This window comes from Massilia sp. S19_KUP03_FR1, assembly GCF_036688685.1.
GTDB lineage: Bacteria > Pseudomonadota > Gammaproteobacteria > Burkholderiales > Burkholderiaceae_D > JALYUM01.
In genome coordinates, this window is the sequence record NZ_JAQQPS010000003.1 from 284,014 (window position 1) to 340,310 (window position 56,297).

The window sequence follows — 56,297 nt, forward strand, 5'->3', positions numbered from 1 at the left end:
ATGGAAAACATCGACGCCGAAGACGACGACAGCGGCGCCGGATGCTCTTCGGCGGGCGCGGCCATGATCGGGCGCGGCGCCATGACCGGCGCGCGTACCACTTCCTGGCCCCGCGCCAGACCTTGCTGCACCGCTTTGAGCAGCTTTTGCAGGGCAATCGGCTTTTCGAGGAAATTCAGGGCGCCGATGCGGGTCGCTTCCACCGCGGTGTCGATCGTCGCGTGGCCCGACATCATGATGACCGGCATGGTCAGTAAACCATCGCGTTGCCATTCCTTGAGCAGGGTAACGCCGTCGGTATCCGGCATCCAGATATCGAGCAGCACCAGATCGGGTGCCCCGGCCGCGCGTGCTTCCCTGGCCTGTTGCGCATTTTCGGCAAGCTGGATCGCGTGACCTTCATCGCCCAGAATTTCCGAGAGGAGCTCGCGGATGCCCATTTCATCATCAACTACGAGTATGTTCGCCATCTAGTGTGCCTTTTACAATTCCGACCGGAGAAACAGCCTCATTCTATGCGTGAATACGCTTTAGGCCAAGTTCGCCTCATGTGATAACTTTAACAGCAAAATCGATACTGATGCGCCACGTCCGTCGGCGCGGTTGTGCAGCTCGATCCGGCCACCGTGTTCGTCGATGATTTTCTTCACCATCGGCAGGCCCAGGCCGGTGCCACGCACCTTCGAGGTGACGTAGGGCTCGAACGCACGGGACAGGATTTTGGGCGCGAAACCCGGGCCATTGTCGACAATTGCCAGACGAACCGCAGTACCGGCCACGCCCCCCGTACCCTCATAATGAATCGCTTCGGTGCTGACATCGATACGTGGCATGACGCCACCGGCACCATGCTCGGCCAGGGCATCCTGTGCATTCTGTAACAGGTTGTGAATGACCTGGCGTAACTGCGTGGCGTCGCCGAGGATGGTCGGCAGATCGGGGGCCAGATGCAGGTGGATGATGTCGGTGTCGTCCTCGGCCAGATACAGGTGCAGGATCTCGCCGATCAGTGCGTTCAGGTCGAGTTTTTCCAGCACCGCCGGCGGCGCCTTTGCGTAATCGCGGAAATCGTCGACCATGCGTTTCATCGCGTCGACCTGGTTGACGATGGTGTCGGTACCCTTCTTCAGCAGCGCCGCGTCCACCGCGTTCAGGCTGCCCGCCAGCTTCATCTGCATGCGCTCGGCCGACAGTTGAATTGGTGTCAGCGGGTTCTTGATTTCGTGGGCCAGGCGGCGCGCGACCTCACCCCAGGCCACTGAACGCTGCGCCGAAATCACATCGGAAATATCGTCAAACACGACGATGAAACCGCTGCCAGCGCCCACCGGCAGGCGTGAACCGCGCGCCAGCAAGGTGATGGCGTGGTCGTCGGCGTTATCCGAGCGGCGCGGGATGGCAATCTCCTGCTGCCAGTGCGAACGCTGGCGCGCGCTGCCGGCCGCCGTCTGCGCGCTCTGCGTCGAAAACGCCCGCGCCACCGCGCCGGCGAAGCTTTCCAGCCCTTCGATGACGGACAAGGGCCGGCCAGCCAGGTTGCCCACTTCGATCAGCAAAATCCGGTGCGCGGCATCGTTCGAGTTGACCACGATGCCTTCCGAGTCGAGCACGATCACGCCGGCCGACATATTCGCCAGCACCGACTCCAGGTGGGCCTTGGCGCTTTGCAGTGCCGAGCGGTTGCGCTCGACGGCGGTGCGCGCTTCGAACAGCTGGCCGGTCATGGCATTGAACGACTGCGTCAGCGTGCCCAGTTCGTCGTTGGAGGCCACGATCGGGCGCGGCGACAGGTCGCCCTCGGCGACGGCGCGCGTGCCTTCGGCCAGCACCAGCAAGGGTTCGGCCAGCTTGCCGGCGATCAGGAAGGCCGAGCCGATGGCGCCAAAGATGGCCAGCAGCAGCGTCAGGACCAGCGTTTCGATGTACATCTTGCGCAGGCCGACGCGCGAGTCGAGCCGCAAATGGTATTCGCTGTAGGCCGTACGCAGCACTTCGGCGTTCGACGCCAGGTTCACGGGGACGGCCTGCAGCACTTGCAGGAAGCGCGGCTGGGCGCCCGGCTGCTCGGGCACGGCCAGCACCACGCGCAGGCGCAGGCCGGTGGCGGCGTCGAGCGCATTCGCCGGCGCCGGCTCGCGGAAGTCGCGCTCGATGCCGCCTTCCGGGCGCGCATAACCGCCCGGCATGGCCGCTTGCAGCAGCATTTGCGGGGTCGGCATGTCCGGCGTCAGGTTGGCGCGGCGGTCTTCTGACGCCCACGCCAGCAATTTGCCGTCGGCGCCCACCAGCAGCGCATTCTCGATGCCGCTCTGATCGGCCAGGATGCGGGCCAGGATGGTCTGCACGCCCTTCTCGTCCTGGCCGGCCAGCGTGGCCGCAGCCGTGGTGGTGCTGGTGCCCAGCTGGACCAGCGCTTCATCGAGCGCGGCATGGCCCAGGTTCAGCCCCGATTCGAGCGCCGATTCGATCTTCACGTCGAACCAGGAATCGATCGAGTGCGACACGAACAGCACCGAGACAAAGAAAATCACCACGCCCGGCAAGATGCCGATGCCGGCAAACAGGAACACCAGGCGCGCCATCAGGCGCGAACCGAACTTGCCGCTCTTGTAGCGCGAATACAGGCGCGCCAGCGCGACGATCACCAGCAGCATCAGCGCTGCCGCGACACCCGCGTTCACGCCCAGCAGCCAGGAATAATGTTTGTCGAAAAAGCCGGAGTTGCCCGACGCCGCCGCCAACAGAAACAGCAGGATGGAAGTGACCGCGCCGCCAATAACCAGCGCATAACGCAAAATCTGGGTCAAGTGTCAGTCCGCCCGGTAAGTAAAAGATTTCTTGTTTGACGACAGGCGCCAGTCCGAGTCGTTGAACGCATTGACCTGGAGCGGCTTTTGCAGCAGCTCGCGGTCCATGTACATGCGCAACGAGACGGTATAGATTTCGCCACGCTTGAGGGCGCCGCGCGGCGCGATGACCCAGCGGCTGGGCCGGCGGATCTGGAACATCGCCTCCTCGAGCGTGCCGAAACTTTGCTGCACGCTGCCGGTGACGTAGATGGTGTACTGGCGCGTCAGCACATCGTACTTGATGCGCGTGGTCTGGCGCGTCGAGACGGCCTTGTCGTCGGTCCAGTACCAGCGCGGCCGGGTCAGTTCGATTTCGGTGGTAAACGAGAGCGGCGTGCCATGCTGGATGGCTTCTTCCATGCCCCGGGACAGATCGAACGAAAAGGCGACGGCCAGCTTGTAGCCTTCGTCGCTCGCCTCGATGTTGGCGCGCGTGACCTCGACGCCATCGGCCGCCTGCGCCTGGGTACAGGCAAGGACGAGCAGCAGCTGGCAGACGAAGAGGCGGATGAATCGTGTCACAGGGGGCCCGGGCCTAGGATGAGAAAAAGCGGAAGGTTGTGGTCGGACCGTTACGCCGCGTTCTTCTGGAACAGGGCGTAAAACAAACCGTCATGATCCTGCCCGGCCTCGCTCACGGGGAGAAGCTGGCCCGGCGCGTCGAGACGCGTGGCGCCGTTGCGCACTGCAAACGCGGCCGCCTGCGCCTCCGATTCCTGGGGCCACAGCGAACATGTCACGAACAGCAATTTACCATTGGGGCCAAGCATCTGCCAAAGGTTGTCGAGTATTTTGCTTGAAAGTGTTGCAAGTTGGAGCGCGTCGCCACGGCGGCGCAACCAGCGGATATCCGGGTGGCGCCGCACGATGCCGGACGCCGTGCACGGCACGTCGGCCAGGATGCGGTCGAACGGCACGCCGTCCCACCAGCCGGCCTGTTCAGCATCCGCGGTCAGCACGGTCGCTTTCAAGCCCAACCTTGCCAGATTGTCGGCCACGCGCGTGAGGCGCTTGGTATCCGAGTCGATCGCGGTCAGGTGAATGTTCGCCAACTCCAGCAGGTGGCCGCTCTTGCCGCCCGGAGCGGCGCAGGCGTCCAGCACCCGCATGCCATTTTTGACGTCGAGCAGCGGCGCGGCCAGCTGGGCGCCGGCGTCCTGCACCGACGACAGCCCTTCTTCGAAGCCGGGGATCATGGCCACGTTCACCGCCTGCGCAAGGCGCAACGCGCTCGGGCCGACCTGGGTGGTGGCAATGCCGGCGTCGGCCAGCTGGCGCGCGTAGGCTTCCATGCTGGTTTTGCGCAGGTTCACGCGCAGCGTCAGCGGCGGCGGCTGGTTGCCGGCCGTAAGGATGGTTTCCCAGTTCTTCGGATAGGCGGCGCGGGTGGCGTCGATCCACCACTGAGGATAATTCCACTGCGCCAGCGGCTGCTTCATGGCTTGCTCGAGCAGGGCGTCCTGTTCGCGCAGGTAGCGCCGCAGCACGGCATTCACCATCGATTTGGCATGGGCCAGGTCGGGGTGCGACGAAGCGGCCGTGACGGCCTGGTCGACGACGGTGAACGGTTCGTACGGGGCGTCGGTGCCCGGCGGCGGGTCCAGCAGCGCCAGCGCGCAAATGAGCAGGCAGGCCAGCATGGCCGGCTCGGGCGCCTTGGTCGTCATCAAGGCCAGCAGCACTTCGCTGCGCCCGGCCTGGCGCATGGCGCGGTAGGCGATGTCCTGGATCGCGCCCCGGGTTTGCGGGGTCGGACCGGCCACGCCAAAGGCCATCGACAGGGCGCTTGGTAACGCGGTGCCGCCACGCACCTGGGCCACGGCGTTGGCTGCGCCCAGCAGGGCCAGCGCCAGCGAATCGCTCTTCAGGTCAGGCTTGTAGCCGGGCTGCAGGACGGCCTTATTGGTTTGCTGGACCTCCGGCGCGCGTGGCGCAGGCGCGCGGGTGGGAGCAGGCACGGGTGCGGGCGCGGGCGAATACGCATGGGCCGGCACGGCGGCCTTGGCCGGTGCTGGCTTGGCGTGACCAGGCTTGGCATACGGTTTTTTGGACGGGCCCACCTTGGCGGCTTTGGGTTTGATACTGAGCGTCGGGCGCTTGTCGGTCATGGCGGGGGTCCAGGCATGGGATGCAGAAAAGGCGCCCATTGTACCGGCATGTTCTTCAGCCAAGCTTAAAAACGCTTGAAGCGGTGGACCGGGCGGGCGGCCGGGGGCGCTCCGAACCAGTATAATGGTCAACGTTTGCCCGTGGCGCTGCCACCGCTTTTTATGCATTTTTCTTATAGTTGACACCCTGCTCATGCTCGCCCAACAAAAACAAAAGATCGTCGCCCTGTTCCAGTCCGCTTTGACGCCGATCCTCGCCGAATCAGGCTCAGTTGCCAACATCGCACCCAACGTGACCCTGGAGCGCCCGCGCGACCCGGCCCACGGCGACGTCGCCTGCAATATCGCCATGCAGCTGGCCAAACAGCTCAAAGCCAACCCGCGCGAACTGGCCACGCGCCTGGTCGCCGCAGTGCTGGCCGATCCGGCCGCCCAAGGCCTGGTCGACAGCGCAGACGTTGCCGGTCCCGGCTTCATCAACCTGCGCGTGGCGCCGGCCCTGAAGCAATCGGTGGTGCATACCATTCTGGCGGAAGGTGCGCGGTACGGCCGCGGCGACAGCGGCGCCGGCAAGCAGGTCATCATCGAATTCGTGTCGGCCAACCCGACCGGCCCGCTGCACGTCGGCCACGGCCGCCAGGCTGCGCTGGGCGACGCCATGGCTGCGCTGTTCGACGCCCAGGGATACGCTGTCACCCGCGAGTTTTACTATAACGACGCCGGCGTGCAGATCGCCACACTGGCCAATTCGGTGCAGGCGCGCGCACGCGGCATCAAGCCGGGCGACGCCGCCTGGCCGGAGTCGGCCTACAACGGCGACTACATCCAGGATATCGCCAACGATTACCTGGCCGGTAGAACGGTCTCGGCCAGCGATGGCCAGCCCGCCACCGCCAGCGGCAAGGTCGACGACCTCGATTCGATCCGCCCGTTTGCAGTGACGTATTTGCGCAACGAGCAGGACATCGACCTGCAGGCGTTCGGCGTCAAGTTCGACAATTACTACCTCGAGTCGTCGCTGTACGCGGACGGCAAGGTCGATGCCGCCGTCGCGGGCCTGATTGCAGCCGGCCACACCTACGAGCAGGATGGCGCGCTGTGGCTGCGCACCACCGACTACGGCGACGACAAGGACCGGGTCATGAAAAAGACCGACGGCACCTTCACTTATTTCGTGCCGGACGTGGCCTACCATATCGTCAAATGGCAACGCGGCTTTACCCAGGCCATCAATATCCAGGGCAGCGACCACCACGGCACCATCGCGCGCGTGCGCGCCGGCCTGCAGGCAGTCGACCTGGGCATCCCGAAGGGTTACCCCGACTACGTGCTGCACAAAATGGTCACCGTCATGAAGGACGGCGAGGAAGTCAAAATTTCCAAGCGCGCCGGCTCCTACGTCACCGTGCGCGACCTGATCGAATGGTCGGGCGGCGGCGACATCACCAAGGGCCGCGATGCGGTGCGCTTCTTCCTCATCTCGCGCAAGGCCGATACCGAATTCGTGTTCGACGTCGACGTCGCCTTGAAGAGCACCGACGAAAACCCGGTCCATTACGTTCAGTACGCGCATGCGCGCATCTGCCGCATGCTGTCGAACTGGGGCGGCGATCCTGCCACCGTGGCCGACGCCGATTTGTCGCCATTGACGGCGCCGAGCGAAATGACCTTGCTGGCCACGCTGGCCGAGTATCCCGACATGCTGGCGCGCGCCCAGGTCGAACTGTCGCCGCACCAGGTGGCGTTTTACCTGCGTGAACTGGCGGCAAACCTGCACAGTTTTTATTTCGCCGAAAAAGTGCTGGTTGAAGACCATGCTGTCATGCGCGCACGTCTCGCGCTGGTCCTGGCCACGCGCCAGGTGCTGCGCAACGGCCTCGGTTTGATCGGCGTGTCCGCACCCGATCAAATGTAATTGAAAGCGCCCATGACCATTCTTTCCCAGCGCCGCCAGCGTGGCAACACGCTGACCGGCTTCATCATCGGCCTGATCATCGGCCTGGGCATCGCGGTGGCCGTGGCGCTGACGATCACCAAGGGCGCCACCCCGTTCACCGACAAGTCGGGCAAGCTGGGACGCCCGGCCGATCCGGCGCCGTCCGATGCGGCCGACCCGAACAAGCCGCTGTACGGCAACCGCGAAGCGGCGCGCGCCGCCAATCGCGCCCTGATCGAGAAAGAAGACAAGGCCGACAAGACGGTCGCTGCCAAGCCGGCTGCTACTGCTGCGGCTCCTGCCGACGCCGACCCGCTCGGCAAAGTCATCGCCTCGCTGAAAGAGCCGGCCGACCGCCCTGCTCTGTCCACCACGCCGCCACCGGCAGTGCGTGAAGCCGCACCGGCTGCTGCCGGCGAAGACCGCGTCACCTACTACCTGCAAGCTGGCGCCTTCCGCGAAATGGCCGACGCCGAAAGCACGCGCGCCAAACTGGCGCTGCTCGGTTTCGAAGCGGCTATTTCGGACCGCAACAGCGACAGCGGCGTGCTGCACCGCGTGCGCGTGGGTCCATATGCGCAGGTCGAAGCGATGAACAAGGCGCGCGCCAAGCTGCTCGACAGCGGCGTCGACGTGGCCATCGTCCGCAACCAGAAATAACCCGACAACCAACCCACTGGAGTGAGCATGAATTTGATCCGCCGCCTGATCTGCACGACCGCCTTGCTTGGTTTCGCCGGCGCCAGCGCCTTTGCCGCGACGCCGATGAACGGCAACGAGTTCATGACGCTGCCTACCGCCCAGCCAACGGAATCGGGCAACAAGGTCGAAGTGACGGAGTTCTTCGCTTACTACTGCCCGCATTGCAATGTGTTCGAGCCACTGCTGTCGGCCTGGGTCAAAAAACAGGGCAACAACATCGTGTTCAAGCGCGTCCACGTGGCCAGCGACCCGCGCGTGGCGCCGCAGCAGCGCCTGTACTACACGCTGGAGGCCATGGGCCTGGCCGATCAGTACCACACCAGGGTGTTCGATGCGATCCACAAGGATCGCCTGAAACTGCAATCGGACGATGAAGTGTTCGAGTGGGCCGCCAAGGCCGGCATCGACCGCGCTGCGTTCACCGGCGCCTACCGCTCGTTCGGCATTCCATCGAAGCTGCGCCGTGCCGAAGGCATGATGGCGGCATATAAAATCGATCACTGGCCAATGATCGCCATCGACGGCAAGTACACCACCTCACCGTCGATGGCCAACAAGAACGCGCCACAGAACATCAGCGAAGCGCAGCAGCAGGAACACGCGCTGCAGGTCATGGACTTTTTGGTCGCCAAAGCCAAGGCCGAAAAGAAGTGAACGCCGAGCGCATCAGCGCGCTGAGCCGATCCGGCGTGGCGGTCGAAGTGGTGCAGGAAACCGGCTCGACCAATTCGGACTTGCTGGCCCGCGCCGCGACGCTGGCTGCACCGGTGCTGCTGGTGGCGCTGCACCAGAACGCCGGGCGCGGGCGCGCCGGGCGCAGTTTTCTCACCGCCGCCGGCGGCGCGCTGACCTTTTCGCTGGCCTGGAAGTTCGACGGCCCGGTGCAGCGCGTGGCCGGCCTGCCGCTGGCCGTGGGCGTGGCGCTGGCTGAAGCCCTGGCGCAGCTCGACGTGCCCGTGCAACTGAAATGGCCGAACGATTTAATGAAAGACGGCGCCAAGCTGGCCGGCATGCTGGTCGAAACCCGGCCGGCGCCGGGCGGCACCTGGGCGATCATCGGCATCGGCCTGAATTTGTCGGTGCCCGACGCGCTGGAACAGCAGATCGGGCGCAGCGTGGCCGCCGCCACCTGGCTGGCGCAGATGGACCGCGACGTGCTGATGGCCGCGTTGCTCGACGCGCTGGCGGACGCCCTGACCACGTTTGCCGGCGCCGGCTTTGCGCCCTTTTGCGCGCGCTGGAACAGCCGGCACGCCTATCAGGGGCAGGACGTGAACATCATCGACAACGGCGTCACGCTGCACACGGGCCGCGCCGCCGGTGTCGACGACAGTGGCGCGCTGCTGCTCGACAGCGCCGCCGGGCGCGTGGTCGTGCATGCCGGCGACGTCTCGCTGCGCCCGCTATGAAGATCCTGCTGATCGATGCCGGCAACACCCGCGTCAAGTGGGCGCTGGCCGATACCCTGGCCGCGCCCGGCCAGTGGCTGCAGCACGGCGCCGTGCTGCATGCCGAGCTTGCGACGCTGGACTGGAGCGCGCTCGGCGCCGCCTGCGCGCTGGTCTCGAACGTGGCCGGCGCGGACATGCGTGCGCAGCTGGCGCAGCTGGTCGCGCCCTTGCCGGTGACATGGTTCGCGTCAAAACCGGCGCTGGCCGGCGTCACCAACGGCTACCGCGATGCGGCCCAGCTGGGTTGCGACCGCTTCGCCGCGGCCATCGGCGCGCGCGCGCTCCACCCGGGTCGCGCGCTGGTCGTCGCCACCTGCGGCACCGCCACCACCATCGACGCCATCACCGCAGGCGGGGTGTTTACCGGCGGGATGATCCTGCCGGGGCTGGCGCTGATGGCCGGTTCGCTGGCAAAAAATACGGCGCAGCTGCCGCAAGTGCAAGCGGGGGTCGCCTTGCCGTCGACGTTCGCCGATAACACCATGGACGCCATCATCTCCGGCTGCATCAATGCGCAGGCCGGCGCGATCGAACGCGCCGTCGCCGCGCATCGCGCCCAAGAATGCATTGTTTCCGGCGGCGCCGCCGGCTACATCGTGCCCGCTTTGACCATTGCGCACACCGCGCGCGAGAATCTGGTACTGGCCGGCCTCCATGCGGCGGCCACCGCCATGGCGCAACAAGGAGAACTGTCATGCTGAAATTCGCTTTCTGGGCACTGCTAGCGGCCAACGCCGTTTGGTTCGCAGCCAGCCAGGGTTATCTGGGCCACCTGAGCGCCGACGAACACGAGCCGCAGCGCCTGTTGAAACAGATCGGTACCGACAAGCTGGTGATGCTGACCGCGCAGCAGGCCCAGGAAACCCTGGCCGCCGCGACGGTGGCCGCAGACACGCCACCGCCGCCCGCCGAAGAACCTGCGCCAGCGGCGCCGAAACCGGTACTGGCGCCCGCGCTGGTCTGCACGGAAGTGTCGAACCTGCGCGAAGCCGATGCACGCAAGTTTGAAACGCGCCTCGCAAAGCTCGATCTGGGATCGCGTCAAACGCGGCGCGAAGTCGCGGCGACCGATTTTTCCAGTTACATCGTGTTCATTCCGCCGCAGGGCAGCAAGGAAGCGGCCGAGCGCAAAGTGGCCGAACTGAAAGCGTTGGACGTGACGAACTTTTTTGTCATGAACGCCGACTCGCCGATGAAGTGGGCGGTCTCGCTGGGCGTCTTCAAATCGGAAGCGGCTGCGCAGGCGCAGCTGGCGGCGCTGGTCAAGCAAGGTGTGCACAGCGCCAAGGTGGCGGGACGCGCCTCGGGGACGCGGGTCACCTATCAATTCCGCGGCATCGAGGCGGGCACCAGCGCGCGCATCGAACGCATGGCCGAAACCTACACCGGCCAGGAAACCCGGGCCTGCAAATAACAGGCGGTTAAAACGCGGTGGTCGCCTGCCGCGGCGCGCTCTTGGCGTCGGCAGGGGCTTCGCGCCGCAGCGCGACGACCTTGGCGGCGTCGGCGGCCAGAATGCGGTCGATCCGTACGTGCGCCCTGCCCTTCTTCAACAGACCCAGCTTCAGCGCTGCGGTGTACGACACATCGATCATGCGCCCCGACAAAAACGGGCCACGGTCGTTGATCCGCACCACCACCTGCTTGCCGCTCTGCAGGCTGGTCACGCGCACATACGATGGAATCGGCAACGTGGGGTGCGCCGCGGTCATCTTGTACATGTCATACCGTTCGCCGGACGAGGTACGACTGCCGTGGAATTTGACACCGTACCAGCTGGCGACGCCCTGCTGGGAGTACGGCGCATTGTCCAGCATCGGCGTGTACTTCTGCCCGAAGACGGAATACGGGCGGTTGCCGACTTTTGCAAAGGGCTCGTCCTTGAAGACGGCGTCCGGCACCAGGTACAACTCCGGCGGCGGATTTGTGCCCGGCCCGTCATCCTGGTAGTAAGCACCCCGGCCCGAGCCTGCCGGCGGCAGCGCCGCTTGCAGGCCCGCGTGGTCGACCGGCGCCGTGCGATGCCACGGGAGCAGTGCGATGGTTTTGCTATCGTTGCTGGTGCTGGCGCAGCCAGTGAACAGCACTGCGCATCCGGCGGCGATGCACCACGCCCCGGCTTGTTTGATCAATCGTTTCATTGCAATCCCTCGTCAGACGAGCATCGGCTAGACGCCGCCGCATGCTCATGAAAAGACCGCTATCCGATACGAGGGTTGATCGGGGCGGCGCCACAGGGAGGATTTCCATGTGGAAATACTCAGGGCGGATAGTACAGTCGACGCCGAAAATGCAAGGCGCAGCGTTACGATGTGTTACGCGGTGTAAGCCCGGCGCGCAGGCCAGGAAATTCGCTAGCGTTTCACGACCAGCGGCTTCAAGCCCAGTGTGGTGGGCATGGAACGCGCCGCTTCCTGGGCGTCGGCGCGCGACGCGAACGGGCCGCGGAACAGCCGGAAGATGCTGCCCGCCTGCGCCACTTCCAGCGTGGCGCCGTCGATCCCGGCCGCCTGCAGGCGCGCACGCATGTCCTCGGCGCCGGACGCGCGGCCGTAGGCGCCCAGCTGCAAATAGAAGCCTGCGCTGGCGACCACCGGCGCATCGGCAGGCGCCACCAGCGCCGCGCTCTCAAACGCCATCCGGTCCTTCAGCATCAGGTTGGTCATGTCGTCGGGCGCCCCATTGGCGGCCGACGCCACCTCGGCGTTCGCTTCGCGCCGCAGCGTGGCGGCCCGGGCCGGATCAGGCGCCAGCATGCGGTCGACCTGCACCTGGTGGCTGCCTTTGCCCAATAACCCGAGTTTCAGCGCAGCGGTGTACGACACGTCGATCAGCCGGCTCGAGTGAAACGGCCCGCGATCGTTAATGCGCACCACGACCTGCTTGCCCGACTCCAGGCTGGTGATGCGCGCGTACGACGGAATCGGCAAGGTCGGATGGGCCGCGGTCATCTTGTACATGTCGTACAGTTCACCGGACGAGGTTTTCTGGCCGTGGAACTTGACGCCATACCAGCTGGCCACGCCCTGCCTCGAATACGGCATGTCGTCGATCATCGGTGTGTAGGTCTGGCCGAATACCGAATACGGCCGGTTCGCGTATTTCGCATACGGTTCGGCCTTGAATACGGCGTCCGGCACGAGATCCAGGTTCGGCGGCGGATTCGCGCCCGGGCCGTCGCCCTGGTAGTAGCCGCCGCGGCCGGAGCCGGCTGGGGGCAGCTTGGGCGCCTCCCCATGTTGCGCGGCCGGCTTGTGCGGCCATGGCAAGGGAATGATGCGGTGGCCGTCGCTGCTGGCGCAACCGCTCAGGAACATGGCGCAGCCGGCGACCGGAAGCCAGGTCGCCGTTTGCTGGATCAATCGTTTCAAAGGCTGCCCTCTCAGGTCTGCACCAGCTTGCGATGGCGCTGGATGCTCATTAAGATCCCGCTGCCCAGTCCGAGGGTGAACAAGGCAGTGCCGCCGTAACTCATGAACGGCAGTGGCACGCCGACCACTGGCAGGATCCCGCTCACCATGCCCATGTTCACAAAAGCGTAGGTAAAGAAAATCATCGTGATCGCGCCGGCCAGCAGGCGCGTGAACAGGTTCGGGGCATTCGCCGCAATCATCAGGCCGCGCCCGATCAAGAGCAGATACAGGAACAGCAAAATCAGGTTGCCGACCAGGCCGAACTCCTCCGAGTAGACCGAAAAAATGAAGTCGGTGGTGCGTTCGGGGATGAACTCCAGGTAAGCCTGCGTACCCTTCATATAGCCTTTACCCGTCACGCCGCCCGAGCCGATTGCAATGGTCGACTGGATGATATGGAAGCCTTTACCGAGCGGATCGGTGGTCGGGTCGATCAGCGTCATCACGCGTTCGCGCTGGTAGTCGTGCATCATGGACCAGGCCACCGGCAGGCTGGCGCCGGCCGCCACCACCAGGCCGATCAGCATTTTCCACGATAGCCCGGCCAGGAAGATCACGTAAAAACCGGAGGCGGTCACCATCAGCGCCGTGCCGAGGTCGGGCTGCTTGAGGATCAGCACCACCGGCACGCCCAGCAGCGCTGCCGCCACCGCGAACGATTGCCACTTGATGAGACCAGCCCGGCTTTGAAAATACCAGGCCAGCATCAGCGGCATGGCGATCTTCATGATTTCGGACGGCTGGATGTCGAACCCGATATGCAGCCAGCGACGCGCGCCCTTCTTGATGACTCCGAACAGGAACACACAGATGAGCAGCGTGACGCCGAAGGTATACACCGGCACGGCCAGGCGCAGCAGCGTTTGCGGCGGCACATTGGCCGCGGCCCACATGATGACGAAGGCCAGCAGGATGTTGCGCAGCTGGCCTTCGACGCGGCCGGGAAAATCGGCGCCGGCCGACGACAGCGTCAGGATCCCGGTCGAGAGCAGCAGGAACAGGATGATCGCCAGCGGACCGTCGAACACGGTGAAGTAGGGTTTCAGGCGGCGGCCCAGCGAGCGGCGTTCATTGAAGCGCATGGTTTATCCCTTCGGAACCGGGGCGGGGACCAGGTCGGCCGCCGCCGTGGTCTGGTCGACCTGCGTGGCCGGGTCATGATGGTCGCCCTCTTCCGGGTCGTCCCCGTTGGGCGCATCCTTGAGCATTTTCGGCTTGTCCTTGTCGCCCGGGCGTTTGCCCAGCAAATAATAGTCGAGCGCCTTGCGTACGATCGGCGCAGCGATCACGCCGCCAAAGCCGGCGTTTTCCACCACCACTGCAATCGCGATGCGTGGCTTCTCGGCCGGCGCAAAGGCAGTAAACAGCGCGTTGTCGCGCAGCCGCTCAGGCGTGGCCGCGTGGTTGTATTTACCGCCCTTCAGGCCCACCACCTGGGCGGTACCGGTCTTGCCGCCCACCGTGTAGCCGGCATTGCGGAAGGCGGTCGAGCCGGTGCCTTCCAGGATCACGCCCACCATGGCACGCTTGATAATGTCGATGTTTTCCTGCTTGAGCGGAATGCGCCCGCTGGCGGTTGCCACGGTAAGTGTGCGCGCATGGGTGCCGCCGTCTTCGACAATTTTCACCAGGTGCGGTTTCATCACCACGCCGTTGTTGGCCAGGGTGGCAATCGCATGGCCCATCTGAAGCGGTGTAAAAGTATTAAACCCGTTACCAATACTGATCGAGATCGTATCGCCGCCGACCCACTTCTGCGCCGCGCGGTTTTTCTTGAAGCGCTCCGCTTTCCACTCCTTCGACGGCAGGATGCCGACCTTCTCGTGCTCCAGGTCGATGCCGGTGAGCTGGCCGAAGCCGAACGGTTTCATGAAGTAGTGGATGGCGTCGATGCCCATCTCATTGCCGAGCTGGTAGTAGTAGGTGTCGCACGACTGGACGATGGAGCTGTACATATTGATGTAGCCATGGCCGCCCTTCTTATCGTCGTTGAAGCGGTGCCCGCCCAGCATGAAGAAGCCGGGGTCGTTAAAACCCCATTCGGGACGGCGCTTGCCCAGTTCCAGCGCGGCCAGCGCCATGTACGGTTTAAAGGTCGAACCAGGGGGATAGGCGCCGGACAGGGGCCGGTTCATCAGCGGTCGGTCGAGCGAGGTATTGAGTTCATTCCAGCTCTGGCTGTCGATGCCGTCGACGAACAGGTTCGGATCGAACCCCGGGCGCGACACGTAGGCCAGCACGTCGCCCGTCTCCGGCTCGATGGCGACCAGCGCGCCGCGGAAGTCGCCGAAGGCTTCTTCGATCACTTTTTGCAGCTCGATGTCGATCGACAGAATCAGGTTGCTGCCGGGGACGGCGTCCGTGCGCGACAAGGTGCGGATGGCGCGCCCGCGCGCAGTGCGTTCGACTTCTTCATAGCCAGTGGTGCCGTGCAAGACTTTTTCGTAGCTCTTTTCCAGGCCCTCTTTGCCCATGTGATCGGTGCCGTTGTAGTTGGCGGCGTCCTCACCGGCTTCGAGTAACTTCGCTTCGCCCTGGTTGATGCGACCGATGAACCCGATCACGTGCGAGGCGACTTCGCCCAGCGGATACTGGCGGAACAGGCGGGCTTGCACTTCCACGCCGGGAAACTGGAAGCGGTGCGCCGTGAAGCGCGCCACTTCGTCGTCGGAAAGGCGGGTGCGCAGCGGCACGCTGGAAAAATTTTTCGATTCTTCCACCAAACGCTTGAACCGCTTGCGGTCTTTCGGCTCGATCAGCACCAGTTTGGCCAGTTCGTCGATCACCGACTCGAGGTTCGCCGTCAGTTTCGACGGCGTGATCTCAAGCGTGTAAGCCGAGTAATTACGGGCCAGGACCACGCCGTTGCGGTCGACGATCAGCCCGCGGTTGGGCACGATCGGCACGATGGCGATGCGGTTGTCCTCCGCCTGCGACATGTACTGGCCATGCTTGTAGACCTGCAGCCAGACGAAACGTGCGGCCAGCAGCGAAAAACAGATCAGCACCAGCGCCACCAGCGCCGTGATGCGCATGCGGAACAGGTGGATTTCGCGGTCGTTATCTTTTATTTCAGTCAAAGCGTTCGGTCACTTTCGGTCAAATCGGCCGGGTGTGGTCGCGGTCGACGGCGCGGCGCTGCGGCGCCAGCAGCAGCCACGTGATCACCGGCCACAGGACAATGCCCACCACGCTTTCGACGAATTGCACGAAGCCGGGGAAGCGGCCCGACACGGTGAAGCGCACCAGCACCTGCACCGCCTGGGTCATCACCAGCAGCGGGAACACGTGCAGCGCCTGCGTCATGATCGGGAACCACAGCACACGCCGGTGGATCATGATGGCGAAATAGGACAGCAAGGTGTACGCCAGCGCATTTTCGCCGAGCAGGGTCGCGTCGTGCACATCCATCAGGAGGCCCATCGAAAACGCCACGCCGATGCCGACCTTGCGCGGCTGGTGGATGCCCCAGAACACCAGCACCAGCGCGACGAAATCGGGCGCACCGGTCCAGCGGCCCCAGGGCAACAGGTTGAGCATGAAAGCGCAGGTCAGGCTGAGCGTGATGAACAGCGGGCTGACCGGCAGGAGAATGTAATGGGGACGGTTCATTGTGCACCCTGGATCGGTTTAACTGGTGCTGCGGCCGGCTTGCTGACACCGGCGACGGGCAAGGGCACGGTTTTGGTCGGCGCCGGCGGCACCGCAGCCGGCGCCGCCACTTCCGGCGCCTTCAAGGTCGGCAAGGGCAAGGGCGCCATTTTCGGCAGATTTTTCCGCGCCGATGCGGTCGGCTTGACCGCGTCGGTGTCGACCGGCCGCTGCGGCAAGGGGACATGCGTCATGACAATCAGCAGCTGGCGGTTGCGGTCGACGCCGGCCAGGGGCTGGCAGATCACGCGCCCGAACGCACCGGCGCCGACGTTTTCCACCTGCGCCACCCTGGCCACGGCCAGGCCGGCCGGGTAGATACCGTCCATGCCGGAGGTAATCAGTACGTCGCCGACGACGATGTCGGCATTCGGCGCCACGAAGCGCAGGTCGAGCGTGCCGGACTGGCCGCGTCCGTATGCCACCGTGCGCAGGCCCGAGCGCAGCACCTGCACCGGAATGGCTTGTTCCTTATCGGTCAGCAGCGTGACTTCGGAGGTGAACGGGAACACGCGGGTGACCTGGCCGACCACGCCGAAGTTGTCGATCACGGGCAAACCGAGCGTGACATTGCTTTGCGAACCGCGGTCGAGCACGATCTTGCGGGTCGACGGGTCGCGCGCGTCGTACAGTATTTCGCTCATCATCGACTGCACTGGCAGGTGGGCTTTGGCGTCCATCAGTTTGCGCAACTGGGCATTCTCGGCCATCTGCAATTGCGCCTGCTGCATCAAGGTGGCATTCGCGATTTGCTCGCTTTTCAGGTCGCGCACCTCCTTCTGCAGAGCCGACAGCGACGAAAAATAATTGCCCATGTTGCCGGCGGCGTCGCGCGGAATCAGGGCCGCCATTTGCAGGGGATAGAGCACCGTGCCGGCCACCTGGCGCAGGCTGGTGAGCGCGTGAAAACGCGCATCAATGATCAATAAGGCAACAGAGAGAAATGCGAACACCGCCACCTTGACCCGCGCAGGCGCGCCTTGCTTGAACAACGGCGGAGGACTGTATTCCATGACTTCCAATAATTGATGCGATAGGGGATCGCTTCAAGCGAGGGCTGGAGCCGGGCGTCATGCCGCAGCACTTGCTCAATAGCTTGCGAGCACGCATTTTCGCCACCTGCCCAGGCAAGCGCCAGCGCGCTTACCTTTGCTTACGGGGCTCGCTGCTTACTCGTAGGAAAAGATCGAGCCCAGCTTGTCCATGCGCTCGAGCGCCATGCCCGAACCACGCACCACGCAGGTCAGCGGATCTTCGGCCACCAGCACCGGCAGGCCGGTTTCTTCCATCAGCAAGCGATCGAGGTCGCGCAGCAAGGCGCCGCCACCGGTGAGCATCATGCCTTTTTCGGCGATGTCCGCGCCCAGTTCCGGCGGGGTCTGCTCGAGGGCGTTCTTCACGGCCGAGACGATGTTGTTCAGCGGGTCGGTCAGCGCTTCCAGGATTTCGTTGGACGAAATCGTAAACGAGCGCGGAATGCCTTCGGACAGGTTGCGGCCCTTGACTTCCATTTCCTTCACTTCCGAACCCGGGAACGCCGAACCGATGGCCTTTTTGATCGCTTCCGCGGTCTGCTCGCCGATCAGCATGCCGTAGTTGCGGCGGATGTAGTTGACGATGGCTTCGTCGAACTTGTCGCCACCCACGCGCACCGAGCCTTTGTACACCATGCCGCCAAGCGAGATGATGCCCACTTCGGTGGTGCCGCCGCCGATGTCAACCACCATCGAGCCGGTTGCGTCCGACACCGGCAAGCCGGCGCCGATGGCTGCGGCCATCGGCTCTTCAATCAGGTAGACGTGCGAGGCGCCGGCGCCAAGCGCCGATTCGCGAATTGCGCGGCGCTCGACCTGGGTCGAACCGCACGGCACGCAAATGATGATGCGCGGCGATGGACGGAAGAATTTGGAGTCGTGCACCATGCGAATGAATTGCTTGAGCATTTGCTCGGTGACGGTGAAGTCGGCAATCACGCCGTCTTTCATCGGGCGGATCGCCTCGATATTGCCTGGCACTTTACCAAGCATCTGCTTGGCTTCCTTGCCGACCGCCTGGATCGTCTTCTTGCCGTTCGGGCCGCCTTCCTGGCGGATCGCCACAACCGAGGGCTCGTCCAGGACAATGCCCAGGCCACGGACGTAAATCAGGGTATTCGCGGTGCCAAGGTCAATTGCCAGGTCGTTCGAAAAATAACTGCGTAAAAAACCAAACATGTGTGTCCTGATGCGCAACGGTCGCGCGTGAAATGTGCGCCTACAACGCGCCAAAACATTAAAGGGAAGTCTCGCCACGCGCCAATCGACGATTGCGGCGCGGTCTTGTCATGCTGCGGCTGCCCTATGAAAGCGCCGACAACGCATTAACCCGCCATTCTACCTTATAATTTAACGCTTAAATGCTGAAAAACCGCGCAATTGCCCCTCTGTTCAGCGGTCAGATCGGCGGTGTTAGCAAGCTTTTATCAGATCAAGCAGACTGTTATTCCGGATTGCTTACCATTTCTTTATCATTCACCTTGAATACGCGGCTTTTGGCCGCGCCCCAGCCATGTCCCTGACACTTTCTGATGTAAAACGGATCGCCAACCTGGCCCAGCTCGAGATGAACGACGCCCAGGCCGCCGTTGCGCTGGACGAACTCAATGGCATCTTTGCCCTGGCCGAGCAGATGCAGGCGATCGATACCACCGGCGTCGCGCCCCTGTCCCAGCCGCTGGCCACCATCCGCGACCTGCCCTTGCGCCTGCGCGACGACGTGGTCACGGAAACCGACCACCGTGCCGCATACCAGGCGCCGGCCCCGAAGACCCAGGACGGTTTGTACCTGGTTCCTAAAGTCATTGAATAATTCGATCCTCATGCATACCAAGACCATCAAAGAGTTGTCCACGCTGCTGCACGCGAAACAGATCACGTCCGTTGAACTGACCCAGCACTTTCTGGATCGCGCCCAGGCGAGCACGCACAATGCCTTCCTGCACATCGACCCTGCCCTGTCGCTGGCGCAAGCGGCCGCGGCCGATGCCCGCTTTGCCGACGGCAGCGCCGGCCCGCTGACCGGCATCCCGATCGCGCACAAGGATATTTTTGTGACGCAAAACCTGCGCGCCACGGCCGGCTCGAAAATGCTGGGCAATTACACCAGCCCGTTCGACGCCACCGTCGTCGAACAATTCGCCGCCGCCGGCATGGTCACGCTGGGCAAACTCAATTGCGACGAATTCGCCATGGGTTCGTCCAACGAAAACTCGGCCTTCGGCGCCGTGTTGAACCCGTGGGACACCACGGCAATCCCGGGCGGCTCGTCCGGCGGCTCGGCTGCGGCGATCGCTGCACGCCTGGCGCCAGCCGCCACCGCCACCGACACCGGCGGCTCGATCCGCCAGCCAGCCGCATTTTGTGGCGTCACCGGCATCAAGCCGACCTACGGCCGCGTCTCGCGCTACGGCATGATCGCGTTCGCCTCGTCGCTCGACCAGGGCGGCCCGATGGCCCAGAGCGCCGAAGACTGCGCCATGCTGCTGGGCGAAATGGTCGGTTTTGACGCGCGCGACGCCACCAGCCTGACCGCGGAGCAAGGAAATATCCGCGAAGACTTTACGCGCGAACTGAACGAGCCATTGACCGGTCTACGCATTGGCGTACCGAAGGAATATTTCGGCGAAGGCCTGGCGGCCGACGTCGAGCAAGCCGTGCGCGCCGCGCTGGACGAATTCGTCAAGCTGGGTGCGACGCTGGTCGACATCTCGCTGCCGAAAACATCGCTGTCGATTCCCGTGTACTACATCATCGCGCCGGCCGAAGCGTCGTCGAACCTGTCGCGCTTCGATGGCGTGCGCTACGGCCACCGCGCCGCCGAGTACACGGATCTGGCGGACATGTACAAAAAGTCACGCGCGCAAGGTTTTGGACCGGAAGTGCAGCGCCGCATCCTGGTCGGCACCTACGTGCTGTGCCACGGCTACTACGATGCCTACTATGTGCAGGCACAAAAAATCCGGCGCCTGATCGCCGACGATTTCCAGGCTGCGTTCGCCGACCAGTGTGACGTGATCATGGGCCCGGTGGCGCCGACGGTGGCGTGGGACCTGGGTGCAAAGACCAATGACCCGGTCGCCAACTACCTGGCCGACATTTTTACGCTGTCGACCAGCCTTGCCGGTTTGCCGGGCATGTCGGTGCCGTGCGGCTTTGGCCAGGGCGAGAAAAACGCCCGGCGCCCGGTGGGCCTGCAAATCATCGGCAATTATTTTGCCGAAGCGAAGCTGCTGAACATTGCGCATCAGTACCAGCAAGTGACCGACTGGCATGCGCGCACGCCAGCCGGCATCTAACAAGAAAGCGAGAACAACATGCAATGGGAAGTCGTCATCGGTCTTGAGAACCACGTGCAGCTCACGACCAATTCGAAAATCTTCAGCGGCAGCGCGATTGCCTTTGGCGCCGCGCCGAACACGCAAGCCTCCCCGGTCGACCTGGCCTTGCCGGGCGTGCTGCCAGTACTGAACCGCGGCGCGGTGGAACGCGCGATTCGTTTCGGCCTGGCCGTCGGCGGCAAGATCGCGCCCGAATCCATTTTCGCGCGCAAAAATTACTTTTATCCCGATTTGCCCAAGGGTTACCAGATCAGCCAGTTCGCCGATCCGGTTGTGGTCGGCGGCACGCTGACGTTTGGCTACGAGAAAGACGGCAGGCTGGAAACACGCACCGTCAACCTGACCCGCGCGCACCTGGAAGAAGACGCCGGCAAATCGCTGCACGAAGACTACGCCGGCATGACCGGCATCGACCTGAACCGCGCCGGCACGCCGCTGCTGGAAATCGTGTCGGAGCCGGAAATGCGCAGCGCCGCCGAAGCCGTCGCCTACGCGCGCGCGATGCATTCGCTGGTCATGTGGCTCGGTGTTTGCGACGGCAATATGCAGGAAGGCTCGTTCCGCTGCGACGTCAACGTGTCGGTGCGCCCGGTAGGGCAAGCCGAATTCGGCACCCGCTGCGAAATCAAGAATTTGAATTCGTTCCGGTTCATGGAAGAAGCGATTCACTATGAAGTGCGGCGCCAGATCGAATTGATTGAAGACGGCGGCAAAGTCATCCAGGCCACCCGTCTGTGGGACCCGGACAAGAAAGAAACGCGTTCGATGCGCACCAAGGAAGACGCGCAGGATTACCGCTATTTCCCCGATCCCGATTTGCCGCCGCTGGTTATCGGCCCAGAGTGGATCTCGCGCGTGCGCGACAGCATGCCGGAACTGCCGGCCGGGATGCGTGCGCGCTTCACGGGCGACTATGGCCTGCCGGAATACGACAGCCTGATTCTGACCTCGTCGCAGGCGCTGGCGACCTATTTTGAAGCGGTGATTGCGAAAGCCGGTAAAGAGAATGCCAAGTCGATTGCCAACTGGCTGATGGGCGATGTGTCGTCGACCCTGAATCGAGAAGGCGTCGATATTGCCGATTCGCCGGTGGAAGCGTCGCAACTGGCGCTGCTCATCAAGCGCATTGCCGACGGCACTATTTCGAACAAGGCTGCGAAAGACGTGTTTGCGGCGATGTGGGCGGAAAAATCGACGGCGGAAGATAGTGCCGATACGGTCATCGAGCGGCTCGGCCTGAAGCAGATTTCGGATTCGGGTGCGCTGGAAGCGATTGTCGACCAGGTGCTCGCGGCAAACGAGAAATCGGTGGAGCAGTATCGCGCGGGTAAAGAAGCGGCGATTAATGCGCTGATTGGCCAGGCGATGAAGGCGTCGAAAGGTAAAGCGAATCCGGCGCAGTTGACGGAGTTGTTGAAGAAGAAGCTGGCCGGCTGATTGGTGTTTTCGGCAAGGCAAAAGGCACGGTTCGCCGTGCCTTTTTTGCATTTGATTGCATCCATTTTTTAATATTGAATAAAACTCATCGTTTATAAAAAAGTAAGGTATTTTTCAATTCGTGGTGGGTGCGCAACAAATCCGCACGTTTAGCGTGCATAACGATGTATTTACAGAAAATTCCCTCAAAGCATACACATTGCGCTAGCATGATTTCACGGCACGCCATTGCTTTTCCGTTCCGATATTCCCCAATTCTGTTTCGCCCTCAAGTCACGCCAATTTATCCCGTCGTTTGAATACGGCAATAAAACTGCTTAGATACCAAGGAAAAAATGAAACCGTCCAACTGGAAACTGGCAACCCGACTGGGCCTGGGTTTTGGCGTGATGTTATTGCTACTTGTGGCACTTGCATCGTTGTCAATTACACGTATCACGCACAGTAACCAGGCGATCAGCGAAATTCTCAACGATCGCTACGTGAAGGTACAGCTGACCAATTCCATCAAGCAGGAAATTAACGAACAGGCTCGGGCACTGCGCAATGCGATCATTGCTGGCGCAAACAAGGAGGAGATAAGTTTATCGTTTAAAAGAATTACAGCGTCAATCGAAAAAAACGACGCTTTTCTGACCAAGCTGAAGGGGATGCTGAATACGAAAAAAGGCGAGGAATTGTTTGGCGCGGTGGCAGAGGCACGCGACAAGTATGGCGTAGTGCGATCGGCCACAATACGCCTCATCCAGGAGGGCAAGACAGCCGAAGCAGGGGCTTACCTGTTTAGCGGCGTCAGGGGACCACAGAGTGCTTATTTCTCGGTCCTGTCTGCCCTGGCTGACTATCAGGAGTTGCGCATGAACACCGATGGCGCGCAAACACTCGCAGATGGCAAGTCAGCCATTATTGTCGTCCTGGTGGTCTCCGGCGCAGCCATCCTTCTCGCTATTTTGATTGGCACGCTGACGACCCGCTCGATCACCCGGCCGGTCGACCGCGCATTGCATTTGGCACAGGCGGTAGCGCAGGGCAATCTCACCGAGAAAATCGACGTGACCAGCACTGACGAAATCGGCATGTTGCTGCGGGCGCTGCAGGAGATGAACGGCAATCTGCAGACCATCGTCGGACAGGTCCGCACGGGCACCAACGAGATCGCGGTTGCGAGCACAGAAATTGCCAAAGGTAATATGGATCTGTCGTCGCGTACTGAGCAGCAGGCCAGTTCACTCGAAGAAACCGCCTCGTCGATGGAAGAACTGACCTCGACGGTGAAACAGAATGGCGAAAACGCGCGCCGCGCCAACCAGCTGGCCAAGTCGGCCACCGAGATTGCCCGTCAGGGCGGTGCGGTGGTTGGTGACGTGGTGACGACCATGGCCGCGATTAACACCTCCGCCAACAAGATTGCCGACATCATCGGCGTGATTGACGGCATCGCCTTCCAGACCAATATCCTGGCACTGAATGCGGCCGTTGAGGCAGCACGTGCCGGTGAACAGGGCCGCGGCTTTGCCGTGGTGGCATCGGAAGTGCGCAATCTCGCGCAACGCTCTGCCGCGGCTGCAAAAGAAATCAAAGGCCTGATTGGCGATTCGCTCGACAAGGTTAAAGCAGGTAATCAACTCGTCTCGAATGCCGGCGATACGATGGCGGAAGTGGTCGGCAGTATTGAACGTGTCACCACCATCATGAGCGAAATCAGTGCCGCCGGGCGGGAGCAGGAAGCCGGCATCGAACAGATCAACCAGGCGGTTTCGGAAATGGATGCAGTCACGCAGCAGAATGCGGCATTGGTCGAGCAGGCGGCGGCAGCCACGGCCGCGCTGGAGGAACAAGCGGCACGGCTGGCCCAGGTGGTGAGTGTATTTACAATCGACAGCGCAATCGACAGCGCGCTCGCTTCATCGCAAGCCGCAGATGGCGTCAGGAAGACCAGCGCTGCCAGGGCGGCGCCGCCAAAGCGAGCCATCGCGAAGGCGAAAAGTGCGGCGCCGGTCGTCAAACGCATCGCGCATGTGACGCCGGAGCCGGCGTGGGAACAGTTCTAGCGCGAGGCTACGCCGATACGCCGTAACGCGCGCGATAGGCCGCCACGGCATCTTTGTGTTTGCTGAGCTCCGGGTCAGCCCCGGCCGCGCCCAGGTAAGCAAACAAATCCTCCAGGTTGCCGATCGAGATCACCGGAATCCCGAACTCATCGGCGACTTCCTGCACCGCGGAACGGTTGGACAAGGCCCCGTCCTTGCCCGACTTTTCCATGCGGTCGAGTGCGATCAGCACCGCGCACGGTTCGGCGCCTGCGGCCCGGATCATGGCCACGGATTCTCGCACCGAGGTCCCCGCCGAAATCACGTCATCGATGATGACGACTTTGCCTTCGAGCTTGGCGCCGACGATGGTGCCGCCTTCGCCATGGTCCTTGGCTTCCTTGCGATTGAAGGCAAAGGCCGTATCACGTCCCTTCCCGGCCAGCGCCACCGCAGTGGCCGAAGCCAGGGTAATACCCTTGTAGGCCGGCCCGAACAGCATGTCGAATTCGACGCCCGAATCGAGCAGGGTCTGGGCATAGAACTCGGCCAGTTGTTTCAAGGTGCCGCCCTGGTGGAACAGGCCCGCATTGAAAAAATACGGCGACAGGCGCCCGGCCTTGGTGGTGAACTCACCGAACCGCAGCACGCCCGTCGAGACTGAAAACGCGATAAACTGTTGACGCAAATTGCTCACGGTGCCTCCAAAAATAATAAGTGCCGGTATTTTAATCCCTCCGCTTCTCTCTCTCCCTACCTATGCCAAGAATTATCTCCGCCAACCTGAACGGTATTCGCTCCGCCCACAAAAAAGGCTTCTTCAACTGGCTGGAAAAGCAGTCCGCCGACTTCATCTGCGTGCAGGAACTGAAGGCCCAGGAAGCCGACATGGTCGAAGAATTCCTGGCGCCGCATGGCTACCACGGCCATTTTCACTACGCCGAGAAAAAGGGCTACAGCGGCACCGGTGTCTACAGCCGCGCTAAACCGGACAAGGTGAGCACCGGTTTCGGTTGCGTGGAATTCGATGCCGAGGGCCGCTACACGCGCGCCGATGTCGGTAACCTGAGCGTCATTTCCGTGTACTGCCCGTCCGGCTCGTCGGGGCCGGAGCGCCAGGAAGCCAAGTTTCGTTTCATGGAGGCGTTCCTGCCGCACCTGCAGGGGCTGCAGGCGGAAGGCCGCGAAGTGGTCATCTGCGGCGACTGGAATATCGCGCACAACGAAATCGACCTGAAGAACTACAAGGGCAACAAGAAAAACTCCGGTTTCCTGCCCGAAGAGCGCGCGTGGATGACACGCATTTTCGACGAACTGGGACTGGTCGACGTGCACCGCGGCCTCGATAAGCGGCCGGAGCAATACACCTGGTGGAGCAACCGCGGCCAGGCCTATGCCAAGAACGTTGGCTGGCGCATCGATTACCACGTCGCCACGCCCGGCATCGCCGCCACGGCGCACACGGTGTCAGTCTACAAGGACGAGCGGTTTTCCGACCATGCCCCTTTGATCATCGACTACGCGCTTTGAATCACGCGTTCGCGAAGCGTGCGGCGGGCATCGCCATCATGCTGGACTGACCCAGCACGGCCTCGCGGATCGCCTGCCCATGCGGCTTGGCTCTGGACTGAAACCGCACCGTGCGGATGGCGCCCTGGTTCAGGCGCTCGTCGCGGCGCTGATCCTTGGGCCCCTGGTGGGTGCGGTCGTCGAGTTCGACCACCGCGGTGACCTTGCACGCGCGGTCGCACACCACGAAATCGACGCGCTGCTGCGCCACCCGCAGGCGGTCAACGTGGGCCAGCTTCTTGTCGGTGGAAGACGGCACGATCAGGGCGCCCATGGCCACCTGCGGAAAGATGTAGTGATCCGGCAGTGCATCGACCAGCCTGACAAAAAAATCGCGTTCGTTCTCGGTCATTAAGGCAGCCGCCTTGTACGAACCAACGCCGTCTTTCCTGGCCGGCTTCAACCCGGCCTGCAGCGCCAGCACCGCCACCAGCACCAGCACGGCACACAAAATAACGATCCAGATATTCATGCGTCTCTCTCAAATAAGTCCAACCGAGAAGCGTACAGAATTTTCAATCCGGAAAACTATTGAATAGTAACAACGATGCTTAATCGGATGGCAAGTCGAGGGATCGTTCGCTAAAAAACCTGCGCGCAACGCCGGTGAGCGGATCGTCGAAGCCGATCGAGCGGGCCAGCAGTTGCAGCGGTGCTGAAAAATCGTCGCCCTTGCATGGCAGCGGCACCGGATAAAAGGCGTCGTTGAGGATGGGCGCGCCGAGCGTGGCCATGTGCAGACGCAGCTGATGCTTGCGGCCCGTGTGCGGATGCAGGCGGTAGTGGTTGACAGCGCCGCGCCGCGCGATCAGCTCGACCAGCGTCTCCGAATTCGGCTCCCCAGCCTCTTCACGCATGACGAAAAACTGCTCGCCGTCGACCATGCGGCTGCGGTAGGTGAACGGAAAATCGCGCCCCACCAATGGCGCCGCCAGCGCCTCGTAGGTTTTGCGCACGGCGCGCTTTTGAAACAGCGACTGGTAGACGCCACGCGTGGCCGGGTTGTGCGAGAAGATCACCACGCCCGCCGTTTCCCGGTCGAGCCGGTGGATGGGTGTCAGATGCGGCAGCGCGTACGCCTTTTTCAGGCGCACCAGCAGCGTCTCCTGCAGAAAGCGCCCGGACGGAATCATCGGCAAAAAGTGTGGTTTGTCGGCCACCAGCAAATGCTCGTCCTGGAACAGCACTTGCGCGTCGAACGGAATCGGCGTCTCCGCTTCCAGTTCGCGGTAGTACCAGATGCGCATGCCGTTTTGCACCGCGCTGTCCGGCCCCAGCCTGCTGCCGGCGGCATCGACCACGTCGCCGCGCGCCATGCGCTCAAGCCACGACTGGCGCGTCACGTCGGCAAAGCGCGCGGCCAGAAAGTCCAGCATGCCGCCTGCGCACGCCTGCGTCACCCACAGGTAGCTGGGCGCCACGCCGTCGCGAATCGGCAGCGGCACGCGGGCATTGCGCTCGGCCTGGCGTCCCATGTCGGTCCTTACAACGCGTGGGTTTTTTTGCGCAGCCTGAATACCGCCAGGCTGCCGCGCAGGTTCGGCAGGAAGCTGACCGGCTTGCCGTCGGCCAGCGCCACCCGTTCCAGCACTTCAAGCCCGCATTCGGCCGCCAGTTCCTCGAAGTCGAAGATGGTGGCGCAGCGCACGTTGGGCGTGTCGTACCATTCGTATGGCAGCAGTTTCGAGACCGGCATGCGCCCGCGCGCGAGCGCCACGCGGTGTGGCCAGTAGGCGAAGTTCGGGAACGACACGATCGCCTCGGAACCGACCCGCACGATATCGCGCAGGAGCGACTCGACGTGCTTCATCATCTGCAGCGACGACAGGCACAGCACCGTGTCGAAGGAGTTATCGCCAAACAGGCTGAGGCCCTTTTCCATGTCGTGCTGCAGGACGTTGATGCCGCGCTGGGTACTTTTCAGCAGCTCGTCGTCGGCGATTTCGATGCCGTACCCGCTGCACGCCTTGTCCGACTGGAGGTGGTGCAGCATGACGCCATCGCCGCAACCCACGTCGAGCACGTGCGCGCCCTTCGGCACCCAGTGTGCAATAAAGGCCAGGTCCGGGCGCAGCGCGCTCAGTTCTTCGAAATTCATGCAGCCTCCTCAAGCCAGATGCGGTCGTAGTAGGCCCGCACGATGTTCATGTAGCGCGCGTCTTCCAGCAGGAAGGCGTCGTGCCCGTGCGGCGCATCGATCTCGGCGTAGGTGACGCGGCGCCGGTTCGACACCAGCGCTTCGACGATTTCGCGGCTGCGCTCCGGCGAAAAGCGCCAGTCGGTGGTGAACGAGACCACCATGAATTGCGCTGCCGTACTCGCCAGCGCCTTCGTCAAATCGCCATTGAAGCTGCGCGCGGGGTCGAAATAGTCGAGCGCTTTGGTGATCAACAAATACGTGTTGGCGTCGAAGTACTCGGAAAATTTGTCGCCCTGGTAGCGCAGGTAGGATTCGATTTCGAAGTCAACGCCGAAGTCGAACGCGTACTCGTTGGTTTCGGCGGCGTTGCGCAGTTTGCGGCCGAATTTCTCGGCCATGTCGTCGTTCGACAGGTAGGTGATGTGACCGACCATGCGCGCCACTTTCAGGCCGTTTTTCGGCACCACGCCATGCTCGTAAAAATCGCCGCCGTGGTAGTCGGGGTCGGTCAAAATCGCCTGGCGGGCGACGTCGTTGAAGGCGATGTTTTGCGCCGACAGTTTCGGTGTCGACGCAATCACCATGCAGTGGCGCAGGCGCACCGGAAACATGATGCTCCAGGCCAGCGCCTGCATGCCGCCCAGCGAGCCGCCCATCACGGCGGCAAATTGTTCGATGCCGAGGCGGTCGGCCAGGCGTGCCTGTGCGGCCACCCAGTCTTCCACCGTTACCAGCGGGAAGGCGGCGCCGTAGGGTTTGCCGGTGGCCGGATTGTTGTGCATCGGCCCGGTGGAACCGAAGCAGGAGCCGAGGTTATTCACGCCGATGACGAAGAAGCGGTTGGTGTCGAGCGGCTTGCCCGGACCGACCATATTGTCCCACCAGCCGGCGCTTTTCGGGTCGCCCTCGTAAGTGCCGGCCACGTGGTGCGATGCATTCAGGGCGTGGCAGACCAGCACCGCGTTCGAGCGCGCGGCGTTGAGTTCACCATACGTCTCGTACATCAGCGTGTAGTCGGCCAGCTGGGAGCCGCTTTGCAGGCGCAGCGGCTCGGCGAAGTGCATCGTTTGCGGTGTGACGTTTCCGATCGATCCCATGTATGTCGTTTAGATTTCGTTCAAAGAGGGTGCAGCAAAGTGCAAAAATCAGGCGGACTGCAGTTGCTCGACCGCCAGTGCAATGTCGTGCGGTTCCATCGAGCGCAGGATCTTGCGCGTACGTGGCGCCAGGACGGTCAGGTTGGCATTCAAAATTTCCTGTTTGACGGCCAGTAGCTGGGCCGGATGCATGGAAAATTCGCGCAGCCCCATCCCCAGCAGCAGGCGGGTGAGCTTGACGTCGCCCGCCATCTCGCCGCATACGGCGACATCGATACCGGCCTTGCGGCCCGCCTCGATGGTCATCCAGATCAGCTGCAGCACGGCCGGATGCAGCGGGTCGTACAGGTGCGCCACTTCGTAGTCAACGCGGTCGATCGCCAGCGTGTACTGGATCAGGTCATTCGTCCCGATCGAAAGGAAATCCATGCGCTTGACGAACATCGGCAGCGCCAGGGCCGCCGCCGGGATCTCGATCATGGCGCCCACCTCGATCGTTGCGTCGAACTTCACGCTCTCGGCGCGCAGTTCGGCTTTGGCTTGCGCGATCATGCCCAGCGACTGGTCGATTTCGAAGGCGTGCGACAGCATCGGGATCAGGATGCGCAGCTTGCCGAACGCCGACGCGCGCAGGATCGCGCGCAACTGCGTCAGGAACAGCTGCGGCTCGGCCAGGCAGTAACGGATCGCGCGCAGGCCCAGCGCGGGATTCAAAGCCGTGTGCTCGGCCTGGTCGAGCGGCTTGTCGGCGCCGATGTCGAGCGTGCGGATCGTTACCGGGCGGCCCTTCATGCTGACCACCGCGCGCTTGTACTGCTCGAACTGTTCGTCCTCGCTCGGAATGTGGTGCGACTGGCCGCCGCGCGCCATGAACAGGAACTCGGAGCGGAACAGGCCGACGCCGGTGGCGCCGTTGTCCAGCGCGCCGGGACAGTCGTCCGGCAGCTCGATGTTCGCGTGCAGGACGATGGGCGTGCCATCGAGCGTGACGGCCGGCGTCTTTTTCAGTTTTTGCAGGCGCTTGCGGGCCTTTTGCAGCATCACCTGGCGCTGGCGGTACTGCTCCAGCACCAGCTGGCTCGGGTTCGCAATGACCACGCCGGCATCGCCGTCGATGATGACCCAGTCGTCCTGTTCGATCAGGCGCGAGGCCTGCGACATGCCCACTGCCGCCGGGATATCCAGGCTGCGCGCGACAATCGCCGTGTGCGAGTTCTGCCCGCCGACGTCGGTGACGAAACCGATGAAGGAACGGTCGCGGAACTGCAGCATGTCGGCCGGCGAGATGTCGTGCGCGACCACGATCATCTGCGGCTGGAAGCCGTCGACGTCGACCGTGCCCGGGGGCGCGGTCAATTCGGTCCCCATCAGCACTTTCAATACGCGCTCGGCGACCTGCTGGATGTCCTGCTTGCGCTCGCGCAGATAGGCGTCTTCGATCTCGTCGAATTGCGCCGACAGTTCATCGATCTGCGTCACCAGCGCCCATTCGGCGTTGTAGTGGCGCGAACGGATGATGTCGAGCGGCGCTTCCGAAATCATCGGGTCGGACAAAATCAGGACGTGCACGTCGATGAACGCCCCGAGCTCGGTGGGCGCTTCGCGCGGCAGGTCCTTCCACAGTGCCTGCAGGCCGCGGTGCACTTCGGCGAACGCCTGCTGCAGGCGTACCACTTCCGCTTCGAGGCGCTCTTCCGGCACCAGGTAATGTTTGACGTCGAGTGCGGCAGGCGTGAGCAGGTGCGCGCGGCCGATCGAAATGCCGCGCGAGACCGGAATGCCGTGCAGTGTGAACGATGCCATCGAGGGTCCTGACGAATGACGGGTGAAGCTCAACTCCGGCGGCATTACTCGCCTTCGCCGAACTTGTCGTTGATCAGCGCGGTCAGGGCGGCGACGCAGGCTTCTTCATCGGGTCCGTCGGCCTGCAGGGTGACTTTGGCGCCCTTGCCGGCGGCCAGCATCATGACGCCCATGATCGACTTGGCGTTGATGCGGCGCGCATTGCGGGTGAGCCAGACTTCGCTCTTGTACTTGGCGGCCAGCTGGGTGAATTTGGCCGAGGCGCGCGCATGCAGGCCCAGCTTGTTGATAATTTCAAGTTCTTGCTGAATCATTTTATCCTGGTGTCTCGCTCGTCAGAACTTCGATCTATACCGCTTGGTTTGGTTCAGCCCTGCTCCTGGCCGACCCGGATCCTATTATCGACCCGCACCGCGCCGTTGTGGGCGCCGGCGAGCGCCATTTCCACCACCACGTCGAGCGTGTCGCGCCGATAGGTGATGGCACGCAGCAGCATCGGCAGGCTGATACCCGCGATGACTTCCACGTGGCCCGGCAGCGCCAGCGAACCGCAGCAATTGGACGGCGTGCCGCCCTTGATGTCGGTGATGACCAGCACGCCGTCACCGTCGTCCAGGCGCGCAATCGCTTCATTGGCCAGTTTGTTCACACTGGCCGTGTCCTGGTCCGCCGCCACGTCGATGGCTTCGAAGCGCTCGGTTGGCCCCCGAAACACGTGCGCGACCGCCGCGATGAAGGCCTGGCCCAGCGGTGCGTGGGTCATCAGCAAGATACCGACCATGATTAGTTTCCTGCGACCTGATGCTCAAGGGCGTCAATGAACATGGCCGGAACGTCGAATCCGGTCTGGTCAGTGATTTCCTGGAAGCAGGTTGGGCTGGTCACGTTAACTTCGGTCAGGCAATTGCCGATTACATCCAATCCTACCAGCAACAAGCCGCGCGCGGCCAGTTGCGGGCCGAGATCCTCGGCAATTTCGCGGTCGCGCGCGGTGAGTGGCTGGGCCACGCCGACGCCGCCGGCGGCCAGGTTGCCGCGCACTTCCCCGCCCTGCGGAATGCGTGCCAGCGCGAACGGCACCGGTTTGCCGTTGATGAGCAGGATGCGCTTGTCGCCCTTGACGATCTCGGGGATGTACTTCTGCACCATGATCGTGCGGGTTTCCAGCGCAGTCAGCGACTCGATCACGGCGCCCAGGTTCATGCCGTCTTCGCGCACGCGGAAGATGCCGGCGCCACCCATACCATCGAGTGGCTTGAAGATAACGTCACTGTGTTCGGCGTGGAAGGCGCGCAGGCGCGTGGCGTCCGACGACACCAGCGTCGGCGAGGTGTACTTGCTGAACTGGGCAATCGACAGTTTTTCGTTGTGGTCGCGAATCGCCGAGGGTTTGTTGAACACGCGCGCGCCATGTCGTTCGGCCATCTCCAGCAGATAGGTGCCGTAGATGTATTCCATGTCGAACGGCGGATCCTTGCGCTGGATGACGGCGTCGAAGTCGGCCAGGCTGTGCAGCTCGGCGGGCGCGGCGCGGAACCAGTCGTCCGCATCGCCGGTCATCGTAATCTGCGCAACATCGGCCTGAACCACGCCGTTTTCCAGGAACATCTGGCGCTGCTCGAATGCAAACACCGCATGCCCACGCCGCGCCGCTTCGCGCATCATGGCGAAGGTGGAGTCCTTGTAGGTTTTGAAGCCGGACAGCGGATCGGCGAGGAAGGCAATTTTCATGGACAGTTCCAGAATGTTAATGCCTCGATTTTAGCCGGAAACGGGGATGGACGCCGGGATGAGCACGATCAGGTGGGAGAGATGCCCCCTCACCGCCAGCCGCACAGCCGTCATACCGGCGAAAGCCGGTACTTATACTGCGCGTGCTTCACCGTGTTTTCAATTCAATATACGCCCCGGCTTTCGCCGGGGTGACGACTCATATGCTAGAGGTATTAAAAACACAGCTGTGATTCACGCAGCGACTCAATACACCTCCGGATTAGGATCCGTCCGCTCCATCTCCAGACTGGCCGCCAGCAGCGCGAGGCGTGCCACCACGCCATACACATAAAACCGGTTCGGCGCCGCCGTCCCCGGCTTGGCTTTCAGGTCCGGCACCGCATGCTGCTGCGCAAACGCCAGCGGCACGTGTTTCGAGCCCGGCGCATTCAGATTCTGGTCGATGCCGCGCTCGGCATGCACCCGATAGAAGCCGCCAACCACATAGCGGTCGATCATGTAGACCACCGGCTCGGCCACCGCGCCATTCACGGTTTCCACGGTCGGCACGCCTTCCTGGATGATCACGTCATGCACGGCCACGCCGTTTTTCATGACGGCCAGTTTATCGCGCTGCTTCTGGCTCAAATCTTTCAGCTCGTTGGCATCGCGGATGGTGATGATGCCGCGACCATGCGTGCCGGCGTCCGGCTTGACGATGACAAACGGCTTCATCTCCTTCATGCCGTATTCCTTGTACTTCTTTTTAATCTTTGCCAGCAGCATGGTGACGTTGTCCGACAGGCATTCGAGGCCATTCGCAGCCTCGAAATCCACCTCGCCACAACGGGCGTGCAAGGGATTGACCATCCATGGATCGACGTCGATCAGCTTGCCGAATTTCTTCGCCACTTCGTCGTAGGCATCAAAGTGGTTGCTCTTGCGGCGCAGCGCCCAGCCGGCGTGCACCGGCGGCAGCAGCGACTGCTCGTGGATATTCTCCAGGATGGCCGGGATCCCGCTCGACAGATCGTTGTTCAGCAAAATCGTGCACGGGTCGAAATCGGCCAGGCCCAGGCGGCGGCCGTTGGCCGAGCGGACCAGCGGTTCCACCACCAGCATGTTCCCGTCCGGCAGCGCCAGCGGGGTCGGCTGGGTAATCTCGGGCGATAGCGAACCGAGGCGCACGTGCAGGCCGGTCTGGCGGAAGATCTGCATCAGGCGCGACACGTGCGCCAGGTAATCCGGATTCGGGTGGTTCATTTCCGGAATCAACAGCAGGTTGCGCGCGTCCGGACAGTACTTGTCGATCGCGGCCATGGCGGCCTGCACCGACAAGGGCAGCATTTCGGTTGCAAGATTGTTGAAACTGCCAGGGAACAGGTTGGTATCCACCGGTGCCAGTTTATAACCGGCATTGCGCAGGTCCACCGAGCAATAGAACGGCGGCGTGTGCTCCTGCCACGACATGCGGAACCAGCGCTCGATGGCCGGCGTGGCCTCGAGGATTTTCTTTTCCAGATCGAGCAGCGGGCCGCTTTGGGCGGTGACGAGGTGCGGAACCATGTGATGTCCTTAAGGCTTGCTGGATGATATGAGTAGCCTCAACATGTCAGGGCAAGGCCGCGTTTTTAAACCCCCTTATGCGCTCTTTATATATCGTAAGAAAGAAAAAAGGCGCCCCGCAGGGCGCCTTCGCTTGGAATTGCAACGTTTTACGCGTGGTAAGCCGACTCGCCATGGCTGGTCACGTCCAGGCCTTCGCGTTCTTGTTCTTCAGGAACGCGCAGGCCGATCACGATATCCACCAGTTTGTAAGCAATCAGCGACACGATAGCCGACCAGATAATCGTGGTACCGATGGCTTGCGCCTGGATCCACACCTGGCCGCCGATCGAATAGGCATCGGTCGACATCTTGTTGGTGATGTTGTCGAAAATGCCCTGGCCGCCGAGCTGGGGCGCCGCGAACACGCCGGTCAGCAAGGCACCCAGGATACCGCCGACGCCGTGCACGCCGAACACGTCGAGCGAGTCGTCCGCGCCGATCAGGCGTTTCAGGCCGTTCACGCCCCACAGGCAGATCGCACCGGCGAGCAGGCCGATGACCAGTGCGCCCATCGGACCGACAAATCCGCAGGCCGGGGTAATTGCCACCAGGCCGGCCACCGCGCCGGATGCGCCACCCAGCATGGAAGGTTTGCCCTTCGAGATCCACTCGGCAGCAACCCACGACACGGTAGCGCAGGCAGTTGCCAGCAGCGTGTTGATGAAGGCCAGTGCAGCGACGTCGCCCGCTTCAAGTGCCGAACCGGCATTGAAACCGAACCAGCCCACCCACAGCAACGATGCGCCGATCATGGTCATGGTCATTGAGTGCGGTGCCATCGATTCACGGCCGTAGCCGATGCGCTTGCCGATCATGAACGCGCCGACCAGGCCAGCGACAGCGGCATTGATGTGCACCACGGTGCCGCCGGCGAAGTCCAGCGCGCCTTTTTGCCACAGCCAGCCAGCTTTGCCGGTAGCCGTTGCCAGGGTGGCGGCGTCGGTGATGGCGTCAGGACCAGGCCAGAACCAGACCATGTGGGCGACCGGAAGGTAGCCGAAGGTGAACCACAACACGATGAAGGCCAGCACGGCGACGAACTTGGCGCGTTCGGCAAAGGCGCCCACGATCAGTGCGCAGGTAATCGCTGCGAACGTACCCTGGAAGGCGACAAAGACGAATTCAGGAATCATCACGCCCTTGGTGAAGGTGGCCGCTTGCGCGAACGTGCCTGCTTTCGGATCCCAGATGCCGCCCAGCAGCAAGCGATCAAAGCCGCCGAAGAACGCATTTTTCTCGGTGAACGCGATCGAGTAGCCGTAGATGCACCACAGGACGATGATCAGCGCAAAGATGAAGAACACCTGGAGCAGCACCGACAGCATGTTTTTCGAGCGGACCAGGCCGCCGTAGAACAGTGCCAGGCCAGGGATCGTCATCAGGATGACCATCATGGTGGCGACGAACATCCAGGCCACGTCGCCCTTGTTGGTGGTCGGTGCAGCCGGCGCGGCAGCAGCAGGTGCGGCGGCGGCAGCGGCTGGCGCCACTTCGGCCGGCGCGGCAACCACAGGCGCTGGCACTGCGCTGGCGGCAGCAGGAGCATCAGCGGTGGCAGCCGGTTTCGCGGTGTCCTGCGCCATGGCAGGGTTGATCCCGCCGATTGCAAACGCCAGCGCAAAGCCGGCGAGCCAGTTTTTCATTCCGATTTTCATTCAGTTTTCCCCTTAAAGCGCGTCGTTGCCGGTTTCGCCGGTTCGAATACGGACAACCTGCTCGAGGTCGTATACAAAGATTTTGCCGTCGCCGATCTTGCCGGTACGGGCCGCAGCCTCGATCACATCGATCACCTGCTCGACGATGGCGTCGTCGACGGCCGCTTCGATCTTGGTTTTCGGAAGGAAGTCGACCACATATTCAGCGCCGCGATACAGCTCCGTGTGGCCCTTCTGGCGCCCGAAACCTTTGACTTCGGTAACGGTAATCCCCTGCACATTGATGGCCGAGAGTGCTTCACGCACTTCGTCCAGCTTGAAGGGTTTGATAATGGCGGTGATCATTTTCATGCTGCGGCCTCTTTCAGAAGGTTTTTGAAACAGAAATAACCACGCCGGTCTTCCCGAGATTCCGGCCGGACGGGCTCAGGTAGGCGGTGGTATTGGCCTTGATGGCGGCCACGGACACGGTGGCGATACCGAGGTCCTTGGTGACGCCGATTTTGAAGTCGTCGTACGAATACTGGCTGTTGTTTTCGACTTTCTGGTGCCCGGCGTGCAGATTCAGGATGAACCCTTCGGTCAGTTCGACATTCGCGCCGACGTCGAGGTAGGTACTGCCCTTGCTGTCGTTTGTCCCGAACAGATTGGTGGTGGAGCGCGAATACTTGACGTAGGCCGGGCCGATGCCCAGTTGACCATATACCTCAAAGGTATTCGCGCTCGGGTTCAACTTGTTCGATGGGTAGAAATAATAGAGGCCGCCCACGTCGTAACTGAGCAAATCGTTGAACGTGCCTTTTTTGCCGCCGTAGATATCCCACTCGACATTCCCGTCGCCGCCCAGGTCCTTGGTCCACTTGATGGTGGACAGCCACGTGCCGACGTATAACCCGGTAGGGTTATTCACGAAGTCCGCGCCGCCTTGCAGCGCCGGATCGAGTCGGGTTTGCGACAGGCCGCGGTAGCGGTAGTCGGTAGTGAGGGCTGCGTTGTAGCTGATTTCATTGTCCGGCTTGGCATCTTCTGCGTGCGCAAGCTGCATGGTGGAGGTAGCCAGCATGAGCAGGCAAGCTGCTCGCATCAGTGGCACTTTCAGGTGGTTCATGGCGATCTCCCTTGAATTGAAATGAAATACAGCGCTTGCGGTGCATAATTCTCTGTTGTACATTCCGCTTAATTGTTTCTTTAGCAGGATACGTGCCACCTCGTACACAAGCCTCAAAGTCACGAAAAGCGCTTGTTTTTCGCACATTTGGACCCACTCTCCAGATGAATGGTGCGGCATGTTGATCCCGAGCTCGCTTTTATGACAAGCATGCACCAAATCGAATCAATCGCACCACCTTGGTGCGATTTATAACCAATTTCACCAAGGACGACCCATGGACATGAACAGCTTCTTTACTGACTTGCAAGGCAAGATCAACCAGGCCATCGAAAGTTCGCCTGCAAAAGATATCGAAAAAAACGTCAAGGCCATGATGACGCAGGGGTTTTCCAAGCTTGACCTGGTGACGCGCGAAGAATTCGATATCCAGGCGCAGGTACTCGCGAAAACCCGCGCCAAGCTCGATGCACTGGAACTGCGCCTGGCCGAACTGGAAGCGCGCGCGACCACCACCGAAAAATAGTCGCGATTATTAAGATGTTGACGTGACAATTTCCATGAATTAATCTTGGCGGCATACCCTCGCTGCGTTTGATTCATGAAAGTGTGCTCATGTCCTTCTTACACGCCCTCGCCCGGCAGCGTCGCCATGCACTGGCAGCCATGCTGGTGGCCGGCGCAGCCTGTTTTAGCCCTCATGCCTGTGCCCAGGACGGTGACGGTTCCGATAGCGCGTCCGTCACGGAACTGGTTCGCAAGTTTCTCGACGCCCAGTCGCGTCATGATGTCCCCACCCTGCGCAACCTGACTGCCGAGCAATTCGTCGAGATTTCCCCCCTGGGAGAGGTCGACCCACGCGACAAGATGCTGGGCTTTTACGCTGGGGAAGCGTCGCCCACGCGCCCTGTCATCACCGTCGACGAACGCCAGGTCCGCATCTTCGGCGACAGCGCCATCGTCACCGTCAAACTCAGCTTCAACGCCGGCGGTCAGGCACGCAGCCTGCGCGCCAGTTTTGTTGCGCACAAAGACGGGGCGCAATGGAAACTGGTGTCGGCCCAGCACACCTCGATGCGGCCCGCCAAATCTTGAACGACGCGGCGGCGCCGGTGCCGCGCGCCGATATCTGGCGCCCGGTGCTGGCAGCTAGCCAGGCGCTGCTGCTTGTCGTTTTCCTCGCAGTATTGTTTGCCGCCATGCGCGGCGCCGGCATGCTGGGGCCGGCCGCCTTGCGCTGGATGCTGCCGGCCAGCTTCGTGATGATGGCGCTGTTGCCCTGGCTGCTGCTCACACCAGATGGCCGGCGCGCCATCGGCTTGCGCCGGCCCGCCTCCTGGCTGATGCTGGCGCCGACCATGCTCGCTGGCGCAGGGGCAGCGCTGGCCTGTGGCGCGCTCGGCCTGCTCCTTTTCGGACACAGCCCAGATCACTGGTTCGTGACGGTCGCGGCCAGCTACCGCGGCATGATGGATACCAACACCTTTTCCACACTGATGCTGCATGGCGTGTTTACGCTGCCGGCGTTGCTGTTCAGCCCGATCGGCGAAGAAATTTTCTTCCGCGGCATATTGCAACGCGCGCTCGAAGAACGCTTCAGCACGCGCCTGAGCACGGCGCAGGAATGCGCCGCCTTTGGCCTGGTGCACCTGTTGCACCACGGCCTGTTCAGCGATGCCAGCGGCTGGTCGATGCGGCCGCTGTCGGGCGCGCTGTGGGTGGTGGCGATGTTCCTCACTGCCGGCCTGTTTGCCGCCATCCGGCACCGCAGCGGCTCGCTGTTTCCCGCGATGGCCGCGCACGCCGCATTTAATGCAGCCATGAATACCTTCATTTTCGGCTTGCTCTGGCGCTAGCGCGCACGCTTGGTCAGGCGCAAACGGGAAGCAGACGCGGCTTCCTATGATGTCTCTCGCCGCCCACCTCGAAAGATTGCCATGAGCCTCGCCGTGCTCGGAAGCCGCGCCCTGGCCGGCATGGAAGCCCCGCTGGTCAACGTTGAAGTGCACCTGGCCAACGGTTTGCCAAAACTGACGATTGTCGGTCTGCCCGATGCCGAAGTGCGCGAATCGAAAGACCGCGTCCTGGCCGCGCTGCAAAGTTCCGGCTTCGAGGTGCCGGCGCGCCGCATCACCGTCAACCTGGCCCCGGCCGATCTGCCGAAAGAGTCGGGCCGCTTCGATTTGCCGATTGCACTGGGCATCCTTGCCGCTTCCGGCCAGATTCCAGCCAAGGAACTGGCACACTACGAATTTGCCGGAGAATTGTCGCTGACCGGCCAGCTGCGGCCTGCGCGCGGCGCACTGGCCATGGCGCTGGCAATCCAGCGCGAACACCCGGGTCGCGGCTTCATCCTGCCGCACGACAATGCCGACGAAGCGGCGCTGGTCGACGGTGCGCGCATCTATCCGGCGCAAACCTTATTGCAAGTGTGCACCCACCTGAAAGCGCTGGACCCGGACCAGCAGATCGCACCGCACCAGGCTGGCAAACCCGTCGCCGCGCCCGTGTATCCCGACTTTGCCGACGTCAAGGGCCAGCAGCAAGTGAAACGCGCGCTGGAAATTGCCGCCTGCGGCCTGCATTCGATCTTGCTGATCGGACCACCCGGCTCTGGCAAAAGCATGCTGGCGACGCGCTTTCCCGGCCTGTTGCCGCCGATGGCCGACGACGAGGCGCTGGAAGCGGCTGCCGTGCAATCGCTGTCGACCGGTTTCAGTCTGAAAAACTGGAAGCAGCGCCCCTTTCGCAGCCCGCACCACACCAGTTCCGGCGTCGCGCTGGTCGGCGGCGGCAACCTGCCCCGCCCCGGCGAGATTTCGCTGGCGCACGGTGGCGTACTGTTCCTCGACGAGCTGCCGGAATTTAGCCGGCACGTGCTCGAAGTCCTCCGCCAGCCGCTCGAATCGGGCCGCGTTACCATTTCGCGCGCCGCCCAGCAGGCCGACTTTCCGGCCCATTTCCAGCTGATCGCGGCGATGAATCCGTGCCCGTGCGGCTGGCTCGGCCACGTGTCGGGCAAATGCCGCTGCAGCGGCGAGGCGGTGCTACGTTACCAGTCGCGCATCTCCGGTCCTTTGCTCGACCGCATTGATCTGCAGGTCGAGGTGGCGGCGATTTCCCCCGACACGATCGGCGCCCAGGCGCCGGGCGAAACCAGCGCCGTCATTGCCGCGCGCGTGGGCCTGGCGTGGGAGGCGCAACTGGTGCGCCAGGGCAAGGCCAACGCGCGCCTGGCGGCGCCCGAACTCGAGCAAGTGTGCCGCCTCGATGGCCCCGGCGAAAAATTATTAAACAGCGCGATGCGGCACATGCACTGGTCGGCGCGGGCCTACCATCGCGTGCTGCGCGTGGCGCGCTCGATCGCCGACCTCGATGGCGCCGCGCATGTGCTGGCGCCACACGTGGCCGAAGCGGTGCAATGCCGGCGCGGTTTGCGCGACGCCTGAATGGCGTCAGCCAGCCTTCACGATGTCGAACAGTGCCGGGTCGACCGGCTGGCCGACCGCCAGCGACACCGGCTCGAGGATCAGCACGGTGCCGTAGCCTTCCTCGGCGTCATCGCGCGACGACGCCTGCACCGGCAACGGGCCCTGCGCCACCAGCACCACCGCCGGATCAACGATGCAACTGTCTTCCGCGCTGCACTTGAGCGGCACGCCATTGACGATCATCGGCACCGTGTAGCGCGCCAGCCGCGCGGCGTGCATCGGCTCCAGGCCGGCTGGCCGCGGCGCGCCGATGTGAACCTTGCCGCGCGCATCGACATCGGACGTCTGCTCGCGCCCTTGACTGGTGACGGTCACGCTCAGGCGACTGGACAGGCGCATCGCACAGGTGCCGGCGGGGGCGCCCTCGTCGAAATCGAGCCCGTACATCACTTCGCGCACGACCAGGCGCTGGCCGTCACTGGCGTAAGTCGTGCGCCAGTCGACCAAGTCGCGCGGCAATACCGGAAATGGCGTCGGGGCCGCGTCCTGCAGGCTGGCGACCGCCACGCAGGTGTCGTACAGGCCGCGCTGGCGGGCAAAGAACTTCTCCACCGATGCGGGCCGCGACTGGGTGACCAGCACATAGCTACCCGGCACAGGACTGCGCGCGGCATTGCCGTCGCTGCAAGCGGCCAGCGCCAGCAGCAGCGCAAGCGCCAGGATGCGGCCGCCCGCTTCAGCACAGGAATGTTGACATTGCATGCTCATCCTTCACACAAAGTAAATGGTTCGACAAGGTGGGGCGCCGTCAGCGCACGCGGCCCAGTTCACGTTGCAGCGCGGCGACGTTGGCCGTGTGGCGTGCCAGCACGTCGCTGGCGGCACGGGTGGCTGTGGCAGACGCCAGCGCCTGCCGTTCGGTTTCCAGCTCGCTGGCGAGGATGTCGCGCCGGGCGCCGTCGCGCTGGTTCTGCAGCGCGCTGCTCACGCGCGGGAAGGCCTGCGCCGCAGCCGGCGTCGCCGGTGCCGCAGCCGGTGCCGCAAGCGCAAGCTGGCGCGCCGTCGGCGCCACGTTATTCAGAATCGTCATGCCGCTGACGGGGTCGACATGCTCGTAGACGCCGGCGCACGCAGCACGCGCCGCCAGCACCAGCGTCAGCAGCAATGCTGCGCGCCTCATCGCGGCAGGCTGGCGGCGGCCAGCTGGGGCAGGTGGCGCCCGACTGCGATGCCGAAGCGTGCCGCACCGCCGGCGGCCAGTTCCAGGCAGGCATGCGCGCGCCAGGCGGCGGCGATGCGCCACGGCGCCACATGCGGCACGATCGCCAGCACCACGCCATAGCGGTCGAGGAACACCACGTCGATGGCAAAGCGCATCCAGAAGGTGTGCACGTTGTTGCACGGGGTGATCAGCAAAGCGTGATCCAGCGGCAAGGCGCGCTGGCCGAGCAAGCCAAGCAGGCGGGCCAGGAAACCCTGGGCCAGGATCACCTGCAAGCCGTCGACATCCAGCGAAGGCGCCCTCACAGCAACTTCTCCCTGATCGGCGCCACGGTCATGCGCACGATGGACTGGCTGGTCAACGGCACGCGTCCGGCCACGTAACAAACACGATCCGGCGCCGAAGCGCCACTGAGCGGGCTGTTCAAAGTCGCCAGAATCAGGTCCTTGATGATGGGGATCACCAGTTCTTCGCAATAGCGCACGTCAATTTTCAGCAGCAAAGCGTCGGCCCGGGTCTGGCGCGAGCGCGCACCGACAGCGGCGTTGTCGTACACATTGGTCACCGGGATGATGGTGCCAAGCTTGGTTTTGACGCCGAAATCGGCAAACGCATCGGCGGTCGGATTGCGCACGGTGATGGTGCTGAAGAGCGGGTTGGTCAATTTCGATGCGATCAGCGCCTCGCCCATCACCATGGGGTAATTCAAGCTCGTGATGTCGCCCATGCCGACGCCAGTGACCGCCTTGGCCGAACTGGCGTGCAGCGGCGCCAAGCCAACCACCAGGGCAGCTTTCATGGCGTCCTGGTCGCCGCCTGACGCCGCACCGGCGCGCGCGGCGCCCAGCGCGGCGACGTTGAGCGTGTTCTTCGACACGACCAGCAGGCCCATCTGGATCACTCCCATCAGCAGGGGAAACAGCACCAGCACCGAGATGATCTGGAACTCGATGGTGCCCTGGCCGCGCCGGGATCGCAGGTTCATCGGCGCGTGTCCGCAGGTGGCAACAACACCGGTGCGGGGTCGGCCCCGGCGGGATTGACGGCATGGTCGACGTCGCGCAGCAGCGACGCCAGCGCCTTGCGATTCGCTTCCGGCACCGCGCTGCTGGCCACGGCCACCTGCGCGGCCACGCGGAACTGGTGCAAATGCGCCAGCGCCAGGTTGGCGCGCGCCTTGGCCATGCCAGGATCGGCACGCAGGGCGCGTTCGCAGGCCAGCTGCGCGGCGGCGTACTGCTGCGTGCGCAGGTAGACGGTACCGAGACGGAACCAGGCCTGGGCATCGTCCGGATACGCGGTCACGATGCTGACATACACATTCCCACCCTCGACCAGGCGGCCTTCGGCGATGGCCTTCTCGGCCAGCGCGGCCAGGCGCGAAGAGGCGCCTTGGGTCATGGTCTGGCCCGGCGCCGGCGCCAGCTCCGCGTCCGGCATGGGCCGCGTGGCGCAGCCGCCGGCCACCAAACAGGCGGCCAGCAGCGTGGTGTATTCGGCTTTTTTACTGATGTTTTTATTGCGCAGCATGGCGAACAGCTTTCAGTGAAATGCAGCCATCATCTTGATCCCGATCGGGAAACCGATGACGACAAAGGTACAAGGGAAAATACAGAGGATGAGCGGGCCGAGCATCTTGACCGGCGCTTCCATGGCCAGTTTTTCGGCACGCGAAAAGCGCTCGTTGGTGCGCTGGGTCGATTGCGAACGCAACACGCCGCCCAGGCTGGCGCCGGTCTTTTCGGCCTGCACCAGCGCCGTGACGAGCGAGCTGATAGCCGAATTGTCGAGCCGCTCTTCGAGCATGCGCAGCGCATCGACGCGGTTGCGGCCGGAGCGGATTTCACGCAGCAGGCGGGCAAACGCGCGGCGCAAGGCGTTGTCGGATGTTTTCTCCACGGCGATGTTGAGCGCCACGGTAAGGTTGCAGCCCGATTCGATGGCCATGGTCAGCATGTCGAGAAAGTTCGGCAGGTTTTTCAGCACGTCGATTTCGAGGCGCTTGACTTGGTCGCGCATCCAGATCTCGAGGTAAAAGAAGCCAAACACCAGCCCCGCAGCGGGCACGAACAGGCTGCGTTTGCCGAGCCACAGGGACAGCAGCGTGACGATGCCGCCGATCAGCAAGGCATACACGATCTTGGCGGCGAACCACTGCTGCGGCGACAGCGCGTAGTCAAGCTCGACCTTGCGCAGGCGCCGGATCGTCTTTTCGCGGTATTCCACCGACAAATGCGGTGCGACATAGTGGGTCGCGATGCCGATCAGCGGCCACACCAGCGCCAGCGCTTTCGGCGGCTTGTCGGAATAGGTGCGGTCTTCATCCGGCACGGCGGTGACGACGCGGTAAATCACCGCCACGATGCCGGTGACGGCCAGCGCGAACATCGCGGCGAACAGTATCGTTTGCATGGTCTGCTCCTTTATACGTTGATGGTGACGATCTTGCGGATCAGCACATAGCCGACGAACTCGAGCATGAAAATCACGCCCAGCACGCCGTAGCCAAGCCAGCTGTTGTACAGCGGCGCCATGGCTTCCGGTTCGAGCTCGGTCAGGATCCACATCAGGAACAGCGGCAGCGCGCCCACGATCAGGCCCTGCAGCTTTCCCTGCGACGTCAGCGCGGTAATCTTGTCTTCCATCTGCAGCTTCTTGCGCATGGTGTCGGCCAGGCGCTCGAGCGACTCGGTCAGGTTGCCGCCCACTTCGCGCGCGATGCGCATGCTGGTGGTGAACATCGTGTATTCGGCCGACTGGATGCGTCCTTCCAGTTCATCGAGCACGTCGTCCATGTTCACGCCCATGCGCAGCTTGCGCACCACCAGCGAGAATTCCTGGTTCGACGGCTTCGGCAGCTGCTCGGCCAGCAGGCCCAGCGCCTGCGGCAGCGACAGGCCTGAACGCAGGCCGCCGACCAGCGCGTCGAGCACGTCGGGCAACTGGCGGATCAGGACATGGCGGCGTTTCGCTTTCAGGCGCTTGTGCACCAGGCCAGGGCCGAACAGGCAGACCACGGCGCCACCCAGCGCCAGCACCGGGTTGCCGCTGACTATGAGCAGCAGCAACGGCACCAGCACGGTGGCGGCGACGCTGATCTGGGTGAGCTGACGGCCATCCATGAAAATGAACATCTCGGAGAACTTGACGTTGGTCGCGGCCAGCACGTTTTGCTGGTACGCCGCGGCGAACTGGCGCCCCAGCGCCCACAAGGCCGTCACAGCCATCACCACCGTCACCGCAAAGCCCAGCGCAACGACGGACGACATCGCACCGTTAAACATGCATGCCTTTCGCGCCGTGCTGCTGGGCGTCGGTATCGCCGAAAATAGTCAGGTCGAGGTCGACCCCGAACGCACGCAGTTCTTCATAGAAGGTCGGCACGTAACCGGTCGGCATGAAGCTGCCGCGCACCTTGCCGTTGTCGTAAAAGCCGTGGCGCTGGAAGCGGAAAATTTCCTGCATCTGAATCACGCCCTGCTCCATGCCGGTGATTTCGGTGATGCTGGTGACCTTGCGCGTGCCGCAGGCAAAGCGGGTTTGCTGCACGATGATCTGCACGGCCGCCGCCACCTGTTCGCGAATCGCCATGATCGGCAAATCCATGCCGCCCATCATGACCATCACTTCCAGGCGCGAGACCATGTCGCGCGGCGAGTTGGCGTGGGCCGTGGTGAGCGAGCCATCGTGGCCGGTGTTCATGGCCTGCAGCATGTCGAGCGCTTCACCGCCGCGGCACTCGCCCACGACGATGCGGTCCGGGCGCATCCGCAGCGCGTTTTTGACCAGGTCGCGAATGCTGACGGTGCCGCGGCCTTCGACGTTGGCCGGGCGCGCCTCCAGGGTGATCAGGTTGTCGTGGTACAGCTTCAGTTCGGCCGCGTCTTCGATGGTGACGATGCGCTCGAACGGCGGAATCAGGTTCGAGATGATGTTGAGCAGGGTCGTCTTGCCGGACCCGGTACCGCCCGAAATGACGATGTTCTTCTTTTGCTCGACGCAGATGCGCAGGAATTTCACCATCGCCGCGTCGACCGAATCGAACTTCACCAGGTCGTCCACCCCGAGGCGCTTGTTGGCAAATTTTCGGATCGAGATCGTCGGTCCCTTGAGCGCGATCGGGCGAATCACGATGTTCACGCGCGAACCGTCTTTCAGGCGCGCATCGCACAGCGGTGACGATTCGTCGACCCGGCGTCCGATCGGCGAGACGATCCGTTCGATCACGCCCATCAGCGCTTTTTCGCTGGAAAAAGCAATGTCGGAGCGGCGCGTCTGGCCATTGCGTTCAATGAAAATATCTTGCGCGCCGTTGACCATGATTTCGGTCACGGAGGGATCGGCCAGCAAGCTTTCCAGCACACCCAGCCCGACCGCTTCGTCGAGCACGAATTTCGACAGTTCGTCGGGGTCGGTCACGGCCGGCAGCGTCACCTTGGCCATCAACTCGCCGATCAGCTTGGTAGCCACCACGCGCAATTCGTCGTCGCCCATGCGGGTGACGTCCTGCCGACGCAGGTCGAGTGTCTTGATCAGCTCGGCGTGCAGGACGCCGGCATTCTGCGACAGCGCCAGCTGGTGCGCGCGGTCGTGCTGGACTGGTTCCGGGGACGCGGCCACCGCTACCAACGCGGGCGCGGGCGCCAGCGCCGGTGCCGGCGCGCGCTCATGCATGGACGGCTTGCTGGGTTCCGGCGGGCGCGCCACGCCGAGCGACTTTACGCGCAGGATCATGCCGCCCACCATGATGATGTCCTCGACCCGCAACGGCCCGGAGCGCACCACCCGCTCGCCATTGAGGAACACGCCCGACAAGGACGCCAGGTCGGTCACACTGACGCCGCCTTCTTCCGTCACCAGCAGGCGCATTGCGCCCTTGCCGGCTGCCGCTGGCAGCGGCACCTTCGATGCGGCCTCCGCACCCAGCACCACGGTGGCGTCGATGAGATAGTCAAGCAGCGTGCCGTCCTTGCTTTTCGCTTCGATGATCAGCATGGCTTACTCCGTGATCAGCAAAGGTGCGGCTTTATTTGGCAACAAATCGTGGTCGCGCACCGATTTGTCGAACTCGTACAGCTTCTGCTTGTTCAGGTCGCGCGCACCCGGATTCGGGTTGGCGGTCGGCGTGATCACGCGCGGCGTGATGACGATCGCCACTTCGCGGGTCGCGGTGCTGCGCGACTTGTCGCCGAACAGGCCGCCTACCAGCGGCAGGTTGCCCAGGCCGGGCAATTTCTGGGTCGACTTGGAGCCTTCGAACGAATACATGCCGTTCAGGACCACCGTCTCGCCATCGCGGGCATTGAATTCGGCGGTCGACTTGCGCTTCAGGAAGCCGGGAATGCCGAGCACGGTCACGGACGGGTCGATGCTGCTGACCTCGACGTCCACCTTGGCGTAGATGGCGCCGGACTTGTCGGTGACGGGCGTCACTTCCAGGATCACGCCGTATTCCTTCATCTGCACTTCGCTCTGGCCCAGTGCGCTCACGACCGGCAAGGGAATTTCGCCGCCGGCGACAAAGCGCGCCTTCGAACCGCTGCGGGTGGTCAGACTTGGCGCGGCCAGCACTTCGGCTTCGCCGTCCTGCACCAGCAAATTAATGCGCGACGTGATCAGGCTGGTCAGATTGATGAAACCCTGCGGCGACCACACCTTGCCCGGCAGCGCCACGCTGCTCAGGTCAATGCCGCTGGTGCCGGCAGGCGGCACGTAACGGAAGGTCGAATTGCTGTAAAAATCGGCCAGCACGCCGGCGTTCGGGCCGTTGATCGACGAGTCCCAGCGAATGCCCAGGTCGCGCGAACCCTTGGTGGAGAGCTCAAGTACCTTGACGTCCAGGTAAATCATTTTTTCCCAGCCGACCTTGCCGACGAAGTTCACCACCTGCTCAGGAAACATCTTCTGGATGGCCTGCACGCGCTCCTGGTTGGTGTCGCTGACCATGTCGCCTTCGAGCACGATTTTCGAGCCGGCCACGCGCGCCGTGACGTTTTCCACGCTGGTCAACAGACGCTTGACGTCTTCCAGCGTGGCTTGCACATTCGCTTCGCGCACGGTCACTGTCAGCACCCGTTCGGTGCCGTTTTTGAGCCACAGGTGCAAGGTGGTGGTACCGGCTGTTTCGGCCAGCACCAGCAATTGCTTACCCGCCAGGCTGGAAGCGGAAATGATCTTGCCGTTGCCGATGGCAATCCGGCTCGGAGCCAGCGGCAGCACTTTCGCTTCACCGGCGTACAGTTCAAGGTCGGGCACACTGGCCGAATGGGCCGGCGCCGAAGGCAATACCAGCAACACGATCGCCATGACGAGGGCAAACACCGACGCGAGGACACCACCGGTATGCCGGGACAAATTCATCAAGTTTCTCATGCGCGCTTATTGTTTCATTAGTGAAGGAGGAATGGCCGTGGCCCTGGCCGGATCGGGTACGACGCCCAGGCGGCTGCGGACATCGCCCGCATTGGCCTGGGTGGGAATTGGTGCGGGCGTCGCTGGTTTGGCACCCGCGGCGCCGGCGGCGCCGAACAGCGCGGCAAGCGGGTTATCGCCCTCCGCGATGCGCGAGCGGCTGGTGCCGCCGCCCATGCCGCCGACGATCATTTCGATGAAGCTGCCGTTGCCACCGACAGCGCCATCCGGACCGGCGGCGGGCCGCGCGGCGACCTCCTTGAAGGTCGATTCGTCCAGCACCGACTTGGCCAGGATCTGCTTGTCGTCGGGATTACGCAGCACGGCTGTCAGGGTGCCCAGCTTCTGCGCCAGCAAGACCTGCTCGGCCTGGGCTGGCGTCACGGTCAGGGTCACGGTGCTGAAGGCCATGTCCACTTCTTGTTTGCCGCCGCCTTCCGTCGCGACGACGCGCTTTTGGGTTGTCTTGCCGGTTGCCATCACAGGCACGGCCTGCAGAATCGGGCGGACATGCATCAATTCCTTCGGCACACCGTTCGGCTCTGCTGCTTGCTTGTAAGAATTGGCTGTGGTTCCGTTGCCGGTGTAGACCAGGTCGATGATGTCGCCCGGGACCAGCATGCCCGAGATCGAACTGATCTCGTCGACCGGAAACGTGATCGCGCGCTCGCCCTTGGCCACCGTCATCGACAGCGCCGCCCGGTCGCCGCGCTCAAGCGCGCCGCGGTCGATCGGGTCGCCCGGTTTCAGCGCGACCATGACCTTCTGGCCGAGCACATTGTCGAGCGCATCCGGCGACAGCGCCGTGCTGGCAAGGTAGCGTTCCGGGATGGTGCGCACCGCCAGGTTGCTGTTGTCCAGCACGCCGCCGGCCGGGATGTCGAGCTTGGCAACGATCACCTGGCGCGATTTATAGGCACCGGCCAACTGGGTTTCAGCATTGGCCAGATAATTGCTCATGTAGTAGTTCGCACCCACAAAGCACAGGACACCGAGGCCGACGGCGCCTCCTAACAACAGCGTATTCTTGGAAAGTTTCAAAGCAGGCAATCAGGCAAAGGTTAGGAAACGGATATTAGAAAAGAATAGCTGCGGAAAAACGACCGCACGGCACGCGCCAGGTAGTCGGCCAGCGCCATGTTGTCAGTCAATGCGGTGGGCACGAACAGGGCCGCAGCAACGACGCCGGTGACGATCATGTACTCAACCATTGCCTGGCCCCGACGCCTGCTCAGGTGTTTGTGAAACATGGGCTGCTTCCTCATTTGACGATACTGATCATGACCAGCGCCCCGCTTTGCTGGCCGCTGAGGATGGCGTCGAACTGCTCGCTGCCGCGGTTGGCCGACAGGCGCATGGCGCTGCCATGTTTTTTCGGCGCGTCGCGCTGCCAGTTTTCGGCCTTCAAGGCCTGGTCGAACGCGAGGGCAGTCGCCTCAACCGATCGGCGCGACACGGCCACGATTTGCTGCGACACGCGGCCCTGGTCGCTGGAATCGATCACCTGCAGCGATTCCACCTGGGCCGGCAGGCGCAAGCCCAGCACCGGCGTGCGCGTGTCTGCGGGCGACGTCAACGCCACAAAACCGTCGACCTGCGTTCCAGAGGTTCGCACCTGAAAACTGCGGTGCTGTGCGCCCACTGTCTGGTTCAGCACGGTCCAGATCTGCATCTGGCTGCGCAGCACCGGCTCGTGCCGCGGGTTGCGCTCCCAGTTCGCCTGTACCTCGCGCAGCAGCGCTTCGGCACTCTGCGTGCTCTGGAACGCACGAATCGTCATTGGCGTGCCATTCATGCGCAAGCTGTCGCCCATCGCATCGAGCGCCAGCGTGTCCGGCATGTCCTGCCAGCCACCGCCAGCGCACGCCCATGCGGGCAGGCAGAACGCGGCCAGTACCAGCGCATTTTTTATCGCACACATGCACCGCCTCCGCGATAGACCGGCAACACTGCCGCGCTTTCGACGCGGTCGGATGGCACGATGTCAGGACAGACTTGTCCGAAATGCAGGTTTTTGAAGGACGGTTCGAAGATGCTGATGGCCTTTTCAATAGGTTCCAGAAAACCGTTGATCTGGGTAATGGGTCCGGCAACCGTGAAGGTGCGTGCACGTAGCGCCGCCTGGCGCGGCCCGCTGGCATCCCATTGTTCCGTGATGACCGACGAACTTTCGCGCAACGTCAGGTTCAAGGCGTCGAGCGGCGCCGGCAGCGCGGCGATATTGTTGAGCTTGACGACTACCTTGCCGGTGACGGTAGCGCCTTGCGGCAGCGGCTCGCCACCAGTGATTGCATCAAGCATGCCGCTGATCACACCCAGGCCTTCGGCAATGGTTTTGGTTGCCAATCCCGCCAACGGACCGGTGGACGTCGTGACGCCCACATCATCAGGACGGGCAATCAGGCGCGCTTCCTCGACGCTCGCGCTACGCGTGCTGTGGTCGCGCCACACGGCCGACTGCGTCGTCCAGTCGGCGCCGTTGACCAGGCCATCGGTACTTTTGAGCGCATCCGTATTCCAGGTATAGAAGCGCGCACGTACCTGATTTTGTATCTGGGTATCGTTCATTGCGCCAGCCGAATGGACGGTGCGCTCCCAGGCAGAATAGCGCGCCGCCTGGATGGTACTGGCCTGAATATCATGGAATTTTCCAAGATAAATAATTCCCAGAAACAGCATGACGATCACGCCCAGAATCACGGCCATTTCGACCATCGCCTGGCCGCGTTCCGGCGCACGCATCATTTGGCCGGTCCGGCCAGGAACAACGCAGGATCGACCGGTTTGCCGACCACCAGCGACACCGGCTCAAGCACCAAGGATTTCACCCCCAAACGCTTCGAAACATAGACCGGACGGTATTCTTCCCTTACCAGCACAAGTGCCGGATCGACAATGCACGTGTCGGTGTCACTGCATTTGAGCTGCACGCCGTTGATGACCTTGGGGCGCGTATGAAGCGCCACCAGTGCGGTGCGAAAGGGCTCGGTCATGACGCGTTGCGGTTCCCCGATGGTGACAGTGCCGTCATGATCGATGTTGGTATGTTGCACCTGGCCGCCACTGGTGACGTAGATGTCCTGCCTGCTAAAGATGCGCAACGCGCAGCCATTGAGCTTGTCTGACGCACCAGGAACCTCGTCCATCCAGTACGTCACCTCGCGCTTCACGTCACGCTGGCCGTCGTTGGCATAGGTCACGCGACTTTCGACGAAATCGGGCGGTATCGTGGGAAACGGTTTGACCGCTTCGTGCAGCAACTCGGCAGCTGCCACGCACAATTTATACACGCCCCGTTCAACCCCAAAGAACTTGTCCAGCGATTCCGGACGAATCTGGGTGACCAGCACGTAGCTCTTTTCCTTGGCGGGTGGCGCCGCAACGCCGTTGTTGCAAGCGGCCAGCAGCAGCGCCGGCGCCAGTGCCAGTGCCATGCCCAGCCTTGCTGTCGATGGTTCTTTTACGCGTCTCATCCACATGTTCCTGCTCCTGCAAAGATTGTTTCAAATGCTGCCAGTTTCTTGGCGCCCCCTGCCACCAGGCGGGTTGCCGGGCTCGGCGTTGCCAACGATGCGCGCCAGTACGGATTGAACAGGCTGGGCCGCTCAATACCGCCATCCTTGCGGCTTTCGCCCACGGGCCGCTCGAAGGCCACGCAGGCCTCCGCCAGGCCGTAGACGCCTTTGGTATCGGTGTATTGGGGGTCGAGCGCAAGTACGGTTCCGTCTACCATGGCAACTTTGGCGCCGAATGCACTATCTGCCGTAGGCACCTTGCTATCGGCAATGATGACCTCCACCGCAAACGACAGTTTTTGCTTGGCTGTATTCGCCGTGTCGAGGTCCTTCAGGTCGCGGTAGTTGGGAAAAGCGCCGCCTACGCTCCTCGCTTGCTTTGTCGTATTGGCGGCGCTGCGTGCGGAAAAGCCGTCGCCGCGATTCCAGTCGCTGCCTTCGCCGTGCGTCCCGATTCCCTGCACCGCTGCTTTCGTGCTGTAGGCCTGCGCCCCGCCCCATCCAAGGGGAACGCCTCTGCAACTGCGGAAGGCTCGCCACCAACATAACTGCGCCGAATCGAGCCCTTTCCAGGCATCGAAATTGACCAGATCGGTTCCGCCTTGCTTCTGAATTTTTGCCACGAACAGGAAATTGAGATCCCACGGGCGATTTTGTGAAAAGCCGTCGCGCGAATCAAGCGCCACCGCGCGCAAGCGCTTGCGGCCATCGCCACTTGTTTTGTCGGGCTTGCTGGTGCTGGTATAGGTCTCGGTGAAGTTATCCCAGCTCTTCAGGTTCAACCCCATCAGCGCTTTGCCGCCCAGCGATATTTCAGCGCCGTTCTTGCTGGCTATGTCACTGGCAATGTCCCACGCGGCTGCGGCCCCGGGTGTGTTGAAGGCTTTCTGTGCCTTGTGCTCCGCAAGCGCAAGCGTACGCGCCGCTGCTTCGAACGTGGGCATTGTGCTTTGCATGGTGTCATCGACCCTGTTCAGTGCCTGGGAAATGGCAGTTGTGGCAGTTCCCAGATACGGAATGAAGCGGGCGATCATATTGATATGATTGACGAAATTCGCCATGTAATCGATCCATGAACGCAGGCTGACCGACTGGGCGATCGTAACTTCGTTGACGATCATGGCGCGGTTCATGTACGCCTGAAAATTGAGGGTGCGCGCTTCCCATACCGCGCCGCTATATGCAGCGGCATCGGCGGCATTCATTGCACGCATTTTGGCATTGGTGACCTGGCCCGAATTGAACGACACCAGCAGCATGCCGATCATCGCTGCGGCAAATCCCAGGAACACGACCAGTGCCTGTCCTTTTGCGCGCTTTACCAGGATTTTTTTCATATGCTGCCTCGACAGCCGGGGGCTGGATGATTAAAAACGACACTGACAGATTGGTGGCGCTGATAGCAGCACCACCTTGTTGTGCATTACTTCTTGATGTCCTCGAAATTGCTCAAGCTTTTCGCAGTGCCATTATTATTCGAGGCAGTTTGCCCCGTACCCACCAGTTTACGCGCGCCGCCGCTTTCGGCACCGGCAAGGGTCGATGCCGCAACTGACGTCTGACCGCGGATAATGTCACCGAATGCCTGATACACGCCGATTGCAGCAACCGCGATCAAAGCCACGATAATGATGTACTCGGTCATGCCTTGGCCAAGCTGGGCGCGGCGCAGATTAAATTGTTTCAAGATTTTTCTCCTAAGTTCGAACGACTATTTACAAGTGAGGTGGAAAGCGAGGCCATCGTAGGACAGCACCTACATCGAGGCAACGCGAGTGTTGGTCACGTCGCGCATGCATACTTGACATTTTTGAATGCAACCGCGCACATTATTTTTGCCATACAGAGGATGATTTTCGGTTTGCATGGGCTTGGTGCGGTGCCGGAGTTAATTAATTAATAATTAGACTTGGTTTCTTTTAAAAGATCCGGCTCATTTTTACGACGTGGTAACAAGATGTAATGCCGAGTTCAAATGCAACACTCAATCAGGGATTAAGGCAGAATCCATTTCTCTCAGGTCAACCAAGTTGACAGATAATTCACGTTCGTCGTTTTTATATATGTTTTTTCGTGGTTGGAAAGCGAAACCGCGTGTTTAAAAGCGATCGCGCTTTAGCCATGCGGCACCGTGTCGAATTTGGAAACAGATTGCAAATCGTATTGCCATCCCCGCATAAAAATGCAAGCATGCCGCAACTAAAATACATTTATTCATGACACCTCATTCGTTACTTTTTTTGCCGGTGGCGAGGGCGCCTGCATTTGCGCATCGACACGGATTTTTCCCAACCACGCATACCATGCCAGGATAGGGAGAAATACATGCAGATTAATTTTTATTATGGCAACATTGCTGATCTGATCAAGAATGCCAAATTAAGTGCGTTCCTCGCCCTGAATCATGATTTCACAGCAACGCCTGTACCTGTTTTTACACGGAGCATGACGCGGGCATAGCCGCCGCGTCACGCTCATTGACCTTTCATTTCACAATCCCTGACGATCCTATGCAAACCAGTCTCCTCCGCATCGCCCCTTTATTCCTCGTCCTGTCGCTATCACTGCAAGCCTGTAAAAAACATGCCGCGGTGACACCGCCGGCATACGGCGTAGCGGAAAGTGCGCCGGTGAACCCAGCTGCAGCCGCGGAGCCGCAGGCCGCTGCCGCAGCAGCGACGCCAGCGCCTTTCGATTTCAATACAGTTCCGGAAGCAAAGGGCGTCATTCCGCCGTTCCCGTACGTCGATACGCCGCCCAAAATCAACGAGAACTGGCTGAAGATCACGATCTTGCCGATGGACGAGGTCGACGTCATTCTCGGCAAGCAGGTCCATCGCCTGGAAGGACGCGTCGCAATGCGCACGTTCGCCCACAGCCACGCAGAGATGTCGGAACTGGAAGTGCGCCGCAACTACCAGAACGCCTTGCAGTCGTTTGGCGCCGTCAAGGTGAACGTCGACCAGACCGGCGTCCACTACTACGGCGACAAGCGCATGGACAAGCTGAGCCCACTGGCTTACGACATGTCCTACGATGTGTATCTGGCGCGTAAAGGTTCGGCGCGGCACTGGATCGTCGTTATGACCAGCAGCAGCGACACGCGTCTCATCTCAATCGAAGAGACGCCGTTTGTACAGACCATCGGCTACGAAGGCACGCCAGGCACAGCGCTGGCGGTGAGCGCGACCGGCGTGCCGCCTGCCGCGCCCCAACCGCTCGATATCGGCGCGATGCCTGTCACGACGGCGCCGCTGCCGCCTTTCCCTTACCTGCCGTACCCGAAACAGGTCATGGAGGGCCTGCGCCATTCGGAACGCGCCAATTTCGATGCCGTCAGTTTCATCGTTGGCAAACAACTGCGCACCGTCGAAGGCAAAGTGGAAGTGCGTACCTTTGACAACCGGGATGCCACGATGTCGGCGATGGCAATACGGCGCAATTACGAGGCGGCCGTGAAAGGACTGGGCGCCGCCAAGCTCAATACCGTCGCACCGGAGGACGAGGCCCTGATCGCGGCCAACGGCGGCGCAGTTGCCCTGAATGCCAAACTGCGCTTCCCATCGTTGAACATGGCGTATGACAGTTATCTGTTGCGAACAGCGGACAAGAATATCTGGATCGCGCTCATGTTAGCCGACAGCAGCACGCGCCTCGTGGTCGTCGAAGAAAAAGCCATGCAGCAAAGCGTGACCCTGGTCACAGCCGACACCATGCGCACCGCGCTGGCCGCGAAGGGACACATCCCGCTGTACATCAACTTCGATACCGACAAAGCGACGCTACGCGCCGATGGCAAACCCGCGGTCGATGAAATCGCCACGCTGCTGAAAAACGATGTCAAACTGAAGTTGTCGATCGAAGGGCATACGGACAACAGCGGCATTGCTGCACACAACGTTGACCTGTCGCGCCAGCGCGCCAACGCCGTGGTACAGCAATTGGTCGCCAGCGGCATCGATGCGGCGCGTCTGCAAGCTGCGGGCAAAGGCGCAGCGACGCCGCTGGCCGACAATACAAGCGAGGCGGGACGCGCACAGAACCGCCGCGTCGAGCTGGTCAAACTTTAATTTAACCTCACATTCCCACATCATGCATACCACCTGTTTTCGTATCGCTCCTTTATTGCTGGCCGTGTCGATGTCGCTGCAAGGGTGCAAAAAACCTGCGCCGCCAGCCGCGCCGCCTGCGCCCCCTGCGGAGCTTGCGCCGCCCCAGGCTGCGCCGGCCAGCGCCTTACCCGTCAGTGACGAAGACGCCAGTGCCGCCCTGGAAAAAGCCGCCGCAACCCTCGCGCCGATCGACTACAGCACGGTGCCGGAAACCACGTCCGCCATTCCGCCGTTCCCTTATGTCGACTACCCGCCCAAAGTCAACCAGGGCGGTCAGTGGACCACTGCGCTGCCGATGGACGAGGTGTATGTCGTCCTCGGCAAGCAGGTGCATCGGCTGGAAGGCAGAATCACGCAGCGCACCTTCAGCCACAGCGACGCGGAGATGTCGGAACTCGAGGTACGCCGCAACTATCAGAATGCCTTGCAGGCGTTTGGCGCGGTGAAAGTACCTTCGGCCGCGCTGGAGGTGCCAAGTCCCTTTCGCATGTACAAGCTGCGCCAGTCCGGGCACAGCATGTCGTATGACGTCTACCTGGCCCGCAAAGGCGAAGCACGGCACTGGATCGTGGTCATGACGGACAGCAGCAATACGCGCCTGATCTCGATCGAGGAGAAGCCGTTTGTCCAGACCATCGGCTACGAAGGCGCGCCCGGCAACGTGCAGGCCGTCACAGCGACGGGCGCACCGGCCGCAGCGGCCCAGCCCCTCGACCTCAACGCCGTGACCGTGCGCACAGCGCCGTTGCCGCCGTTTCCTTACCTGGCCTATCCGGGCAATCTGAACCTGGCGCTTTCCTTTAACGACAAAGCCAATTTTGACGCCGTCAGTTTCATCGTCGGCAAGCAGTTGCGCACTGTCGAAGGCAAGGTCGATGTACGCCATTTTGCCAACACGGACGCCAACATTTCGCGGATGGCTGCCCAGCGCAATTACGAGGCCGCCATGAAATCCCTGGGC

General features: G+C 62.4%; 57 protein-coding genes (2 of these 57 only partly in view). 17 read left to right on the forward strand and 40 right to left on the reverse strand.

Annotated elements, in window-relative coordinates; genetic code table 11:
* The 4 genes in view from V6M87_RS04660 to rsmB are tightly spaced (at most 60 nt apart) and all read right to left on the reverse strand, a layout consistent with a single transcriptional unit that may run on beyond the window.
* Positions 1–470: the 5' portion of a response regulator gene (locus V6M87_RS04660; RefSeq protein WP_332848575.1), read on the reverse strand. 265 nt of this gene lie to the left of the window's left edge; only the first 470 of its 735 coding nucleotides appear in the window; the start codon lies at positions 468–470; its stop codon lies off the left edge, out of view.
* Between the two features lie 60 nt (positions 471–530).
* Positions 531–2,807 (reverse strand): sensor histidine kinase, encoded by a 2,277-nt coding sequence (locus V6M87_RS04665; protein ID WP_332848576.1) that lies wholly within the window; start codon positions 2,805–2,807, stop codon positions 531–533.
* A 3-nt stretch (positions 2,808–2,810) separates the two neighbouring features.
* A complete protein-coding gene (locus tag V6M87_RS04670) occupies positions 2,811–3,371 on the reverse strand; it encodes a DUF4390 domain-containing protein (RefSeq protein WP_332848577.1) in 561 nt (186 codons plus the stop codon).
* A 50-nt stretch (positions 3,372–3,421) separates the two neighbouring features.
* Complete coding sequence (gene rsmB, locus V6M87_RS04675) at positions 3,422–4,957, reverse strand: 16S rRNA (cytosine(967)-C(5))-methyltransferase RsmB (RefSeq protein WP_332848578.1); 1,536 nt, start codon at positions 4,955–4,957, stop codon at positions 3,422–3,424.
* Positions 4,958–5,150: 193 nt separating this feature from the next.
* Between rsmB and argS the strand changes: the two genes are divergently transcribed.
* The 6 genes from argS to V6M87_RS04705 are packed head-to-tail and all read left to right on the forward strand — an operon-like array spanning position 5,151 to position 10,460.
* Positions 5,151–6,872: an arginine--tRNA ligase gene (argS, locus tag V6M87_RS04680; RefSeq protein ID WP_332848579.1), complete on the forward strand. Its 1,722-nt coding sequence runs from the start codon at positions 5,151–5,153 to the stop codon at positions 6,870–6,872.
* 12 nt (positions 6,873–6,884) lie between these two features.
* A complete protein-coding gene (locus V6M87_RS04685) occupies positions 6,885–7,553 on the forward strand; it encodes an SPOR domain-containing protein (protein ID WP_332848580.1) in 669 nt (222 codons plus the stop codon).
* A gap of 27 nt (positions 7,554–7,580) precedes the next feature.
* Positions 7,581–8,249 (forward strand): thiol:disulfide interchange protein DsbA/DsbL, encoded by a 669-nt coding sequence (locus V6M87_RS04690; protein WP_332848581.1) that lies wholly within the window; start codon positions 7,581–7,583, stop codon positions 8,247–8,249.
* Positions 8,246–9,004 carry a biotin--[acetyl-CoA-carboxylase] ligase gene (locus V6M87_RS04695; RefSeq protein ID WP_332848582.1) on the forward strand — a complete coding sequence of 253 codons (759 nt, stop codon included), beginning with the start codon at positions 8,246–8,248 and terminating at the stop codon, positions 9,002–9,004. The genes V6M87_RS04690 and V6M87_RS04695 overlap by 4 nt, the downstream gene beginning before the upstream one ends.
* Positions 9,001–9,747 (forward strand): type III pantothenate kinase, encoded by a 747-nt coding sequence (locus V6M87_RS04700; protein WP_332848583.1) that lies wholly within the window; start codon positions 9,001–9,003, stop codon positions 9,745–9,747. The genes V6M87_RS04695 and V6M87_RS04700 overlap by 4 nt, the downstream gene beginning before the upstream one ends.
* Positions 9,741–10,460, forward strand: a complete 720-nt coding sequence (locus V6M87_RS04705; protein WP_332848584.1) for an SPOR domain-containing protein — start codon at positions 9,741–9,743, stop codon at positions 10,458–10,460. Before V6M87_RS04700 ends, V6M87_RS04705 begins: the two co-directional genes overlap by 7 nt.
* A 7-nt stretch (positions 10,461–10,467) precedes the next feature.
* Here V6M87_RS04705 and V6M87_RS04710 read toward each other — a convergent pair whose 3' ends face one another.
* The 7 genes from V6M87_RS04710 to V6M87_RS04740 form a co-directional block, all read right to left on the reverse strand.
* Positions 10,468–11,187 (reverse strand): septal ring lytic transglycosylase RlpA family protein, encoded by a 720-nt coding sequence (locus tag V6M87_RS04710; protein WP_332848585.1) that lies wholly within the window; start codon positions 11,185–11,187, stop codon positions 10,468–10,470.
* 213 nt (positions 11,188–11,400) lie between these two features.
* Positions 11,401–12,417: a septal ring lytic transglycosylase RlpA family protein gene (locus V6M87_RS04715; RefSeq protein ID WP_332848586.1), complete on the reverse strand. Its 1,017-nt coding sequence runs from the start codon at positions 12,415–12,417 to the stop codon at positions 11,401–11,403.
* 11 nt (positions 12,418–12,428) lie between these two features.
* Positions 12,429–13,541 carry a rod shape-determining protein RodA gene (gene rodA / locus V6M87_RS04720; protein WP_332848587.1) on the reverse strand — a complete coding sequence of 371 codons (1,113 nt, stop codon included), beginning with the start codon at positions 13,539–13,541 and terminating at the stop codon, positions 12,429–12,431.
* Positions 13,542–13,544: 3 nt separating this feature from the next.
* Complete coding sequence (gene mrdA / locus V6M87_RS04725; RefSeq protein WP_332848588.1) at positions 13,545–15,539, reverse strand: penicillin-binding protein 2; 1,995 nt, start codon at positions 15,537–15,539, stop codon at positions 13,545–13,547.
* A gap of 19 nt (positions 15,540–15,558) precedes the next feature.
* The gene (gene mreD, locus V6M87_RS04730) at positions 15,559–16,071 is read right to left on the reverse strand and encodes a rod shape-determining protein MreD (RefSeq protein ID WP_332848589.1); all 513 of its coding nucleotides are present in this window, start codon (positions 16,069–16,071) and stop codon (positions 15,559–15,561) included.
* Entirely contained in the window at positions 16,068–17,123 is a 1,056-nt protein-coding gene (mreC, locus tag V6M87_RS04735; RefSeq protein ID WP_332848590.1) for a rod shape-determining protein MreC, read from the reverse strand. The genes mreD and mreC overlap by 4 nt, the downstream gene beginning before the upstream one ends.
* 156 nt (positions 17,124–17,279) lie before the next feature.
* Positions 17,280–18,323 (reverse strand): rod shape-determining protein, encoded by a 1,044-nt coding sequence (locus V6M87_RS04740; RefSeq protein WP_332848591.1) that lies wholly within the window; start codon positions 18,321–18,323, stop codon positions 17,280–17,282.
* Positions 18,324–18,657: 334 nt separating this feature from the next.
* Here V6M87_RS04740 and gatC point away from each other — a divergent pair, with 334 nt between their 5' ends.
* The 4 genes from gatC (at position 18,658) to V6M87_RS04760 (ending at position 23,973) form a co-directional block, all read left to right on the forward strand.
* Positions 18,658–18,957, forward strand: coding sequence for an Asp-tRNA(Asn)/Glu-tRNA(Gln) amidotransferase subunit GatC (gatC, locus tag V6M87_RS04745; protein ID WP_332848592.1), 300 nt, complete (start codon positions 18,658–18,660; stop codon positions 18,955–18,957).
* A gap of 10 nt (positions 18,958–18,967) precedes the next feature.
* Entirely contained in the window at positions 18,968–20,443 is a 1,476-nt protein-coding gene (gene gatA, locus V6M87_RS04750) for an Asp-tRNA(Asn)/Glu-tRNA(Gln) amidotransferase subunit GatA (RefSeq protein WP_332848593.1), read from the forward strand.
* Positions 20,444–20,461: 18 nt separating this feature from the next.
* Positions 20,462–21,922, forward strand: coding sequence for an Asp-tRNA(Asn)/Glu-tRNA(Gln) amidotransferase subunit GatB (gene gatB / locus V6M87_RS04755; protein ID WP_332848594.1), 1,461 nt, complete (start codon positions 20,462–20,464; stop codon positions 21,920–21,922).
* A 335-nt stretch (positions 21,923–22,257) separates the two neighbouring features.
* Positions 22,258–23,973, forward strand: a complete 1,716-nt coding sequence (locus tag V6M87_RS04760) for a methyl-accepting chemotaxis protein (protein WP_332848595.1) — start codon at positions 22,258–22,260, stop codon at positions 23,971–23,973.
* A gap of 7 nt (positions 23,974–23,980) precedes the next feature.
* Here the strand turns inward: V6M87_RS04760 and pyrE are convergent, their stop codons facing one another.
* On the reverse strand, positions 23,981–24,649 hold the full coding sequence (gene pyrE / locus V6M87_RS04765) for an orotate phosphoribosyltransferase (RefSeq protein ID WP_332848596.1): 669 nt from the start codon (positions 24,647–24,649) through the stop codon (positions 23,981–23,983).
* Between the two features lie 62 nt (positions 24,650–24,711).
* On the opposite strand from pyrE, the gene V6M87_RS04770 reads away from it, so the two are divergent.
* Positions 24,712–25,482, forward strand: coding sequence for an exodeoxyribonuclease III (locus tag V6M87_RS04770; protein ID WP_332848597.1), 771 nt, complete (start codon positions 24,712–24,714; stop codon positions 25,480–25,482).
* 1 nt (position 25,483) lies between these two features.
* Here V6M87_RS04770 and V6M87_RS04775 read toward each other — a convergent pair whose 3' ends face one another.
* The 12 genes from V6M87_RS04775 to V6M87_RS04830 form a co-directional block, all read right to left on the reverse strand.
* A complete protein-coding gene (locus V6M87_RS04775; protein WP_332848598.1) occupies positions 25,484–25,993 on the reverse strand; it encodes a DUF2726 domain-containing protein in 510 nt (169 codons plus the stop codon).
* 79 nt (positions 25,994–26,072) lie between these two features.
* On the reverse strand, positions 26,073–26,996 hold the full coding sequence (locus V6M87_RS04780) for an RluA family pseudouridine synthase (RefSeq protein WP_332848599.1): 924 nt from the start codon (positions 26,994–26,996) through the stop codon (positions 26,073–26,075).
* Positions 26,997–27,004: 8 nt separating this feature from the next.
* Positions 27,005–27,619, reverse strand: a complete 615-nt coding sequence (gene metW / locus V6M87_RS04785; protein WP_332848600.1) for a methionine biosynthesis protein MetW — start codon at positions 27,617–27,619, stop codon at positions 27,005–27,007.
* Positions 27,616–28,758 (reverse strand): homoserine O-succinyltransferase MetX, encoded by a 1,143-nt coding sequence (metX, locus tag V6M87_RS04790; protein ID WP_332848601.1) that lies wholly within the window; start codon positions 28,756–28,758, stop codon positions 27,616–27,618. Before metX ends, metW begins: the two co-directional genes overlap by 4 nt.
* A gap of 48 nt (positions 28,759–28,806) precedes the next feature.
* Positions 28,807–30,561 (reverse strand): phosphoenolpyruvate--protein phosphotransferase, encoded by a 1,755-nt coding sequence (ptsP, locus tag V6M87_RS04795; RefSeq protein WP_332848602.1) that lies wholly within the window; start codon positions 30,559–30,561, stop codon positions 28,807–28,809.
* A 44-nt stretch (positions 30,562–30,605) separates the two neighbouring features.
* The gene (locus tag V6M87_RS04800) at positions 30,606–30,875 is read right to left on the reverse strand and encodes an HPr family phosphocarrier protein (protein WP_332848603.1); all 270 of its coding nucleotides are present in this window, start codon (positions 30,873–30,875) and stop codon (positions 30,606–30,608) included.
* A gap of 53 nt (positions 30,876–30,928) precedes the next feature.
* Positions 30,929–31,342 (reverse strand): PTS sugar transporter subunit IIA, encoded by a 414-nt coding sequence (locus V6M87_RS04805; protein WP_332848604.1) that lies wholly within the window; start codon positions 31,340–31,342, stop codon positions 30,929–30,931.
* A gap of 2 nt (positions 31,343–31,344) precedes the next feature.
* On the reverse strand, positions 31,345–32,292 hold the full coding sequence (gene gshB / locus V6M87_RS04810; RefSeq protein WP_332848605.1) for a glutathione synthase: 948 nt from the start codon (positions 32,290–32,292) through the stop codon (positions 31,345–31,347).
* A gap of 246 nt (positions 32,293–32,538) precedes the next feature.
* Positions 32,539–33,840, reverse strand: coding sequence for a glutamate--cysteine ligase (gshA, locus tag V6M87_RS04815; protein ID WP_332848606.1), 1,302 nt, complete (start codon positions 33,838–33,840; stop codon positions 32,539–32,541).
* Between the two features lie 149 nt (positions 33,841–33,989).
* A complete protein-coding gene (locus tag V6M87_RS04820; protein ID WP_332848607.1) occupies positions 33,990–35,525 on the reverse strand; it encodes an ammonium transporter in 1,536 nt (511 codons plus the stop codon).
* Between the two features lie 24 nt (positions 35,526–35,549).
* Positions 35,550–35,888, reverse strand: coding sequence for a P-II family nitrogen regulator (locus tag V6M87_RS04825; RefSeq protein ID WP_332848608.1), 339 nt, complete (start codon positions 35,886–35,888; stop codon positions 35,550–35,552).
* Positions 35,889–35,901: 13 nt separating this feature from the next.
* Positions 35,902–36,645, reverse strand: a complete 744-nt coding sequence (locus V6M87_RS04830) for a TorF family putative porin (protein WP_442920550.1) — start codon at positions 36,643–36,645, stop codon at positions 35,902–35,904.
* Positions 36,646–36,922: 277 nt separating this feature from the next.
* Here V6M87_RS04830 and V6M87_RS04835 point away from each other — a divergent pair, with 277 nt between their 5' ends.
* From V6M87_RS04835 to V6M87_RS04850, 4 genes are all read left to right on the forward strand, one after another.
* A complete protein-coding gene (locus V6M87_RS04835; RefSeq protein ID WP_332848609.1) occupies positions 36,923–37,171 on the forward strand; it encodes an accessory factor UbiK family protein in 249 nt (82 codons plus the stop codon).
* A gap of 89 nt (positions 37,172–37,260) precedes the next feature.
* Positions 37,261–37,740 (forward strand): nuclear transport factor 2 family protein, encoded by a 480-nt coding sequence (locus V6M87_RS04840; protein ID WP_332848610.1) that lies wholly within the window; start codon positions 37,261–37,263, stop codon positions 37,738–37,740.
* Complete coding sequence (locus V6M87_RS04845; RefSeq protein ID WP_332848611.1) at positions 37,689–38,501, forward strand: CPBP family intramembrane glutamic endopeptidase; 813 nt, start codon at positions 37,689–37,691, stop codon at positions 38,499–38,501. The genes V6M87_RS04840 and V6M87_RS04845 overlap by 52 nt, the downstream gene beginning before the upstream one ends.
* Before the next feature lie 81 nt (positions 38,502–38,582).
* Entirely contained in the window at positions 38,583–40,094 is a 1,512-nt protein-coding gene (locus V6M87_RS04850; protein WP_332848612.1) for a YifB family Mg chelatase-like AAA ATPase, read from the forward strand.
* Positions 40,095–40,100: 6 nt separating this feature from the next.
* On the opposite strand, the gene V6M87_RS04855 is transcribed toward V6M87_RS04850, so the two are convergent.
* From V6M87_RS04855 to V6M87_RS04930, 16 genes are all read right to left on the reverse strand, one after another.
* A complete protein-coding gene (locus tag V6M87_RS04855; RefSeq protein ID WP_332848613.1) occupies positions 40,101–40,838 on the reverse strand; it encodes a hypothetical protein in 738 nt (245 codons plus the stop codon).
* A gap of 46 nt (positions 40,839–40,884) precedes the next feature.
* Entirely contained in the window at positions 40,885–41,256 is a 372-nt protein-coding gene (locus V6M87_RS04860; protein WP_332848614.1) for a hypothetical protein, read from the reverse strand.
* The gene (locus V6M87_RS04865) at positions 41,253–41,603 is read right to left on the reverse strand and encodes a DUF192 domain-containing protein (RefSeq protein WP_332848615.1); all 351 of its coding nucleotides are present in this window, start codon (positions 41,601–41,603) and stop codon (positions 41,253–41,255) included. Before V6M87_RS04865 ends, V6M87_RS04860 begins: the two co-directional genes overlap by 4 nt.
* Positions 41,600–42,283 carry a TadE/TadG family type IV pilus assembly protein gene (locus tag V6M87_RS04870; RefSeq protein ID WP_332848616.1) on the reverse strand — a complete coding sequence of 228 codons (684 nt, stop codon included), beginning with the start codon at positions 42,281–42,283 and terminating at the stop codon, positions 41,600–41,602. Before V6M87_RS04870 ends, V6M87_RS04865 begins: the two co-directional genes overlap by 4 nt.
* Entirely contained in the window at positions 42,280–42,828 is a 549-nt protein-coding gene (locus V6M87_RS04875) for a tetratricopeptide repeat protein (RefSeq protein WP_332848617.1), read from the reverse strand. Before V6M87_RS04875 ends, V6M87_RS04870 begins: the two co-directional genes overlap by 4 nt.
* A 12-nt stretch (positions 42,829–42,840) precedes the next feature.
* Positions 42,841–43,710 (reverse strand): type II secretion system F family protein, encoded by an 870-nt coding sequence (locus tag V6M87_RS04880; protein ID WP_332848618.1) that lies wholly within the window; start codon positions 43,708–43,710, stop codon positions 42,841–42,843.
* 11 nt (positions 43,711–43,721) lie between these two features.
* Complete coding sequence (locus tag V6M87_RS04885) at positions 43,722–44,582, reverse strand: type II secretion system F family protein (protein ID WP_332848619.1); 861 nt, start codon at positions 44,580–44,582, stop codon at positions 43,722–43,724.
* Positions 44,575–46,293: an ATPase, T2SS/T4P/T4SS family gene (locus tag V6M87_RS04890; RefSeq protein WP_332848620.1), complete on the reverse strand. Its 1,719-nt coding sequence runs from the start codon at positions 46,291–46,293 to the stop codon at positions 44,575–44,577. Before V6M87_RS04890 ends, V6M87_RS04885 begins: the two co-directional genes overlap by 8 nt.
* Positions 46,294–46,296: 3 nt before the next feature.
* Positions 46,297–47,658, reverse strand: a complete 1,362-nt coding sequence (locus V6M87_RS04895; RefSeq protein WP_332848621.1) for a type II and III secretion system protein family protein — start codon at positions 47,656–47,658, stop codon at positions 46,297–46,299.
* An 18-nt stretch (positions 47,659–47,676) separates the two neighbouring features.
* Positions 47,677–48,759, reverse strand: coding sequence for a Flp pilus assembly protein CpaB (gene cpaB, locus V6M87_RS04900; RefSeq protein ID WP_332848622.1), 1,083 nt, complete (start codon positions 48,757–48,759; stop codon positions 47,677–47,679).
* Between the two features lie 11 nt (positions 48,760–48,770).
* On the reverse strand, positions 48,771–48,959 hold the full coding sequence (locus V6M87_RS04905) for a hypothetical protein (RefSeq protein ID WP_332848623.1): 189 nt from the start codon (positions 48,957–48,959) through the stop codon (positions 48,771–48,773).
* Positions 48,960–48,970: 11 nt separating this feature from the next.
* Complete coding sequence (locus V6M87_RS04910; RefSeq protein WP_332848624.1) at positions 48,971–49,630, reverse strand: hypothetical protein; 660 nt, start codon at positions 49,628–49,630, stop codon at positions 48,971–48,973.
* Positions 49,618–50,454, reverse strand: a complete 837-nt coding sequence (locus tag V6M87_RS04915) for a TadE/TadG family type IV pilus assembly protein (protein WP_332848625.1) — start codon at positions 50,452–50,454, stop codon at positions 49,618–49,620. Before V6M87_RS04915 ends, V6M87_RS04910 begins: the two co-directional genes overlap by 13 nt.
* Entirely contained in the window at positions 50,451–51,143 is a 693-nt protein-coding gene (locus V6M87_RS04920) for a hypothetical protein (protein WP_332848626.1), read from the reverse strand. Before V6M87_RS04920 ends, V6M87_RS04915 begins: the two co-directional genes overlap by 4 nt.
* Positions 51,144–51,178: 35 nt before the next feature.
* On the reverse strand, positions 51,179–52,561 hold the full coding sequence (locus tag V6M87_RS04925) for a pilus assembly protein TadG-related protein (RefSeq protein ID WP_332848627.1): 1,383 nt from the start codon (positions 52,559–52,561) through the stop codon (positions 51,179–51,181).
* An 86-nt stretch (positions 52,562–52,647) separates the two neighbouring features.
* Positions 52,648–52,869: a Flp family type IVb pilin gene (locus V6M87_RS04930; protein ID WP_442920552.1), complete on the reverse strand. Its 222-nt coding sequence runs from the start codon at positions 52,867–52,869 to the stop codon at positions 52,648–52,650.
* A gap of 985 nt (positions 52,870–53,854) precedes the next feature.
* Between V6M87_RS04930 and V6M87_RS04935 the strand changes: the two genes are divergently transcribed.
* A complete protein-coding gene (locus tag V6M87_RS04935; protein WP_332848629.1) occupies positions 53,855–55,294 on the forward strand; it encodes an OmpA family protein in 1,440 nt (479 codons plus the stop codon).
* A gap of 22 nt (positions 55,295–55,316) precedes the next feature.
* Positions 55,317–56,297, forward strand: partial view of an OmpA family protein gene (locus tag V6M87_RS04940; RefSeq protein WP_332848630.1) — the 5' portion only. It continues 600 nt past the right edge of the window; the window shows 981 of its 1,581 coding nt (coding positions 1–981); the start codon lies at positions 55,317–55,319; its stop codon lies beyond the right edge, outside the window.

Excerpts from the sequence above, each read along its gene's own strand:
- rsmB (WP_332848578.1), bottom strand. The coding sequence starts at position 4,957 with ATGACCGACAAGCGCCCGACGCTCAGTATCAAACCCAAAGCCGCCAAG.
- argS (WP_332848579.1), top strand. The coding sequence starts at position 5,151 with ATGCTCGCCCAACAAAAACAAAAGATCGTCGCCCTGTTCCAGTCCGCT.
- V6M87_RS04685 (WP_332848580.1), top strand. The coding sequence starts at position 6,885 with ATGACCATTCTTTCCCAGCGCCGCCAGCGTGGCAACACGCTGACCGGC.
- V6M87_RS04690 (WP_332848581.1), top strand. The coding sequence starts at position 7,581 with ATGAATTTGATCCGCCGCCTGATCTGCACGACCGCCTTGCTTGGTTTC.
- V6M87_RS04700 (WP_332848583.1), top strand. The coding sequence starts at position 9,001 with ATGAAGATCCTGCTGATCGATGCCGGCAACACCCGCGTCAAGTGGGCG.
- V6M87_RS04705 (WP_332848584.1), top strand. The coding sequence starts at position 9,741 with ATGCTGAAATTCGCTTTCTGGGCACTGCTAGCGGCCAACGCCGTTTGG.
- V6M87_RS04710 (WP_332848585.1), bottom strand. The coding sequence starts at position 11,187 with ATGAAACGATTGATCAAACAAGCCGGGGCGTGGTGCATCGCCGCCGGA.
- rodA (WP_332848587.1), bottom strand. The coding sequence starts at position 13,541 with ATGCGCTTCAATGAACGCCGCTCGCTGGGCCGCCGCCTGAAACCCTAC.
- mreD (WP_332848589.1), bottom strand. The coding sequence starts at position 16,071 with ATGAACCGTCCCCATTACATTCTCCTGCCGGTCAGCCCGCTGTTCATC.
- mreC (WP_332848590.1), bottom strand. The coding sequence starts at position 17,123 with ATGGAATACAGTCCTCCGCCGTTGTTCAAGCAAGGCGCGCCTGCGCGG.
- V6M87_RS04740 (WP_332848591.1), bottom strand. The coding sequence starts at position 18,323 with ATGTTTGGTTTTTTACGCAGTTATTTTTCGAACGACCTGGCAATTGAC.
- gatC (WP_332848592.1), top strand. The coding sequence starts at position 18,658 with ATGTCCCTGACACTTTCTGATGTAAAACGGATCGCCAACCTGGCCCAG.
- gatA (WP_332848593.1), top strand. The coding sequence starts at position 18,968 with ATGCATACCAAGACCATCAAAGAGTTGTCCACGCTGCTGCACGCGAAA.
- gatB (WP_332848594.1), top strand. The coding sequence starts at position 20,462 with ATGCAATGGGAAGTCGTCATCGGTCTTGAGAACCACGTGCAGCTCACG.
- V6M87_RS04760 (WP_332848595.1), top strand. The coding sequence starts at position 22,258 with ATGAAACCGTCCAACTGGAAACTGGCAACCCGACTGGGCCTGGGTTTT.
- V6M87_RS04770 (WP_332848597.1), top strand. The coding sequence starts at position 24,712 with ATGCCAAGAATTATCTCCGCCAACCTGAACGGTATTCGCTCCGCCCAC.
- V6M87_RS04775 (WP_332848598.1), bottom strand. The coding sequence starts at position 25,993 with ATGAATATCTGGATCGTTATTTTGTGTGCCGTGCTGGTGCTGGTGGCG.
- V6M87_RS04780 (WP_332848599.1), bottom strand. The coding sequence starts at position 26,996 with ATGGGACGCCAGGCCGAGCGCAATGCCCGCGTGCCGCTGCCGATTCGC.
- metW (WP_332848600.1), bottom strand. The coding sequence starts at position 27,619 with ATGAATTTCGAAGAACTGAGCGCGCTGCGCCCGGACCTGGCCTTTATT.
- metX (WP_332848601.1), bottom strand. The coding sequence starts at position 28,758 with ATGGGATCGATCGGAAACGTCACACCGCAAACGATGCACTTCGCCGAG.
- ptsP (WP_332848602.1), bottom strand. The coding sequence starts at position 30,561 with ATGGCATCGTTCACACTGCACGGCATTCCGGTCTCGCGCGGCATTTCG.
- V6M87_RS04800 (WP_332848603.1), bottom strand. The coding sequence starts at position 30,875 with ATGATTCAGCAAGAACTTGAAATTATCAACAAGCTGGGCCTGCATGCG.
- V6M87_RS04805 (WP_332848604.1), bottom strand. The coding sequence starts at position 31,342 with ATGGTCGGTATCTTGCTGATGACCCACGCACCGCTGGGCCAGGCCTTC.
- gshB (WP_332848605.1), bottom strand. The coding sequence starts at position 32,292 with ATGAAAATTGCCTTCCTCGCCGATCCGCTGTCCGGCTTCAAAACCTAC.
- gshA (WP_332848606.1), bottom strand. The coding sequence starts at position 33,840 with ATGGTTCCGCACCTCGTCACCGCCCAAAGCGGCCCGCTGCTCGATCTG.
- V6M87_RS04820 (WP_332848607.1), bottom strand. The coding sequence starts at position 35,525 with ATGAAAAACTGGCTCGCCGGCTTTGCGCTGGCGTTTGCAATCGGCGGG.
- V6M87_RS04825 (WP_332848608.1), bottom strand. The coding sequence starts at position 35,888 with ATGAAAATGATCACCGCCATTATCAAACCCTTCAAGCTGGACGAAGTG.
- V6M87_RS04830 (WP_442920550.1), bottom strand. The coding sequence starts at position 36,645 with ATGAACCACCTGAAAGTGCCACTGATGCGAGCAGCTTGCCTGCTCATG.
- V6M87_RS04835 (WP_332848609.1), top strand. The coding sequence starts at position 36,923 with ATGGACATGAACAGCTTCTTTACTGACTTGCAAGGCAAGATCAACCAG.
- V6M87_RS04840 (WP_332848610.1), top strand. The coding sequence starts at position 37,261 with ATGTCCTTCTTACACGCCCTCGCCCGGCAGCGTCGCCATGCACTGGCA.
- V6M87_RS04845 (WP_332848611.1), top strand. The coding sequence starts at position 37,689 with ATGGAAACTGGTGTCGGCCCAGCACACCTCGATGCGGCCCGCCAAATC.
- V6M87_RS04850 (WP_332848612.1), top strand. The coding sequence starts at position 38,583 with ATGAGCCTCGCCGTGCTCGGAAGCCGCGCCCTGGCCGGCATGGAAGCC.
- V6M87_RS04855 (WP_332848613.1), bottom strand. The coding sequence starts at position 40,838 with ATGCAATGTCAACATTCCTGTGCTGAAGCGGGCGGCCGCATCCTGGCG.
- V6M87_RS04860 (WP_332848614.1), bottom strand. The coding sequence starts at position 41,256 with ATGAGGCGCGCAGCATTGCTGCTGACGCTGGTGCTGGCGGCGCGTGCT.
- V6M87_RS04870 (WP_332848616.1), bottom strand. The coding sequence starts at position 42,283 with ATGAACCTGCGATCCCGGCGCGGCCAGGGCACCATCGAGTTCCAGATC.
- V6M87_RS04875 (WP_332848617.1), bottom strand. The coding sequence starts at position 42,828 with ATGCTGCGCAATAAAAACATCAGTAAAAAAGCCGAATACACCACGCTG.
- V6M87_RS04880 (WP_332848618.1), bottom strand. The coding sequence starts at position 43,710 with ATGCAAACGATACTGTTCGCCGCGATGTTCGCGCTGGCCGTCACCGGC.
- V6M87_RS04885 (WP_332848619.1), bottom strand. The coding sequence starts at position 44,582 with ATGTTTAACGGTGCGATGTCGTCCGTCGTTGCGCTGGGCTTTGCGGTG.
- V6M87_RS04890 (WP_332848620.1), bottom strand. The coding sequence starts at position 46,293 with ATGCTGATCATCGAAGCGAAAAGCAAGGACGGCACGCTGCTTGACTAT.
- V6M87_RS04895 (WP_332848621.1), bottom strand. The coding sequence starts at position 47,658 with ATGAATTTGTCCCGGCATACCGGTGGTGTCCTCGCGTCGGTGTTTGCC.
- V6M87_RS04905 (WP_332848623.1), bottom strand. The coding sequence starts at position 48,959 with ATGTTTCACAAACACCTGAGCAGGCGTCGGGGCCAGGCAATGGTTGAG.
- V6M87_RS04910 (WP_332848624.1), bottom strand. The coding sequence starts at position 49,630 with ATGTGTGCGATAAAAAATGCGCTGGTACTGGCCGCGTTCTGCCTGCCC.
- V6M87_RS04915 (WP_332848625.1), bottom strand. The coding sequence starts at position 50,454 with ATGATGCGTGCGCCGGAACGCGGCCAGGCGATGGTCGAAATGGCCGTG.
- V6M87_RS04920 (WP_332848626.1), bottom strand. The coding sequence starts at position 51,143 with ATGGCACTGGCACTGGCGCCGGCGCTGCTGCTGGCCGCTTGCAACAAC.
- V6M87_RS04925 (WP_332848627.1), bottom strand. The coding sequence starts at position 52,561 with ATGAAAAAAATCCTGGTAAAGCGCGCAAAAGGACAGGCACTGGTCGTG.
- V6M87_RS04930 (WP_442920552.1), bottom strand. The coding sequence starts at position 52,869 with ATGACCGAGTACATCATTATCGTGGCTTTGATCGCGGTTGCTGCAATC.